The 43,721-nt window shown below is 62.1% G+C and carries 42 protein-coding genes, 1 tRNA gene and 1 pseudogene (1 of these 44 only partly in view); 29 read left to right on the forward strand and 15 right to left on the reverse strand.

What is annotated here, in order from left to right; translation table 11 throughout:
* The 8 genes from ACQ4WP_RS20150 to ACQ4WP_RS20185 all read left to right on the forward strand — a co-directional run.
* Positions 1-937 carry the 3' portion of a M20/M25/M40 family metallo-hydrolase gene (locus ACQ4WP_RS20150; RefSeq protein WP_436523719.1) on the forward strand. The gene continues 296 nt to the left of window position 1, outside the view, so only the last 937 of its 1,233 coding nucleotides appear in the window; its start codon lies beyond the left edge, outside the window; the stop codon is at positions 935-937.
* A 63-nt stretch (positions 938-1,000) separates the two neighbouring features.
* A complete protein-coding gene (locus ACQ4WP_RS20155) occupies positions 1,001-2,356 on the forward strand; it encodes an amidase (protein ID WP_436523721.1) in 1,356 nt (451 codons plus the stop codon).
* A gap of 131 nt (positions 2,357-2,487) precedes the next feature.
* Complete coding sequence (locus tag ACQ4WP_RS20160; RefSeq protein WP_436523723.1) at positions 2,488-3,795, forward strand: paraquat-inducible protein A; 1,308 nt, start codon at positions 2,488-2,490, stop codon at positions 3,793-3,795.
* Complete coding sequence (locus tag ACQ4WP_RS20165) at positions 3,788-5,416, forward strand: PqiB family protein (RefSeq protein WP_436523725.1); 1,629 nt, start codon at positions 3,788-3,790, stop codon at positions 5,414-5,416. The genes ACQ4WP_RS20160 and ACQ4WP_RS20165 overlap by 8 nt, the downstream gene beginning before the upstream one ends.
* Complete coding sequence (locus tag ACQ4WP_RS20170; protein WP_436523727.1) at positions 5,413-6,018, forward strand: PqiC family protein; 606 nt, start codon at positions 5,413-5,415, stop codon at positions 6,016-6,018. Before ACQ4WP_RS20165 ends, ACQ4WP_RS20170 begins: the two co-directional genes overlap by 4 nt.
* A 47-nt stretch (positions 6,019-6,065) precedes the next feature.
* Entirely contained in the window at positions 6,066-6,476 is a 411-nt protein-coding gene (locus ACQ4WP_RS20175; protein WP_436523729.1) for a DUF2946 domain-containing protein, read from the forward strand.
* A gap of 76 nt (positions 6,477-6,552) precedes the next feature.
* A complete protein-coding gene (locus ACQ4WP_RS20180) occupies positions 6,553-8,676 on the forward strand; it encodes a TonB-dependent receptor family protein (RefSeq protein WP_436523731.1) in 2,124 nt (707 codons plus the stop codon).
* 8 nt (positions 8,677-8,684) lie between these two features.
* The gene (locus ACQ4WP_RS20185) at positions 8,685-10,037 is read left to right on the forward strand and encodes a PepSY-associated TM helix domain-containing protein (protein ID WP_436523733.1); all 1,353 of its coding nucleotides are present in this window, start codon (positions 8,685-8,687) and stop codon (positions 10,035-10,037) included.
* Here the strand turns inward: ACQ4WP_RS20185 and ACQ4WP_RS20190 are convergent.
* Together ACQ4WP_RS20190 and ACQ4WP_RS20195 are read right to left on the reverse strand one after the other, a co-directional pair.
* Entirely contained in the window at positions 10,009-11,364 is a 1,356-nt protein-coding gene (locus tag ACQ4WP_RS20190) for a hypothetical protein (protein ID WP_436523735.1), read from the reverse strand. The two genes, ACQ4WP_RS20185 and ACQ4WP_RS20190, sit on opposite strands and share 29 nt — an antisense overlap.
* A 44-nt stretch (positions 11,365-11,408) precedes the next feature.
* A complete protein-coding gene (locus ACQ4WP_RS20195; protein WP_436523737.1) occupies positions 11,409-11,837 on the reverse strand; it encodes a hypothetical protein in 429 nt (142 codons plus the stop codon).
* 151 nt (positions 11,838-11,988) lie between these two features.
* Between ACQ4WP_RS20195 and ACQ4WP_RS20200 the strand changes: the two genes are divergently transcribed.
* Positions 11,989-13,167, forward strand: coding sequence for a YncE family protein (locus ACQ4WP_RS20200; protein ID WP_436523739.1), 1,179 nt, complete (start codon positions 11,989-11,991; stop codon positions 13,165-13,167).
* 75 nt (positions 13,168-13,242) lie between these two features.
* Positions 13,243-13,629, forward strand: a complete 387-nt coding sequence (locus tag ACQ4WP_RS20205) for a hypothetical protein (RefSeq protein ID WP_436523741.1) — start codon at positions 13,243-13,245, stop codon at positions 13,627-13,629.
* A 3-nt stretch (positions 13,630-13,632) separates the two neighbouring features.
* Here ACQ4WP_RS20205 and ACQ4WP_RS20210 read toward each other — a convergent pair whose 3' ends face one another.
* A complete protein-coding gene (locus ACQ4WP_RS20210) occupies positions 13,633-14,547 on the reverse strand; it encodes a LysR family transcriptional regulator (RefSeq protein WP_436523743.1) in 915 nt (304 codons plus the stop codon).
* A gap of 102 nt (positions 14,548-14,649) precedes the next feature.
* Between ACQ4WP_RS20210 and ACQ4WP_RS20215 the strand changes: the two genes are divergently transcribed.
* The 4 genes from ACQ4WP_RS20215 (at position 14,650) to ACQ4WP_RS20230 (ending at position 18,404) form a co-directional block, all read left to right on the forward strand.
* Positions 14,650-15,759 carry a muconate/chloromuconate family cycloisomerase gene (locus tag ACQ4WP_RS20215; protein ID WP_436523745.1) on the forward strand — a complete coding sequence of 370 codons (1,110 nt, stop codon included), beginning with the start codon at positions 14,650-14,652 and terminating at the stop codon, positions 15,757-15,759.
* A 20-nt stretch (positions 15,760-15,779) separates the two neighbouring features.
* Positions 15,780-16,070: a muconolactone Delta-isomerase gene (catC, locus tag ACQ4WP_RS20220; protein WP_436523747.1), complete on the forward strand. Its 291-nt coding sequence runs from the start codon at positions 15,780-15,782 to the stop codon at positions 16,068-16,070.
* 11 nt (positions 16,071-16,081) lie between these two features.
* Positions 16,082-16,888 (forward strand): 3-oxoadipate enol-lactonase, encoded by an 807-nt coding sequence (gene pcaD / locus ACQ4WP_RS20225; protein ID WP_436523749.1) that lies wholly within the window; start codon positions 16,082-16,084, stop codon positions 16,886-16,888.
* Positions 16,889-17,000: 112 nt separating this feature from the next.
* Positions 17,001-18,404 carry a sodium:solute symporter family protein gene (locus ACQ4WP_RS20230; protein ID WP_436523751.1) on the forward strand — a complete coding sequence of 468 codons (1,404 nt, stop codon included), beginning with the start codon at positions 17,001-17,003 and terminating at the stop codon, positions 18,402-18,404.
* A 1-nt stretch (position 18,405) separates the two neighbouring features.
* Here the strand turns inward: ACQ4WP_RS20230 and ACQ4WP_RS20235 are convergent, their stop codons facing one another.
* The 3 genes from ACQ4WP_RS20235 to ACQ4WP_RS20245 all read right to left on the reverse strand — a co-directional run bounded on the left by ACQ4WP_RS20235 (position 18,406) and on the right by ACQ4WP_RS20245 (position 22,154).
* Entirely contained in the window at positions 18,406-19,800 is a 1,395-nt protein-coding gene (locus ACQ4WP_RS20235) for a GntP family permease (RefSeq protein WP_436523753.1), read from the reverse strand.
* 132 nt (positions 19,801-19,932) lie between these two features.
* Positions 19,933-20,006 (reverse strand) — tRNA-Pro (locus tag ACQ4WP_RS20240).
* A gap of 54 nt (positions 20,007-20,060) precedes the next feature.
* Positions 20,061-22,154: an AsmA family protein gene (locus ACQ4WP_RS20245; RefSeq protein ID WP_436523755.1), complete on the reverse strand. Its 2,094-nt coding sequence runs from the start codon at positions 22,152-22,154 to the stop codon at positions 20,061-20,063.
* Between the two features lie 134 nt (positions 22,155-22,288).
* Here ACQ4WP_RS20245 and ACQ4WP_RS20250 point away from each other — a divergent pair, with 134 nt between their 5' ends.
* From ACQ4WP_RS20250 to arsH, 3 genes are read left to right on the forward strand one after another with little or no spacing between them, the layout of a single operon-like run.
* Positions 22,289-22,660, forward strand: coding sequence for an ArsR/SmtB family transcription factor (locus ACQ4WP_RS20250; RefSeq protein WP_436523757.1), 372 nt, complete (start codon positions 22,289-22,291; stop codon positions 22,658-22,660).
* Positions 22,657-23,079 (forward strand): arsenate reductase (glutaredoxin), encoded by a 423-nt coding sequence (arsC, locus tag ACQ4WP_RS20255; protein ID WP_436523759.1) that lies wholly within the window; start codon positions 22,657-22,659, stop codon positions 23,077-23,079. Before ACQ4WP_RS20250 ends, arsC begins: the two co-directional genes overlap by 4 nt.
* Before the next feature lie 10 nt (positions 23,080-23,089).
* A complete protein-coding gene (gene arsH, locus ACQ4WP_RS20260) occupies positions 23,090-23,818 on the forward strand; it encodes an arsenical resistance protein ArsH (protein ID WP_436523795.1) in 729 nt (242 codons plus the stop codon).
* A 50-nt stretch (positions 23,819-23,868) separates the two neighbouring features.
* Here arsH and ispB read toward each other — a convergent pair whose 3' ends face one another.
* Positions 23,869-24,858 carry an octaprenyl diphosphate synthase gene (ispB, locus tag ACQ4WP_RS20265; RefSeq protein ID WP_436523761.1) on the reverse strand — a complete coding sequence of 330 codons (990 nt, stop codon included), beginning with the start codon at positions 24,856-24,858 and terminating at the stop codon, positions 23,869-23,871.
* Between the two features lie 304 nt (positions 24,859-25,162).
* On the opposite strand from ispB, the gene rplU reads away from it, so the two are divergent.
* From rplU to proB, 5 genes are all read left to right on the forward strand, one after another.
* Positions 25,163-25,474 (forward strand): 50S ribosomal protein L21, encoded by a 312-nt coding sequence (gene rplU, locus ACQ4WP_RS20270; RefSeq protein WP_038500602.1) that lies wholly within the window; start codon positions 25,163-25,165, stop codon positions 25,472-25,474.
* Positions 25,475-25,514: 40 nt separating this feature from the next.
* On the forward strand, positions 25,515-25,787 hold the full coding sequence (gene rpmA, locus ACQ4WP_RS20275; protein WP_010395157.1) for a 50S ribosomal protein L27: 273 nt from the start codon (positions 25,515-25,517) through the stop codon (positions 25,785-25,787).
* A 113-nt stretch (positions 25,788-25,900) separates the two neighbouring features.
* Positions 25,901-27,010 (forward strand): GTPase ObgE, encoded by a 1,110-nt coding sequence (gene obgE, locus ACQ4WP_RS20280; RefSeq protein ID WP_101484030.1) that lies wholly within the window; start codon positions 25,901-25,903, stop codon positions 27,008-27,010.
* A 12-nt stretch (positions 27,011-27,022) separates the two neighbouring features.
* On the forward strand, positions 27,023-27,433 hold the full coding sequence (locus ACQ4WP_RS20285) for a hypothetical protein (protein ID WP_436523763.1): 411 nt from the start codon (positions 27,023-27,025) through the stop codon (positions 27,431-27,433).
* A 27-nt stretch (positions 27,434-27,460) separates the two neighbouring features.
* A complete protein-coding gene (gene proB, locus ACQ4WP_RS20290) occupies positions 27,461-28,579 on the forward strand; it encodes a glutamate 5-kinase (protein WP_436523765.1) in 1,119 nt (372 codons plus the stop codon).
* A gap of 49 nt (positions 28,580-28,628) precedes the next feature.
* Here proB and nth read toward each other — a convergent pair whose 3' ends face one another.
* Together nth and rsxB are read right to left on the reverse strand one after the other, a co-directional pair.
* Positions 28,629-29,276: an endonuclease III gene (nth, locus tag ACQ4WP_RS20295; protein ID WP_436523767.1), complete on the reverse strand. Its 648-nt coding sequence runs from the start codon at positions 29,274-29,276 to the stop codon at positions 28,629-28,631.
* The gene (rsxB, locus tag ACQ4WP_RS20300; protein WP_436523769.1) at positions 29,273-30,007 is read right to left on the reverse strand and encodes an electron transport complex subunit RsxB; all 735 of its coding nucleotides are present in this window, start codon (positions 30,005-30,007) and stop codon (positions 29,273-29,275) included. The genes nth and rsxB overlap by 4 nt, the downstream gene beginning before the upstream one ends.
* A gap of 366 nt (positions 30,008-30,373) precedes the next feature.
* Here rsxB and ACQ4WP_RS20305 point away from each other — a divergent pair, with 366 nt between their 5' ends.
* The 3 genes from ACQ4WP_RS20305 (at position 30,374) to ACQ4WP_RS20315 (ending at position 34,533) form a co-directional block, all read left to right on the forward strand.
* Positions 30,374-31,114, forward strand: coding sequence for a substrate-binding periplasmic protein (locus tag ACQ4WP_RS20305; protein ID WP_436523771.1), 741 nt, complete (start codon positions 30,374-30,376; stop codon positions 31,112-31,114).
* A 126-nt stretch (positions 31,115-31,240) separates the two neighbouring features.
* Entirely contained in the window at positions 31,241-33,805 is a 2,565-nt protein-coding gene (locus tag ACQ4WP_RS20310; protein WP_436523773.1) for a TonB-dependent receptor plug domain-containing protein, read from the forward strand.
* 44 nt (positions 33,806-33,849) lie between these two features.
* A complete protein-coding gene (locus ACQ4WP_RS20315; RefSeq protein ID WP_436523775.1) occupies positions 33,850-34,533 on the forward strand; it encodes a DOPA 4,5-dioxygenase family protein in 684 nt (227 codons plus the stop codon).
* A gap of 67 nt (positions 34,534-34,600) precedes the next feature.
* On the opposite strand, the gene ACQ4WP_RS20320 is transcribed toward ACQ4WP_RS20315, so the two are convergent.
* The 4 genes from ACQ4WP_RS20320 to ACQ4WP_RS20335 form a co-directional block, all read right to left on the reverse strand.
* On the reverse strand, positions 34,601-35,821 hold the full coding sequence (locus tag ACQ4WP_RS20320; protein ID WP_436523777.1) for a polyhydroxyalkanoate depolymerase: 1,221 nt from the start codon (positions 35,819-35,821) through the stop codon (positions 34,601-34,603).
* A gap of 276 nt (positions 35,822-36,097) precedes the next feature.
* Positions 36,098-36,421 (reverse strand): ferredoxin FdxA, encoded by a 324-nt coding sequence (gene fdxA / locus ACQ4WP_RS20325; protein WP_010395176.1) that lies wholly within the window; start codon positions 36,419-36,421, stop codon positions 36,098-36,100.
* A 333-nt stretch (positions 36,422-36,754) separates the two neighbouring features.
* A complete protein-coding gene (locus ACQ4WP_RS20330) occupies positions 36,755-37,042 on the reverse strand; it encodes a protealysin inhibitor emfourin (protein ID WP_436523779.1) in 288 nt (95 codons plus the stop codon).
* 96 nt (positions 37,043-37,138) lie between these two features.
* Complete coding sequence (locus tag ACQ4WP_RS20335; protein ID WP_436523781.1) at positions 37,139-38,536, reverse strand: gluzincin family metallopeptidase; 1,398 nt, start codon at positions 38,534-38,536, stop codon at positions 37,139-37,141.
* A gap of 199 nt (positions 38,537-38,735) precedes the next feature.
* On the opposite strand from ACQ4WP_RS20335, the gene ACQ4WP_RS20340 reads away from it, so the two are divergent.
* From ACQ4WP_RS20340 to proX, 4 genes are all read left to right on the forward strand, one after another.
* Positions 38,736-39,020: a polyhydroxyalkanoic acid system family protein gene (locus ACQ4WP_RS20340; protein WP_436523783.1), complete on the forward strand. Its 285-nt coding sequence runs from the start codon at positions 38,736-38,738 to the stop codon at positions 39,018-39,020.
* 579 nt (positions 39,021-39,599) lie between these two features.
* Positions 39,600-40,835, forward strand: a complete 1,236-nt coding sequence (proV, locus tag ACQ4WP_RS20345; protein WP_436523785.1) for a glycine betaine/L-proline ABC transporter ATP-binding protein ProV — start codon at positions 39,600-39,602, stop codon at positions 40,833-40,835.
* Complete coding sequence (proW, locus tag ACQ4WP_RS20350) at positions 40,832-41,941, forward strand: glycine betaine/L-proline ABC transporter permease ProW (protein WP_436523787.1); 1,110 nt, start codon at positions 40,832-40,834, stop codon at positions 41,939-41,941. The genes proV and proW overlap by 4 nt, the downstream gene beginning before the upstream one ends.
* Positions 41,942-41,953: 12 nt before the next feature.
* A complete protein-coding gene (proX, locus tag ACQ4WP_RS20355) occupies positions 41,954-43,012 on the forward strand; it encodes a glycine betaine/L-proline ABC transporter substrate-binding protein ProX (protein WP_436523789.1) in 1,059 nt (352 codons plus the stop codon).
* 139 nt (positions 43,013-43,151) lie between these two features.
* Here the strand turns inward: proX and ACQ4WP_RS20360 are convergent, their stop codons facing one another.
* Both ACQ4WP_RS20360 and ACQ4WP_RS20365 read right to left on the reverse strand, forming a co-directional pair.
* Positions 43,152-43,406 (reverse strand): acyl-CoA-binding protein, encoded by a 255-nt coding sequence (locus tag ACQ4WP_RS20360; protein WP_034782468.1) that lies wholly within the window; start codon positions 43,404-43,406, stop codon positions 43,152-43,154.
* Between the two features lie 207 nt (positions 43,407-43,613).
* Positions 43,614-43,721: pseudogene (locus ACQ4WP_RS20365) on the reverse strand (IS5/IS1182 family transposase); the annotation flags it as partial.

Raw genomic sequence — 43,721 nt, forward strand, 5'->3', positions numbered from 1 at the left:
GCCGCCTGGCGACAACTGGACCTATCCGCCGTATGGCGGCCAGATCGACGGCGGCTATATGTACGGCCGCGCGACGGCCGTCTCGAAAGGCGATTTCGCCACCTATGTATTTGCCGCGCGCGCGCTGGAGGCACTGGGCATTCCGCTCAAAGGGCAACTGGAACTGCATTTTACCTACGACGAGGAATTCGGTGGCTTGCTGGGGCCGGGCTGGCTGCTGGAACAGCAGTTGACGAAGCCCGATTTCGTCATCGCCGCCGGTTTCAGCTATGGCATCGTCACGGCGCACAACGCCTGCCTGCAGCTGGAAATCACCGTGCACGGCAAGTCGGGCCATGGTTCCATGCCGGAGACGGGCCATGATGCGCTGCAGGCGGCCAACAAGATCCTCAACGCCATCTACGGCCAGTTGCCGGAGCTGAAAAAGATCAAATCCAAAGTGGCCGGCATCGACTCGCCCACCATGCTGGTGGGCCGCATCGACGGCGGCACGAATACCAATGTGGTGCCGGGCAAGGTCGTCATGAAGATGGACCGCCGCATGATCCCCGAAGAAGACCCGGTGGCGGTGGAGGCGCAGGTGCGCGCGCTGATCGAGGACGCCGTGCGCGGCGAGCCTGGCATCCGCATCGAGATCCGCCGCCTGCTGCTGTCGCACGCGCTGCGCCCCTTGCCCGGCTCCGGGCAACTGGTCGGCAGCCTGCAAAAGAATGCGCAAGCCATCCTCGGCGAGACGATTCCCGCCGTCGGTACGCCCCTGTATGCGGATGCGCGCCTGTATGGCGAACGGGGAATCCCGGCGGTGCTGTATGGCGCCGGTCCGCGCACGGTGCCCGAATCGAACGCAAAAAAGGCCGATGAGCGCCTGGCGCTGGACGACTTGCGCAAGGCCAGCAAGATCGTCGCCTTGACACTGCTCGACTTCCTGGCCGCTTGACAAGGCGGCGACTATGCCGCTTGCATCCGGTAAGATGCATGCTTGGAAAATCGAGGAGGCAGCATGGATTTGACTGGCAAGAGGACGATAAGGGAACTGGCGACCGACCTGGCCGCCGGCTGCATCACCAGCGTGGAACTGACGCAGCGCATGCTGGCGCGCGCCGAGGCGCACCGGGCGCAGGGCGGCCATGCCTATGTCAGCCTCGATGGCGAACAGGCGCTGATGGAAGCGCGTGCCAGCGACGCTGCGCGCGCGGCCGGCTGGGTGCCTTCGCCACTGGCCGGCGTACCCATCTCGATCAAGGACCTGTTCGACGTCAGGGGGCAGGTCAGTAGCGCCGCCTCGCTGGCGTTGGCCGACGCGCCGCCCGCCGTTGCCGATGCGGGCGCCGTGGCGCGTCTGCGCGCGGCCGGCGCCATCCTGCTGGGCCGCACCAACATGAGTGAATTTGCATTCTCCGGCCTGGGCTTGAATCCCCATTACGGCACGCCGCGTAATCCGCATGACCGCGCACGCGTGGCGGGCGGCTCTACCTCGGGCGGTGCCGTCACGGTGGCTTTTGCGATGGCGGCCGGCGCGCTTGGCACGGACACGGGCGGCTCGATCCGCATCCCGTCCGCCTTTTGCGGCCTGACCGGCTTCAAGCCGACGGCGGCTTCCGTGTCGCTGGCCGGTACGGTGCCCTTGTCGCGCTCCCTGGACTCGGCCGGGCCCATCGCGCACAGCGTCGATTGCTGCGCCATTTTGTACGCAGCGCTGTCGGGCCATGACATCGGCGCCCAGGCGCCAGCACTGAAAGGCCTGCGCTTCGGTTTTACTTCCGATTACGTCGGTACGCACGTGGCGCCGCAGGTGCAGCAGGCTTTCGACGCCGCGCTGGACAAGCTGCGGCAAGCCGGCGCACTGGTGGAACAGTTCTATTTCCCTGAATTGCTGGAACTGCCGACGATGAATGGCGGCGGCGGCCTGGTGGCGGCGGAAGCCTGGCACTGGCACAGGGTGTTGCTGGAAGAGAAGGGCGCCCAGTACGACCAGCGCGTGGCGGCGCGCATCCGCCGCGGCCAGCAGCAAGGCGCGGCCGACTACATCGACTTGCTCGATGCGCGTGCGCGCCTGATCGCCATCGCCCAGCGGCGCCTGGCGCCATTCGATGCCTGGCTGATGCCCAGCGTTGCTATTCTTGCGCCGGAAGTCGCGCCCCTGGAAGCGGACGACGCCACTTTCTTTGCCACGAATGGCTTGGTGCTGCGCAACGCCAGCGTGATCAACTTCCTCGACGGTTGCGCCTTGTCCCTGCCTTGCCATGCCGACGGTGAACTGCCCGTGGGGTTGGGCATTTGCGGTCTGGCCGGCGCGGATGAAAGAGTGCTGCAAATTGGCCGGGCGGTCGAGATATTGTTAGGTGCACAACAATAAATAGTGCTGAGGTGCAGGAAAATGCCAACTCTGTCATGATGGCTGGCATTGACATGAGATAGTCGCGCTTGCGCGCCGGCAAACTTCACACTGTGCACCGATACGACCTGATTAGCTGTCATGACTGCGGCGTGCTGTACCGCAAACGTCCGTTGCGTCCGCGCGAGAAGGCGCGCTGCATCCGTTGCCGCTCGGTGCTATACCGCGCCGCGCCAGGCCGCGGCGCCCACGCGCGGGGCGCCTCGGCCGAATTGACCAAGGTGGTGGCGTTGACCCTGGGCGCCGCCCTGGTCTTCCTGATCGCGCAGTTCTTCCCCATCGTCGAACTCGACGTCAATGGCCTGACCTCCAGCGCCACCTTGCTCGGCTCCATCCGCGTGCTGTGGTCCGAGCAGATGCAGGTGGTGGCGACCATGGTGTTCCTGTTTACCATTCTCTTCCCGGCCATCGAACTGGGCTCTCTGCTGTATGTGGCGCTGGGCCTGCGTGGCGGCGTCAAGGTCCCCGGCTTTAACCGCGTGCTGCGCGCCGTGCAGACGGCGCGCGAGTGGGGCATGACGGAGGTGCTGATGATCGGCATCCTGATTACCGTCGTCAAGATGACCAGCCTGGCCACGGTGCTGCCGCAACCGGGGCTGTTCGCGTTTGGCGCGCTGACCCTGATGCTGGCCATCGTTGTCTCGTTCGATCCGAAGGCCTTGTGGAACCTGGGCGACGACCTGACCCGTCAAGCACTGCCCGGCATCCGCTACAAGGCCTTCGCACCGGGCGAGAAGGTGCTGCCCTGCCATGCCTGCGGCCTGGTGGCGCCACCCCTGGACAACGGCAAGCACCTGGCCTGCGTGCGCTGCGGCACGGCCCTGCATGTACGCAAACCGGATAGCGTCAACCGCACCTGGGCCTTGCTGATCGCCGCCATGATCCTCTACATTCCCGCCAACCTGCTGCCCGTGATGGTCACGTACACGCTGTTTGGCGCGCAAAATGACACCATCATGAGCGGCGTGGTGCTGTTCTGGACCAGCGGCTCGAAAGGCCTGGCCATCATCATTTTCATCGCCAGCGTGGTCGTACCCATGCTCAAGCTGGGCGTGCTGGCGCTGCTGGCGTTCACGGCGCAGCGGCGTTCGCGCTGGCGGCCGCGCCAGCGCACCATCTTGTACCGCATGGTCGAATTCATCGGCCGCTGGTCCATGCTCGACATCTTTGTCGTCACCCTGACGGTGGCGCTGGTGCGCTTCAAGTCGCTGGCCGTGATCACGGCCGGTCCCGGCGCGCTGGCCTTTGGCGCCGTGGTGGTGCTGACCATGCTGGCGGCGATGCAGTTCGACCCGCGCCTGATCTGGGATCCCGTCGACGGACAGGTGCCTGGCGAGGAAGAACCCGTGGTGGTGGCAAATACCGGAAACAATACAGTGATTGGAGAACAGCATGTCTGACAAAGAAGCGGGCGGCCTTGCCGAAACGGGTGGCCGTCCATTGCCGGAACCCGATGTGGAGCAGGGCAGCCGCTGGCTGCCGTCGCTGGTATGGCTCATTCCGCTGCTCGCCGCGCTGATCGGCGCCGGCCTGGCCGCTAAGTCCATTCTTGACCAGGGCCCGACGGTAACGGTCAGCTTCAAGAGCGCCGAAGGCCTGGAGCCGGGCAAGACCAAGGTCAAGTACAAGGATGTCGACATCGGCCAGGTACGCGCCATTACCCTCGGCGACGACTTGAGCAAGGTGCTGGTGACGATTGACATGAGCAAGGAAGCGCGGCGCTTCGCCACCGCAGATTCGCGCTTCTGGGTAGTGCGCCCGCAGATCGGTGCGAGCGGCGTGACGGGCCTGGGCACCTTGCTGTCGGGCGCCTACATCGGCGTCGACACGGGCAAGTCGGAAGCCAAGAAGGACAATTTCATCGGCATGGAGAATCCGCCCGCCGTGGCGGGCGACCAGAAGGGCAAGCTGTACACCCTGCATGCGGACTCCCTCGGTTCCGTCGACGTGGGTTCGCCCCTGTTCTTCCACCGCCTGCGCGTGGGCAAGGTGGTCAGCTTCGCGCTGGACAAGGATGGCAATGGCATCACCATGTCGGTCTTCGTGAACGCGCCGTATGACCAGTTTGTCGGCAAGAATGCGCGCTGGTGGCATGCCAGCGGCGTCGACGTGCGCCTCGATTCCAACGGCTTCAAGCTGAACACGCAGTCGCTCGCCGCCATGCTGGTGGGCGGCATCGCCTTCGAGGCGGAAAATGGCCGCAAGCCCGAGGAACCCGCGCCGGCCGATAGCAATTTCCGTTTGGCGGCCGACGAGGCCAGCGCCATGCGCGAGCCCGATGGTGAAGCCATTACCACCGTGTTCTATTTCGACCAGTCCCTGCGCGGCTTGCAGCCTGGCGCCACGGTGGACTTTCGCGGTATCGTGCTGGGCGAGGTGCGCTCGGTGGGTATCGAGTTCGACCCTGTGAAGAAGAACTTCCGCATGCCCGTCACCGTCAATCTGTATCCTGCCCGCCTGGGGATGCGCTTCAAGACGGCCGTCGACGATGCGGAAGGCTCGGCTGGGCACCAGCTGCTCGAACGCATGGTCAGCCGTGGCTTGCGCGCCCAGCTACGCACGGGCAACCTGCTCACCAGCCAGTTGTACATCGCGCTGGACTTCTTCCCGAAAGCGCCGAAGGTGGCGCTGGAGCTGAACAAGTATCCGCTGGAAGTGCCCACCGTGCCGAATACCCTCGACGAACTGCAGACGCAGATCGCCAGCATCGCCCGCAAGCTCGACCAGGTGCCATACGCGGAGATCGGTAACAACCTGAACGCCACCATCAAGCAGGCCAATACCCTGTTCAAGCAGCTCGATGGCCAGGTGGTGCCGGAAATGCGCGATACCTTGACGGCGGCGAAACAGACCTTCGGCACGGCCGAACAGGTGCTGCAAAAGGATTCGCCGCTGCAGTCGGATGTGCGCCAGGCCTTGCAGCAGCTGACGCAAACCCTGCAATCGCTCAACGCCCTGTCGGATTACCTGGAGCGTCACCCCGAGTCCCTGATCCGCGGTAAAAAAGGAGATGAAAAATGATGAAGCCTGTCCTTGCAACCTTCGCCGCGCTGCTGGCGACCGTCCTGCTGGGCGCCTGCTCCACGCCCCAACCCGAGCATTTCTATACGCTCGGCGGCGGCGCCGACGCGCAGCCGGCCAAGCCCGTGAAATACTATGTTGAGGTGCTGGCCGTCAGCGTGCCGCAGCAGGTGAGCCGCAACCAGTTTGTCGTGACGGCGCCATCGGGACGCATCGAATTGTTGGAGCAGCAGCGCTGGGCGGGGCCGCTGGCCGGCGAGATCGGCCAGGCCCTGTCTACGGCCGTGACAAACGACCTGGGCGCCATCGATGTGTTCCGCACGCCGCATCCGGACAACCTGCCCGTATACCGCATCAGCACCAATGTGCAGCGTTTTGAGTCCGTGATGGGCCAGTATGCGCTGATCGATGCCGTGTGGAGCGTGCGCCAGCTGGCCAGCAACAAGGTGCTCACTTGCCGCACGATCGCCAATGAAAAAGTGGGCGCAGGCTACGATGAACTGGTGCTCGGTCATCGCCGTGCCGTGAACCGCATCGCCGCCGATGCGGCGGGCGTGGTGCGCGCTTTTGACAACGGCAACGCTGCCTGCCCGGCCGCCTGAGCCGCTTTCCGCTACCCAGTCCAGGTGGCCGCTGGTAAAATTCGGCCATGGGAATGACCTTGTTCACGCGCCGCTTTGCCGCCTGGATCGCCTGTTTCGCGATCCTGCTGGCGGCGCTCGCGCCGTCGATTTCCCAGGCCGTCGCCAATGCCAAGCAGGAGTCCGGCTCCGGCTGGGCGGAAATCTGCTCGGTGGCCGGCATCCGTTTTGTCCAGCTTGTCCAGGTCGACGATGATGGTGCCGCCGATGGCAAGTCTGGCGGCAAGGCCATGCAGATGGAGCATTGCGCCTTCTGTTCCACGCATGCGGGTTCCGTGGGCCTGCCGCCCTCCAACCCCGTGCTGCCGCTGCCCTTCGCCAGCGGCACGGCGATTTTCCCGGCCCTGTACTACCAGTCCCCATCCCCACTGTTCATCTGGTCCACCGCGCAGTCGCGCGCGCCGCCTGCCCTCGTCTGAGTTTTGCATTTTCAATGTTGGCGCTGTCCACCTTGCGGTGTGACGCGCCGCATCCGCACACTTATACGAGAATCACATGAACAAGAAACTGTTGGTGCTGGCCGTGGCCATCACCCTGGCTTACCCCTGCGCGCAGGCGCAGCAACTTGACCAAACTGATCACGCCATCGACACCGTCGTCGTTTCCGGCTCACGCGCGCAAGCGTGGCTGTCCGAGACGCCGCAGGCCATCGGCGTCGTCAATGCCAAAACCCTGGAACGTGACAAGCCCAAGACCATGGGCGATATCCTCAACCGCATCGCCGGCGTGTACTGGAATGACCTGGGCAACGAGCAGCACAGCATGAGCATCCGCCAGCCCATCGGCACGAATGCCGTCTACCAGTACCTGGAAGACGGCATTCCCATCCGCCCGCTGGGCGTTTTCAACCATAACTCGCTCAATGAAATGAACATGGCGGGGGCGAGCGGCGTGGAAGTGGTGAAGGGCGCCGCTTCGTCGCTGTATGGCAGCAATGCCGTCGGCGGCGCCGTCAATTTTCTGACGGCAGGCGCCAGTGCGACGCCGACGGCCAAGGTGGGTGTGCGGCGCGATAACGTGGCCGGCTTCACCCGCTACGACACCTCCGCCAGCGATACCTGGGGTCCGTTGGGACTGCGCTTTTCCCACTACAGTTCGCGCCGTTCGCGCGACAACTGGCAAGCGTACAGCTATGGCGACAAGGATTCGTTTTCGCTGCGCGCCGACTATGCGCTCAGCCCCACCTCGCAGCTGCGCGCCACCATCGTTCACACGGATCTCGATGCGGCCATGACGGGCAGCCTGTTCGAGAACGATTACCGCAACAATCGCGGCAAGAGTTTGAACACGTTTACCTACCGCAAGGACAAGACCACGCGCATGAATCTGGCGTGGGAAGGGCAGACGACGGCCAATGGCACGAGCACCGTCACCGTGTTTACCCGCAAGAATGACCATGGGCAGATTCCTGCGTATTCCATCGGCAGTTGTGTGGGTATGCTGTGCAAGGGTGTCATCAATAACAACCACGTCGATTCGCTGGGGCTGGACGTGAAACACCAGCAGAATTTCGCGTGGCTGAACGCCCGCCTGATCTTTGGTGTGTACGTGGACAAGAGCGACAATCCCTTTGTCAGCGACAACCTGTCCATCGTGCGCGATGCCGCCACGGGCCGCTACCTGCGCTATACGCTGGCCAATGCGAGCAATCCGCAGGGCGTGCGCGATTACCAGACGGACATTCTGAACACGGCTGTCTTCGCGCAATGGGAATTTTCTCCGCTGGAGGGCATGCGCGTGGTGCTGGGCGGCCGTTCGGACGCCATCCGCTACGATTACCATAACAAGCTGGCACCCGGCGGCAGCGTCAATTATGGCGCCCCCGACGAGTCGCGCAGCTTTTCCCACGTCAGCCCGAAGCTGGGCGCCACCTACGCCATTGGTCATGCTGGCAGCGCGTATGCAAACGTCAGCCAGGGCTTCACGCCGCCCGAAGTGAGCCAGCTATATGGCAAGACGGGCATCGCCGACCTGCAGCCGTCCGTCTACAACAACTATGAACTGGGCTTGCGCTGGGCCTTCCTGCAGGGCCGCTTGAAACTCGACACGGCCCTGTACCGGCTCGACGGGCGCGATACCATCGTCAGCTATACGCTCTCGCCGGGCAACAGCGAAAACCGCAATGCGGGACGCACGCGCAGCGAAGGCCTGGAGCTGGGCCTGAACTACGACAGCGGCCCGTTCGACGCGCGCTTCGCCACGGCCATCGCGCGCCACCGCTACCTGCGCTACCAGGTGTCCGCCAGCCTCGATTACAGCGGCCGCGCCATGCCGCAGGCGCCGCGCGACATCACCTCGTTCGAGATCGGCTACAAGCCCGTGGCCGGCGCCAGGGCGGCGCTCGAAGTCGTGCACCAGGGCCGCTACTGGATGAACAATGCCAACACGGTGGAGTACAAGGGCCACGCCTTGCTGAACCTGCGCGCCAGCTACCAGCTTGCGCGCGGCCTGGAAGCGTGGGCGCAGGTGCGCAACCTGGCCGATAAACGCTATGCCGATTCGGCCAGCAGCAGCTATGCCGGCACGGGCAGTTACGCGGCTAATACACAGAACCAGTACACGCCCGGTGCGCCGCGCAGCGTGATGCTGGGCCTGGGCTATACCTTCAACGCACTGTGAGGATGGTCATGGACGACGCAACTTTTCTCATTGCACGGCGTAAAAGCCTGTACTGGCGCATTCACTTCTGGGCCGCGCTGATCGCCTCGCCATTTGCGCTGGTGGCCACCCTGACGGGCATTTTGTATGTGTTTACGCCGCAGATCGAGGCACGGCTGTACCAGCGCCTTGACCATGTGGCGCCGCAAGCGTCCATGCTGCCGCTGGACGCCGCCGTGGCGGCAGCGGAGCGGGCGGCGCCGCGCGGCTGGGCAGTGCTGCACGTGGTGCCGCCGTTTCAACAGGACGATGCGGTGCAGGTGGCGTTCGCGCCGCCCGGCGGCGGCGTGGACGAGCATGCGGGCCATGGCGGACATGCCGCGCCGGCCATGCCCCCCAGGCCGAAGTTCGGCCTGCCCGCGCAAGCCATCATCGTGTATGTGCATCCCTATGACGCGCGCGTACTGGGCAGCCTGGCCAGCAGTGACCGCTTCGGCAACTGGGCGAAAAAGCTGCATTCGCGCCTGCTGCAAAACGATGGCTGGCGCTGGATGATCGAGCTGGCGGCCAGCTGGCTGATGGTGATGCTGGTGACGGGCGTGGTGCTGTGGTGGCCGCGTGGCGTCCAATCGGGCTTGCCGAAGCGGGGCGCGCGGGGGCGCAATGGCTGGCGCCAATGGCATGCCTTCCTGGGCGTGGCGCTCAGCATCGTCAGCGTCGTGATCCTGGCGACAGGCCTGACGTGGAGCCAGCAGGCGGGCGGGCGCATACGCGCGCTGCGTGACGTCAGCGGCCAGGCGCCGCCGCCCGTGCCGCGCGGCCTGCATTCGACCGAGGAGGGTGCTCCGCTCGACTGGCAGGCTGCCTGGCAGGTGGCGCGCAGTCATGCATCCGCCATCGCCGTGCAGCTGACGGCACCGGCCAGCCAGGACGATGTGTGGCGCGCCACCATGGCCGACCGCAGCCAGCCTACCTTGCGCTTCGACCTGCAATTCGATGCCTACAGCGGCAAGCCCCTGTATTACGCGGGATGGGAGGCGCAGACTGCGTTCGGCAAGGCCACCGCCATCGGGATCCCGTTTCATCGGGGCGAATTCGGCTGGTGGAACCAGGCCTTGTTGCTGCTGTTCGGCGCCAGCGTGCTGTTCTCGCTGGTATCGGGCTGGGTGATGTTTTTCAAGCGGCGCCTGCCAGGCTCGCTGGGTTTGCCCAAGCTGCTGCCAGGCGCCTGGACCTCGCCCTCGGCGCTGGCCTGGCTGGCGGCGGCGGGCATGTGCGCGCTGATGCCGTTGCTGCTCATTTCCGGCAGCTTGCTGTTGCTGCTGGAGCTGGGCCTGGCGCGGCGGCAGCGGCTTAGCCGCCGACGATGGGTTGGGCGATGATCCAGAGGCTGAGCAAGGTGTAGGTGATCATCAGGGCCAGCATCGGATACTGGCTGCGCAATGCGGCGCGGCGGCTGGCGTACAGGCGCAGCGCGCAGACGTGGGCCAGCCAGACGGCCGCCACGTGGCCGGCGATGATGGCGAACAGCGACACGTACCACACCACCTTGGCGTCGACGATGCCGAGACGGATGAAGTACAGCTTCGTGCCGAACAGGTCCCAGCCCAGCCCCAGCGGGTCCGATGCCAGCGGGATCAGGTACTGGCCCGCCATCGCCAGAAAAGACAGGTAGTGGGAGAAATGGTAGGCGATGGCGATGGGCACCAGGGTCAGGACGAAGTGGCCGGCCACGCGCAGCAGGGGCAGCGCCGGCTGGCCATCGCTGGCGCCGTAGCGGGCGATCATGGCGCAAAACAGCAGGAACACCAGCAGGAACAGGGCCGGCATCAGCAGCAGGGCGGCCGTGGTGATCCACGCCAGCGCGCCCGGCGCCACGGCGAGGACGGCGTCGACGATGTCGTACCACGCTTGTGTTTCCATCATGCCGTCGAAGCTGACGCAGGCCAGCATCAGGATCACCAGCACCAGGCAAGCGGGGCGCACGGGTTCTTTCGCCAGCAAGCCCGCCGCGTAGGGACGCACGTAGCAGGCGCCATCGCGGAAGGTGAGGGGCGCGAAGCGCGCCAGCAGGCCGAAGACGACGTGGAACACTTCCGCGTGGCGCAGCCAGGTGGCGCGGCCGAACAGCGTCATGCCTGCCCACGTGCAGGCGGAATACAGCAGCATGCTCCAGGCCAGGCTAGCCGGCTGTTCGCTGCCTTCCCAGTTCAGCTCCATCCAGATAAAAGCAAAAAACAGGGCCGCCGCCGGCCAGCTGTCGAGCCAGCGCGGCCAGGCCAGCGGCGCGCGCCAGCGGGAGCACAGCTGCTGCGCCACGCGCGCCACGCTGTCGAGCGGATTAACCAGCGCCCACAGGTCGCCCACCAGCGCCGAGACGTATGCCATGCCTACCCACCAGATGGCCCAGACCATGGCGGGGGCGATATTTTTGACGGGATTTTGCACGCCCACCAGCCCCGCCACGATCACCAGGACATACAGCGCCAGCACCAGCAGGCGCAGCGCGAAGGCGATGGCGTCCGCGCCAGGGACGCGCAGCAGGAGCAGGCGCGCGTAGTCGCCCTGGTAAGGCGTACCCGTGTCATCGCGGCGCCACAGGGCCAGGAAGGCAAACGACAGCGCCACAGTCAGCCCTGCGCCGAGCAAATATAGCCAGAGCGGCAGGGGCAGGTCGTAGCGCTGGCCAAAGCCGTGGGCGTGTGCCATGCATGGGGAGAAAAGCAGGGCGACTGACGCCAACAAGCGCCGCATCATCGCGGCAGCACTTCCAGGTACATCAGCGGTGCTTCGCGGTGATGCTTGTGCTGCTTGCCTTTGTGTTCCGCCTGCGCGCCGTAGCCGTGCGCGGAAACGGGGAAACGCCCTGGCACGCTGGCATCGATGCGCATGGCTTGCGTCTCGCCCGGCTTGACCGTCAGCAGCTGGTCGTAGCCGTGCAAGTGGATATTGACTATTTCGTCAGTAGTCCAATCGAGGGTGATGACGCTGTCTTGATGCACCCGTATCGTCGGCGGCTTTGGTGCGATTTTGCGCTGCGCGATGGCTAGCGCCACATGCTGTTCCTGTTGCTGCCGGTTTGCCGCCAGGCCGCCCTGCGCCTGGCTTTTCGCCGTTGCGCACAGCAGAAAAATGGCCAGGCCCAGGCTGGCAAGGGAAGGGCGGAATGGAGTTTTTTTCATCCTTAAATTTTAGGAAAGATTTCCAGCATTGGCCAGCTGAAAAAAAACATCAGTTTGAAAAAGTATCGCCGTAGAATGAGCGGCGCGGACCGGCGGCAAGCGCCGCCTGTCCGAGCTATCCAATGACACTCGAAAAAAGGCAGGGGAGACGATGAAGAATAAAAAGATGCTGTTTGCACTGGCAGTAGCGTACCTGGCCGCGCCGCCCGCGTCGGCCGAAATCCTGGCCATGGTCAATTACGAAAGCAAGTCGCCCGAATCATTGAAGTCGCTGAAAAGCCCTGTCGCTCCGCCGTCGCGCAAGGAAGGCATCGCCATCATCGACGTCGATCCCGAGTCGAAAAACTTTGGCAAGATCGTGCGCGACATTCCTCTGCCGCGGGACCTGGTGGCGCACCATATTTTCTACAACCACGACATGAGCAAGGCCTACATCACGGCGCTGGGCAAGGCGCAGCTGCGCGTGATGGACATGCGCCACAAGGATTTGCCCATCAAGGTGATCGAGGTACCGACCTGCCAGGTTGGGGAGGACATCGTTTTTTCGGATGACCACAAGCGCTGGTACCTGAGCTGCATGGGCTCGCAGGCGATGCTGGAAGGCGACGCCGTGCACGACAAGCCGGGGCGCACCGTCAAGCTGCCGGCGCCGTATCCGCATGGCCTGGCCGTCCACGATGGCATCGACCGCACCCTGCTGACCAGCACCATCCGCCCCACGGACCTGGGCGATGCGGGGGAAGTCATCAGCGTGGTGGAGACGAGCACGGGCAAGGTGCTGGGCACGCACAAGCTATCGAAGAAGCCGTCGCCGTCGGGCGAAGCGCCCGTGGAAGTGCTGTTCGTCCCGGGCAGCAATCCACCCGTCGCGTATGTCGCCAATATGTACGGCGGCACCGTATGGACGGCTACCTGGAACCCGATAACGAAGGATTTTGACACGGCCCAGGTGCATGACTTTGCCGAGCAAAAGGCGGGCGTGCCGCTGGAACTGTATTTCAACAAGGGCGCTACGCGGATGTACCTGACGACGGCCAAGCCGGGGCATTTGCATATCTTTGATTTGACGGGAGGCATCGGCAAGCCACGGCTGGTGAAATCGATTCCCGCCGCAGAAGGCGCGCACCATGTGGCATTTACAAGGGATGGCCGCTACGCCTTCGTGCAAAATGCGCTGCTCAATTTGCCGGGCATGAGCGATGGCAGCATCACTGTCATCGACATGAAAAAGGAAACGGTAGTGGGCAGTGTCGACACCTTGAAAAACAAGGGGCTCAATCCGAACAGCATCGTGCTGCTGCCGAAGTGGAATGACTTCATGGGGCATTGATAGACGCATTCCGCTAGAATGGAAAGGCGCGGCCAGGCTCGTTGCCAAGGGCCGCACCCTTGTACTGGTTGACGCATGTTATTCATCGACTTTCCCGCCTTGTCCGCACTGGCCGCCACGTCGGCGCTGGTGACAAAAAAATGCAGCTGCTGCGCCGTGCCGCTGGACGCCTGGCAGCGCCTGCCCACTTCGCTGGAGCTGGACCGCTTCGAAGAAATAGGCACCCTGCGCGAAGATCCGTACGAGGAACCGACGTTTGCCGAGTACCATCCCGATGGCACGCGCTACGACAGCGTCGATGCGCCCATCGCGCCGCGCTACTATCCCGCCAACCTGAGCCAGGTGGCGCGCTGCCTGAACTGCGGTCGCCACTATCTGCGCTACAACGAGGCGGGCGGCTATTTTACGGAACTGCGCATCCGCGCGCTGCGGCCGGCATTGCTGGCCGACGCCGCTCTCTAGCTGCTACAGGCTTTCCTTGACGTGTGCAATGCCGTGTTCATCGTAGATCGAGTATACGGCGGCGAGCAGGTTGTCCAGTTCCGGCGAGCGGTCCATATGCCGCATGCTGAACAGGATGGGCGAGAACGCATGCTTGTCGTCCAGCTTGCGGTAGACCACGTTCCTGTGATGCATGGCCTGCACGCTTTCCGGCACGATGGAAATGCCCTGGCCGGCCGCCACCAGTCCCATGGAAATCTGCAGCTCGCGCACTTCCGTGACGGGGCCGGGCGTGACATTGCCTACACTGAACATGCTCAGCACCTGGTCGGCAAAGCTGGGGCGGGGCGCTTTCGGATACACGAGCAGGGTTTCGTGCACCAGGTCGGTCAGGCGCAACCCGCCTTCCCCCTTGGCCAGCCGGTGCCCGGGCGGCAGGGCGACCACCAGTCGCTCCTCGCGCAGCAGGATGCGGCGGATGCTGGGGTCTTCGCTTTTCAATCGCCCAAAACCCACGTCGATGCGGCCTTCCTTCAGGGCCTTGAGCTGCTGCACCGTCGTCATTTCATGCAGCGTCACGTCGACCTCGGGATGGCGTTCGCAATAGCGGTGCACGATGTCGGGCAATTCGCCATACAGGGTCGAGGCGACGAAGCCGATCGACAGGGTGCGTTCCAACTTGCCCACGCGTTGCGTCATCGCCTGCAGGTCGCGCACCTGGTCGAGCAGGGGCCGTGCATGGGCGAGAAAAAACTCGCCCGCTTCCGTCAGCCGCAAGGGCCGCGAGCCTTTCTCGATCAGTGCCACGCCCAGCGTTTCTTCCAGTTGCTGCATCTGCCGGCTGAGAGGTGGCTGCGCGATGTGCAGGCGCGCGGCGGCCCGCGTGAAGTTCCTTTCCTCTGCGACCGCAACGAAGTAGCGCAAGTGGCGTAATTCCATCTTAATACCTTTCAGGTATAGGTTTGATACCAACTCGGTGTTGGACGCGGGGACATTCGGGGCATATCGTGTCACCACTCCACAGAATTATACGGAATAAATATGATTCAAAATATCGAGACCTATCTGGTCGATGTGCCAACCATCCGCCCGCACCGGATGTCCGTCGCCACCATGCATACGCAAACCCTGGTGCTGGTGCGGCTGCGCTGCGCCGACGGCATCACCGGCTGGGGCGAAGCGACCACCATCGGCGGCTTGAGCTACGGCGGCGAAAGCCCGGAAAGCATCAAGATGAATATCGATACCTATATCGCGCCCCTGCTGGTTGGCATGGAAGCGAGCGCAGTGGCCAAGGCCATGGCCAAGGTGCGCAAGGTCATCCAGGGCAACCGCTTCGCCAAGTGCGCGATCGAAACGGCGCTGCTCGATGCTCAGGCGCGCCGCCTGAATGTGCCGCTGTCGGAATTGCTGGGTGGCCGGGTGCGCGATGCGCTGCCCGTGGCCTGGGTGCTGGCCAGCGGCGACACCGCGCGCGATATCGCCGAAGGGGAAAAAATGCTGGACTTGCGCCGCCACCGCATCTTCAAGCTGAAGATCGGCTTGCGCGACGTGATGGATGACGTGGCCCACGTGCTGGAGATCAAGCGGGCGCTGGGTGAACGGGCCAGCGTGCGCGTTGATGTCAACCAGGCCTGGAGCGAGACGGACGCCGTGCGCGGCATCGCCGCGCTGGAAGCGGGCGGCATCGACCTGATCGAGCAGCCCGTCAAAGCGGGCAACCGCGCCGCGCTGGCGCGCCTGACGCAGCGCTTCGACGTGGCCATCATGGCCGACGAAGCCTTGCATGGTCCCGCCGATGCGCTGGCGCTGGCCCAGGCCGATGCGGCCGACGTGTATGCGGTGAAAATCACCCAGTCGGGCGGCTTGCTGCCGGCGCTGGAAGTGGCCACCGTGGCGCGCCTGGCTGGCGTGGGCCTGTACGGCGGCACCATGCTCGAAGGCGGCATCGGCACGGCCGCGACGGCCCACGTGTGCTCCACCTTTGCCGAACTGGCCTGGGGCACGGAACTGTTCGGCCCCCTGCTGCTGACGCAGGAAGTCTTGCGCGAGCCGCTCGTGTACCGCGACTTCATGCTGCAAGTACCGACGGGCCCTGGCCTGGGCGTCGAGATCGACATGGACAAGCTGCATGCCTTGCAGCGTCCATAAGCATCCACAAGGAGAAAGTAATGTTATTCCATGTACGCATGAACGTGAACCTGCCGTTGACGATGCCCGCCGAGCAGGCGGCGCAGCTGAAGCAGACGGAAAAGGAACTGGCCCAGCGCCTGCAGAACGAGGGCAAATGGCGCCACCTGTGGCGCATCGCGGGCCAGTACGCCAACATCAGCGTCTTCGACGTGGATAGCGTCGACGAGCTGCATAATTTGCTGACCTCGCTCCCGCTATTTCCCTACATGCAGATCGACGTGATGCCGCTGTGCCGCCATCCTTCGTCGGTGCGCGACGACGATTCCTGAGGAGACATGCAATGACGCATATAGGCAACGACACTGCCGGGAAAACGTGCGAGGTGGACGGTATTCGCATGCATTACCGCACGGATGGCGAGCGCGCCAAGCCCTGCCTGGTCCTGTCGAATTCCCTCGGCACGGACCTGTCCATGTGGCAGGTGCAGGCGGCCGCGCTGGCCGGCGACTTTTTTGTCGTGCGCTACGACACGCGCGGCCATGGCCAGTCCGCCACCGGCGCCGCGCCGTTCGGCATCGAGCGGCTGGGGCAGGACGTGGTGGCGCTGCTCGATCACCTCGATATCGCGCGCGCCGCCTTCTGCGGCATTTCCATGGGCGGCTTGACGGGGCAGTGGATGGGCATCCACCAGTCGCAGCGCCTGACGCAACTCGTGCTGGCGAATACGGCGGCGCGCATCGGCACGGCCGAAGCCTGGCTGGCGCGCGCGGAGCAAGTCCGGCGCGATGGCATGGGTGGCGTGGCCGATGGCGCCGGCGCACGCTGGTTCACGCCGCAGTTTCTCCAGCGCGCGCCGGACACGGTGGCGCACATGGTCGCCACCTTGCGCGGCCAGGATGCGGGCGGCTATGCGGCCTGCTGCGAGGCGCTGGCCCAGGCCGACTTGCGCGCCTGCGTGGGCACGATCACGGTACCGACCCTGGTGATCGCAGGCGAGCACGATCCCGTGACGACGCTGGACGACGGGCGCTGGCTGCAGCAGCAGGTGGCCGGCAGTCGCCTGGCGAGCGTGCCGGCGTCGCATATCTCGAATGTCGAGGCGGAGCAGGCATTCACGGCACAGCTGCGCGCCTTTCTATTGCCGTAGGCAGGGCAGGATTTCGCTTTGCCCCTGAGCACCGCCGCCGGCTGGTCCGGCATGCGGCAGGGGAAGCTTTTTTTAAAAATAACAAGAAGAAAAGCAGACTTGGAGTAGACGAATGGAAAACAGATTAATCATCATCGCTGCGGTCACGGTGGGCTATTTCGCCCTCATGTCGTACATTACCTATAGTGTGCGCAAGCATGCCAACAGCGCCGAAGGCATGACGGCGGGCGGGCGCAATTATCCCGCCTACCTGATCGGCGCGCTGCTGCTGTCCGAATTCATCGGCAGCTCGGTGAGCATCGGCACGGCGCAAAAAGGCTATGAGCTGGGTATTTCCGCTGCCTGGAACCTGGTGGCGCTGTCGCTGGGCTTCTTGCTGCTGGCCATCGTGCTGGTGAAAAAATACAAGGAAAGCGGGCAGTCGACGATTTCCGGCATCCTGGCGCAAACCTACGGCGAACCCGTGCGCTATGCGGCGTCGATACTCACCATCGTCGCACTGGGCATCGTTGCCGTGGCCCTGTACGCGAGCGGCGGCGCCGTGCTGGCGGCCGTGCTGCACATCAATAAAACGGTGGCCATTTTGCTGGTGGGCGCCATTACCGTGATCTATGTCAGCCTGGGCGGCATGCGCTCGGTGGTGTACACCAATTTCGCCCATTCCATCGTCAAATACCTGGGCGTGATCCTGGCGCTGGCGTATGCGCTGGAAGCAACAGGCGGCATCGGTGCGCTGCAGGCGCAATTGCCGGCCAAGATGTTCAACTGGGTCGAGATCGGCTGGGGCCAGATCATCGCCTGGATGATAGGCGGCATCGGCTCCATCTTCGCCACGCAATATGTGATCCAGGCCCTGGTCAGCACGGACAACCCGGCCGTGGCCAAGCGCGCCTGCTATTACGTGTCTTCGCTGATGATACCGTTCGGCCTGATGGCGGCCCTGATCGGCATGTGCAGCGCCGTGCTGTATCCGGGCATGAAGTCGATCGACGCCTTCCCGACCCTGATCGCCCACATGCCGGCGTTTTCCGCCAGCATCATGATCGTCGGCCTGGCCGGCGCCCTGTTCGGCGGCATTTCCGCCACCACCCTGGCATCGGCCACCCTGGCCATGAAGGATTTTTATGATCCCTGGTACAACAAGGCGAAGAATGACGCGAAATCACTGATGTTCCTGCGCATCGCCATCGTCGTGGCCGGCTTGCTGCCGCTGGTGCTGGCGCTGTATGCGGAAAAACTGCTGATGATCGCCTTCCTGGGCAAGGCCTTGCGCGCCACTCTGGCCGTGCTGGTGCTGATGGCCTTCTATGCGCCGAAATTCGGCACGCCGCGCGGCGCCTTTGTCGGTGTGATCGTGTCCGTGATTGCCACCATCGGCTGGTTCCTGGCGGGCAATCCGTACGGCGTGGACAGTTCCTACCTGGCGCTGGCCGGTCCGCTGCTGACCATGGGCATCAGCCACCTTTTCAAGCCGGCGCAAGCGTTGGCGAAGCCGGCATCGTCGTCGCGGCTCTAGGTCAGACCAGCCCTGTCATGTAATAGATGGCAATGACGAGGAACACGGCCACGGTCTTGATGACGGTGATGCCGAAAATGTCGCGGTAGGACTGGCGGTGCGTGAGGCCTGTGACGGCCAGCAGGGTGATCACGGCGCCATTGTGCGGCAGGGTGTCCATGCCGCCGCTGGCCATCGCCACCACGCGGTGCATGACTTCGAGCGGAATGTGGGCTTGTTGTGCGGCTTGAATGAAACTGTCCGACATGGCGGCCAGCGCGATGCTCATGCCGCCCGAGGCCGAGCCGGTAATGCCGGCCAGGGTTGTCACGGACACGGCCGCATTGACGAGGGGATCGGGCACGCTGCGCAAGGTGTTGCTAACGACAAGAAAACCGGGCAGCGCCGCGATGACGCCGCCGAAGCCATATTCGGACGCCGTATTCATGGCTGCCAGCAAGGCGCCGCCCACGGCCGCCTTGGTGCCTTCGGCAAAGGCGGCGCGGATGCGCCCGAAGGCCGTCACGCACACCAGCAAGATGCCCAGCAATAACGCGCCTTCCACGGCCCAGATACCCGTCACGGAGGCTATCGACGTAGCCACGGGCGCATGCAAGCCCGGCAGGGCCTCGGCGGTGAGCACGTAACTGTCGCCATACCAGTGGGGAATCAGCTTGGTCAGCGCAAAGTTGGCCACGCCCACCAGCACCAAAGGCGCCACCGACAGCAGCGGATGGGGCAGGTCGCCACCGCCGGTCTTGGCCTGTTCCGCTTCCACTCCATAACCTTCGCCCGTTGCCATGACGGAGCGGCGGCGCCATTCGAGGAAAGCCAGGCCCATGATCACCGTCAGCACGGCACCGATGGTGCCCAGCCATGGCGCGGCCCAGCCGGTCGTGTTGAAAAAGGTGGTGGGGATGATGTTCTGGATTTGTGGCGTGCCGGGCAGGGTATCCATGGTGAAGGAAAACGCGCCCAGGGCGATGGCGCCCGGCATCAGCCGCTTGGGGATATTGCTCTGGCGATACAGTTCGGCCGCGAACGGATACACGGCAAATACCACCACGAACAGCGACACGCCGCCGTAAGTCAGGGCCGCGCACACGGCAACGATGACGGCATTCGCGCGCGAACTGCCGATATAACGAATGGCGGCCACGACGATGGACTGGGAAAAGCCGGACAGTTCGATCAGCTTGCCGAACACGGCACCGAGCAAAAAGACGGGGAAATACAGCTTGATGAAGCCCACCATTTTTTCCATGAAGATGCCGCTGAAGACGGCCGGCACGGCAGACGGATCGGTAAGCAGCACGGCACCCAGTGCGGCGACAGGTGCAAACAGGATCACGCTGTAGCCGCGGTAGGCGGCCAGCATGAGGAAGGCCAGTGCGGCCAGAACTATCAGGAAAGACATCGGTCAGGCCCTTGCGCGAGAAGTGATCAGGATATTAATGATGTGATTAATATCATACTTCTCAGCAACACACCAACGCGCATGTCAAGGTGTAAGCAGTTGATGTAGGTGCAGGAAGGAAGAAAGGGTTAGTCGGGGTGAGAGGATTCGAACCTCCGGCCTCTGCGTCCCGAACGCAGCGCTCTACCAGGCTGAGCCACACCCCGCATAGTCGTATTACAGCAGATGGCGGGGCGGCTTTCAAGCGGCGGCATCAAGCTCTATTTCTTTTCCTGCTGCGCCTTTTTGATCTCCGCTTCGCTGACTTTTTTTGCCGGTGCATTTGTCGCCGGCGAAGTGGGCGCCTTGCGCGTTGCGTTGGCTTGCGCCATGACGGCGGCGCAGTCCGTGTCGGGGGCTTTGTCGACGTTGACCAGCGGCAGCAGGGCGGCCAGCGGCGTGACGATGGTAGCCAGGGCCACGGCGGCGCCGGCTTTCAGGGCCAGCGGGCCTTTTTGCGGGCCCACGTCCGGGTTCTTGAACGTGCCTTTCGCGTACAGCGGTGTGCGCAGGGTGATGATGCGGGCGCCCTTGGTGCGCGGGCGTACGTCGAGGTCCAGGGTTTCGTGGGCCAGGTTGACATTGCCCGTGACATTCACGACGGCCGTGTCCGTGTCGAGCACGAAGCGGCGCACGTCGGCCTGGCCATTCGTGACGGCGAAATCGCTGGCCATGCAGTTCAGGTGCACCTGCTTGTCGCCGAAGATTTTCACGAAGACGGCATTGGCCAGGTTCAGGCCGGCCAGTTCCAGCATGAACTGGCTGACGGAGCCTTCGCTGACGGTGGCCGCCAGCTCGCCATTTGCGCTGGCCAGCATGGCGGAAACGGAATTGCCGTGGCCCGTCAGTGCCGCGTCGCCATACACTTCGCCGAAGCTGGCTTGCATCGATTGCAGCTTGGGAAACAGTTCGCGAATTTTGAGGTGGCGCGCCGCCACCTTGGCTTGCGCGGCGATGGTCTTTTGACGGCCGTCGAGGGTGATATTCGAGGTGATGTCGCCACCGGCCATGCCGAAGTTGAGCGGCGTCAAACTCAGTACCTTGTCTTTCATGTGGATGTTGGCGACGACGTCGTTGAATGGAATGTCGTGCGTGCGTACCAGTTTCTTGCCGGTAAATTTCACGTCGGCATCGAGCGCATTCCATTTTGCAGTGTTGAATTGTTCCACGGGCAAGGCTTTATTCTCGGGCTGCACGGGCGCCTTGCCGCGCGCCTGTTTCTGCGCATTGCTGTCCGCGCCGATGGTGGGACCCAGGTCTTCCAGGCGCAGCTGCTGCGACGTTACTTCGCCGCGCAGCAAGGGACGCGGCTGGCGCGGCAAATACTGCAGCGTGCCGGCCAGGTCGCTCTGGCCCACCTTGCCCTTGAAATTCTGGTAAGTCCACGTCCAGGTGGCGCCGTCCTTCTTGCCCAGCAGTCGTCCCTTGGTGGCGTAGTCCGGCGTTTCCGGCAGCAGTACGCCCGTCAGCGGATACAGGTCGGCCATGCTGGCGCCCGCAAGGCTCAGCTGCAAGTCGATGCCGGACAGCGAGCGCGGGTCCGTCAGGGTGCCGGCGATGCTGGCCTTGTTCTTGCCCAGCACGGCGTGCGCCTGCACGGGATAGACCGTATTGTTGTCGGTCAGGGATAACACGGCACCCGCCTTGCCGCCGCCCGTCACGGGTGCCTTGCGGTAGCTGCCACCCAGGGTAAAGGCGATGCCGTATTTCTCCATGGGCGCGCTACCTGGCGCATCGCCCGGCGTGGCGTCGGGCGCCGTCGAGCTGACCTTGGCGTGCACGTCGAGGGCGATGCCTTCGTCCAGGTAGCGGATGGCGCCGTCGCCGAAGGCCATGCGCTGGATTTCCACCTCCCAAGGCGAAGGGCCGTTATCCTTCAAGGTCCAGCTATTGCTGCCATCGGCGCGCCGCTGCAGGGCGATCTGCGGCGCGTCCAGCGTCAAGTCCATCAGCACCACCTTGTGCCGCAATAGGGGCAGAGGATGGATGGACACGTCGACGCGCCTGGCGCTGGCCAGCTGCGAACCAGCCGTGGCCCAGTCGGGGTTGCTCATGCGCACGTCTTGGGCGCTGATGTGGGGGCGCGGCACATAGCGGCGCCAGCCCGGCTCCGTCTTCAATCCTCGCTTCCATTTGACTTGCAGGTCGCCGCCGATGACGAAGGTACGGCCCGTGCTTTCCGACACCTTCTCGTTGATGTAGGGGCGGGCGCGGTTCCAGTCGAAGGTCAGCACAAGGATGACGAGGAGGGCGATGAGGGCCAGAAGGGTGGCCAGGCTCCAGCCGAGGATTTTCAGGGGTGTCGAGCGTGTCATGGAAATGCCAGTCGCAGTGATTTTTTCATCAAGGTAGACCAATAGGCCATGGCGGTCGGTGCGCTGGGTTACGTAAGATAGGTTGCCAAGGCTTGTCGCTTGAAATGATTCAATAATTCGAGTATTATTGAATTATGGAAAATGAAAAGGCAATAGCTGGCCAGGCGACACCACTGACGAGTGCTTCCGCCATCGTGGCCTTGGCGGCGCTGGCACAGGAATCGCGGCTGGCCGTGTTCCGCCTGCTGGTGCAAGCGGGGCAGCAAGGCATGGCCGCCACGAAAATCGCCGAGGCGCTGGAGATTGCGCCATCGTCGCTGTCGTTTCACTTGAAGGAACTGGCGCATGCCAATCTGGTGACGGCGTGCAAGGCGGGCCGCTCCATCATCTACGCCGCCAACTATGCGGGCATGAACGGCTTGCTGGCCTTTTTGACCGAGAACTGCTGCGCTGGCGCGCCTTGCTGCGTCAGCGAACCACATTTACTGAAGGAAACGACGACATGACGATCACGATCTATCACAACACGGCGTGCGGCACCTCGCGCAACACCCTGGCCCTGATCCGCAACACGGGCGTCGAACCCGTCATCATCGATTACGTCAAGAACCCGCCATCGCGTGAAGAGTTGGTCGACCTGATCAAGCGTGCGGGCTTGTCCGTGCGCGCCGTCATGCGCGACAAGGGCGCCCTGTACGACGAGCTGGGCCTGGCCAATCCTGAACTGGGCGATGCGGCCCTGCTGGATGCCATGCAAGCCCATCCTGTTTTGATCAACCGCCCCATCGTCGTCACGGAACGGGGCGTGCGCCTGTGCCGACCGTCGGAAAAAGTGCTGGAGATCCTGCCGCTGCCGCAGCAAGGCGCGTTTGCCAAGGAAGATGGCCAGCCCGTGGTGGGCGCCGACGGCAAGCCGGTGGCTTGAGATGGACGATTTGCCCAATGAGTTACCCAACATCAGCGCTGCGCATCTGGACTTGCCCAGCCTGGATAAATTGACGCCGGTCACGGTTTCCACCCACGCGCCGCGCATCTTGCTGTTGTACGGTTCCTTGCGCGAGCGCTCGTACAGCAAGCTGCTGACCCTGGAAGCGGAACGCATCCTGCGCCATTTTGGCGCCGACACGCGCGTGTTCGACCCGCATGGCTTGCCCATGGTCGACAGTGTTTCGCCCGAGCATCCGAAAGTGCAGGAGCTGCGCGCGCTGTCGCTCTGGTCGGAAGGGCAAGTCTGGTGCAGTCCAGAGCGGCATGGCGCCGTCACGGGGGTCTTCAAATCGCAGATCGACTGGCTGCCGCTGGAATCGGGCAGCGTGCGGCCCACGCAGGGACGGACCCTTGCTGTGATGCAAGTATCGGGTGGTTCGCAATCGTTCAATGCCGTCAACGGCTTGCGCGTGCTGGGACGCTGGATGCGCATGGTCACCATTCCGAATCAGTCCTCGGTAGCCAAGGCGTATCAGGAATTCGACGATGCGGGCCGCATGAAGCCGTCGCCGTATTACGAGCGCCTGGTCGACGTGATGGAGGAATTGTACAAATTTACCTTGCTGGTGCGCGACCGCCGCGATTACCTGGGCAGCCGCTACAGCGAGCGGCTGGAAGCGGAGCCGGCCATCGTGCAGGCATTGGCGGGCGCGGCCATGGAGCATGAGCGGCAGTAATAAAAACGGCGCCAGTGGCGCCGATTTGTATTGCATAGAGTAAAACGCGATCAGTGATTGCGGTCGACGGCAAACGAGCACAGTTGCAGCATGGATTGCTTGTAGGCGCTGTCAGGCCAGCCGGCGATGGCATCGGCGGCGCGCTGGCCGGCGATTTCCGCCTGTTTGCGTGTGTAGTCGAGGGCGCCGCTACTGGTGATGGCGGCCAGGATGGCGTCGAAATGCTGTTCGTCGCCCTGCTCGATGCAGCTGCGTACCAGTTCGCGCTGTTCCGGCGTGCCGTTTTCCATCAGCCAGATCAGCGGCATGGTCGGTTTGCCTTCGCGCAAGTCGTCGCCCACGTTCTTGCCGATTTCGGTGGCGTCGCCTGCATAGTCGAGCACGTCGTCGATCAGCTGGAAGGCCGTGCCCAGCGAGCGGCCGTATTCGGCAGCCGCTTCGATATCGTCTTCGCTGGCGCCGGCGATCAAGGCGCCCAGTTGCGCCGACGCTTCGAACAGCTTGGCTGTCTTCGAGCGGATGACGTTCAGGTAGCTCTCTTGCGTCACGTCCGGATCGTGCATGTTCAGCAATTGCAGCACTTCGCCTTCGGCGATCACGTTGGTGGCGTCGGAGAGGATTTGCATGACGCGCATATTATTCAGCGATACCATCAACTGGAACGAGCGCGAATGCAGGAAATCGCCCACCAGCACCGAGGCGGCATTGCCGAACAGGGCGTTGGCCGTCTGGCGTCCGCGGCGCATCGACGATTCGTCGACGACGTCGTCGTGCAGCAGGGTGGCGGTATGGATGAATTCGACCACGGCAGCCAGTTCATGGTGCGCCGTGCCGCGATAGGCGTGGGCATTGGCCACCAGCAAGATCAGCACGGGACGGATGCGTTTGCCACCTGCGCTGATGATGTATTCAGCGATCTGGTTGATCAGGATCACATCGGAGTGCAGCTTTTGGCGGATCACCGTATTGACTGCGTCCATATCGGCGGCAATCGTTTGCACGATGGTGTTTTGGTTAACGTGTTTGTTAGCGTCAGACAAGGCGAACCTGCATTAGATTGTGGGTGCGGCGATTATACGACATGGCTTGCGCGAGCGTGATGTTTGCCTATGACTGTAGAGCAATTGTTTGATCTTGTTGGCACTGGCGCGCGTTTTTCTGTCCGCCTGGCGCAAGCCTGACATGGTGGCCAGGTTGTCGACATACCACGATCATCGGCCTTTGTGAATAGTTTTTGACGCAATTTCTCAGTCCGTGTATAATCGCTGGTTCCCCCTGTTGTGTACGGCTTGCTTTGCGTGGCAGTGGGACAAATTCTTTCAACATTTGATGAGGTTTCAAATCATGTACGCGGTCATAAAAACCGGTGGCAAACAATACAAAGTTGTCGCTGGCGAAAAACTTAAAGTAGAACAGATACCGGCAGACATTGGTTCCGAAATCACCATCGATCAAGTTCTCGCAGTAGGCGCGGGCGACACCATTAAATTTGGTGCGCCATTGGTCGAAGGTGCAACGGTACTGGTTACGGTTGTGGCGCATGGTCGCCATGATAAGGTCAAAATTTTCAAGATGCGTCGTCGTAAGCATTACCAAAAGCATCAAGGCCATCGCCAGAATTTTACCGAAATCCAAATCGTTTCGATCAACGGCTAATTGCCGCTGTTTGAATTAATCAGCTATCAAGGAGTCTTAAATGGCACATAAAAAAGGCGGCGGCACAACGCGAAACGGCCGTGATTCAGAATCAAAACGTCTGGGCGTTAAAGTCTACGGCGGCCAAGCTATCAATGCTGGCGGCATCATCATTCGTCAACGCGGCACGCCAGTGCGCGCCGGCGAAGGCGTAGGCATGGGCAAGGACCACACGTTGTTCGCGCTGATCGCGGGCAAAGTGAAGTTCGTTGTCAAAGGTGCCGGTTCGAAGCAATTCGTGACCGTTGTACCTAACGCAGCAGTACCAGCGTAATTCATCGCGGGGCGCCAGTTCGCTCCGCCGTGATCGCATGATGTAAGGCGCAAGCCTTCAATCGAAAGGCTCTGCCCAAGGTAGAGCCTTTTTAGTTTTATGGCGGCAAAATTATGAAGTTTATCGACGAAGCAAAAATCGAAGTCATCGCGGGCGATGGCGGCAACGGCTGCGCCTCTTTCTGCCGTGAAAAATTCCGGCCTTTCGGCGGTCCCGATGGCGGCGATGGCGGCAAGGGCGGCACCATTTGGGCAGTCGCCGACCGCAATATCAACACGCTCGTCGATTTCCGCTTCTCCAAAATGCACAAGGCTCGCAATGGCGAGCCTGGCCGTGGCGCAGATTGCTATGGCAAGGGCGCCGATGACATCCACCTGCGCATGCCGGTCGGCACCTTGATCATCGACAACGCGAGCGGCGAAATCCTGGCCGATTTGACCGAACACGGCCAGATCGAAATGTTGGCCAAGGGCGGCGAAGGCGGCTGGGGCAATATCCACTTCAAGTCCTCGACCAACCGTGCGCCACGCCAAAAAGGCGAGGGCAAGGAAGGCGAACGCCGCGAACTGCGCCTGGAACTGAAAGTACTGGCCGATGTGGGCCTGCTGGGCATGCCGAACGCCGGCAAGTCGACGTTCATTTCGGCCGTCTCGAACGCGCGTCCGAAAATTGCCGATTACCCATTTACCACCCTGCACCCGAACCTGGGCGTGGTGCGCGTGTCGCACGAGAAGAGCTTTGTGATCGCCGATATTCCCGGCTTGATCGAAGGCGCTTCCGAAGGCGCGGGCCTGGGCCATCAATTCCTGCGCCACTTGCAGCGCACGGGTCTGCTGTTGCACATCGTCGACCTGGCGCCGTTTGAAACCAATGTCGATCCTGTCAAGGAAGCCAAGGCACTGGTCAAGGAACTGAAGAAATACGACGAATCGCTGGTCGACAAGCCGCGCTGGTTGGTGTTGAACAAGCTCGACATGGTGCCGGAAGAAGACCGCAAGAAGCTGGTGAAGGACTTCCTCAAGCGTTTCGCCTGGAAAGGTCCCGTCTTCGAGATCTCCGCGCTGAACCATCAAGGTTGCCCGGAACTGGTGAATGCGATTTATCAACATCTGGAAGCGAAGAAACACAGCGAAAGCCGTGCCGAAGAAACGCAGATGACCGAAGAAGCACGCGGTATCTCGTCGATCGACCCGGATGATCCACGTTTCAAGATTATCGACTAAGGCTGTATCCTGATGTCGGTACAGGCGGTCGCTGTCGCGTCCTCGCGCAAGCAAGCGTGGCAGCGTCGTGTATTGCATCTGATCGCGTATGCTTATGGGCTGAGCGCGGTCGCCTGCCTGCTGTTCGCCGATGAGTTGGCGGCCGGCATGGGCATCTTCCTCAATGGCGTCAATGGCTACAGCCAGTTCTACGCCTCCCATGTCGGTGTCTGGGGCGCTACCGCGCTCCTGGCGCTGTTCGCAGCACGGCAGGGCGAACCGCCCATCCTCGGCGATATCACTGCAATGTTGGTCCTGGCGCAGCCCGCCGGCCGTTTGTACGCGGCCATCAGTTTCGGTTTGCCCCAGGGTTTTGTGTTGTTCATGTGCGCAATCGAGCTGCTGGCGGGGCTGGCCTTGCTGCTGCTGCGTCCTGCGCGCTGACGTCTATTAAGTGAAGAGCGCCGCCCCATGGATTCCGTGATTCAAAAAGCTACCCGCATTATCATCAAAGTCGGCTCCTCGCTGGTCACCAACGATGGTCGCGGACTCGACCATGCCGCCATTGCCCGCTGGGCTGCGCAGATTTCCGGCTTGCGCGCCCTGGGCAAGGAAGTCGTGCTGGTCAGCTCCGGCGCCATTGCCGAAGGCATGCTGCGCCTCGGTTTCGAGCGGCGCCCCACCGATATCCACGAATTGCAGGCCTGCGCCGCCGTCGGCCAGATGGGCCTGGCGCAAATCTATGAAAGCAGCTTCCGCGCCCACCAGCTGGGCACGGCGCAAGTGCTGCTGACGCACGCCGACCTGGCCGACCGCGAACGCTACCTGAACGCCCGCTCCACCCTGACGACCCTGCTGCGCCTGGGCGTGGTGCCGATCATCAATGAAAACGACACCGTCGTCACCGATGAAATCAAGTTCGGCGACAACGATACCCTGGGCGCCCTGGTCGCCAACCTGATCGAGGCCGATGCGCTGGTCATCCTGACGGACCAGCACGGCCTGTTTTCGGCCGACCCGCGCAAGGACCCGAGCGCTTACCTGATCACGCAAGGCATCGCTGGCGATCCTGCCCTGGAAGCGATGGCCGGCGGCGCCGGCAGCAGCCTGGGGCGTGGTGGCATGCTGACGAAAATCCTCGCCGCCAAGCGCGCCGCCAAGTCCGGCGCCCACACCATCATCGCCTGGGGACGCGACAGCGACGTGCTCAGCCGGCTGGCCCAGGGCGAAGCGATCGGCACGCAGTTACTGGCACAAACAGGGCAATTGACAGCGCGTAAGCAGTGGATGGCCGATCATCTGCACACGGCCGGCGCCGTCGTGCTGGACGCGGGCGCCGTGCAAAAGCTGCGCCAGGAAGGCAAGTCCCTGCTGCCGATCGGCGTGACGGGCGTGAATGGCGAATTCGGCCGCGGTGCCGTGATTACCTGCGTCGATGCCGCCGGCGTGCCCGTGGCGCGCGGCCTGTCGAACTACACGAGCGGCGAAGCGCGCCGCATCATGCGCAAGCCCTCCACCGAGATCGAGTCCATTCTCGGCTACATGGAAGGCCATGAGCTGATCCATCGCGACAATATGGTCTTGCTGTAAGCGCGAGCTTGCAGGAGCGACGTAGAAAACGGCCTATTCGGGCCGTTGCCTACACCACAGCCGGCATCGGCGACTTGTCCTTGTAATCGCACAGGTCTGCAATCATGCAGTTCCAGCATTGCGGTTTGCGCGCCGTGCACGTGTAGCGGCCGTGCAAGATGAGCCAGTGGTGGGCGTCGTGCAGGAATTCCTTGGGCACGAATTTCAGCAATTTTTGCTCGACGATATCGACATTCTTGCCTGGTGCGATGCCGGTGCGGTTCGAGACGCGGAAGATATGCGTGTCGACAGCCATGGTTGGTTCGCCAAACGCCGTATTCATGACCACATTCGCCGTCTTGCGGCCCACGCCGGGCAAGGCTTCCAGCGAGGCACGGTCGCGCGGTACTTCGCCGCCGTGCTGATCGAGCAGGATCTGGCAGGTGGCGATGACGTTCTTCGCCTTGGTGCGGAACAGGCCGATGGTGCGGATGTAGCTGGCCAGCTCGTCGACGCCCAGCGCCAGTATCGTGGCCGGCGTATTGGCAACCGGATACAGCAAGCGGGTCGCCTTGTTGACGGACACGTCCGTCGCCTGCGCCGACAGCAGCACGGCGATCAGCAGCTCGAACGGCGTCGTGTATTCGAGTTCCGTTTTCGGCGAAGGATTGGCAGCGCGGAAGCGCGTAAAGATTTCCAGGCGTTTGGCAGCGTTCATGCGTCTTTTTTCGGGGCGTTGGGGGCAGGCGGTTCGGTCTGGGCGGCGGCGCTGGCGGCCGCCTTGGCTCGTGCGCGCTCCATGGCGGCGGCGATGATGGCGCGCTTGCGCTCTTTTTCCGTCTGTTCATCGGGCGTGACGGGCACTTCCTGCGTCACTTCCCGCATCTTGGCGACGGCTTTGGCGGCCAGGCGCGCGTCGTTGGCCTCGCTTTCTCGGCGCAGCCGCTGCGTGCGGAAATCGTGGCGTGCGCGCGCATCGTCGGCATCCATCTGGCTCCAGGCATCCCAGCCGGTGGCGTCGCCGCTGACGGGATACATCACGATGCAGTCGACGGGGCAGGGCGCCACGCACAGGTCGCAGCCCGTGCACAGGTCCGTGGCGACAGTATGCATCTGCTTGGCGGCGCCGACGATGGCATCCACGGGACAGGCCTGGATGCACAGGGTACAGCCGATACACAGCGATTCGTCGATGTAAGCGACAGATCGCGGACGTTCGAGGCCGTTGACGGGATTGAGCGGAATAACTTTTTTGCCCAGCAAGCCGGCCAGGCGCACGATGCCTTGCGCGCCGCCCGGTGGGCACTGATTGATGTCGGCGTTGCCTGCGGCAATCGCTTCCGCATACGGGCGGCAGCCGTTGTAGCCGCATTTGGTGCATTGTGTTTGCGGCAGCAAGTCTTCGATCTGGTCGGCAAGTGAGGGGGAGGCGGGATGCGGCACGGTCATCTTCAATACGCTAAAACGTCATTATCGGCCATCTGGGCCACGCACAAGTAAAAACCTGTTTCGTGATAGGGGGATAGCGTGCGCCGTGCCCAGCTGTTGCAGGCGCGCCGCAATCGTATTTTATTTCTTCTGGGAATGTCAAAGTGTAAATAAACAACTTTGCAATTTCTTTTTTTTGTGGGAGCATGATTTTTATCAAGCCTGTGATTAAAAAAAGCCGACCGCCAGTCCTGTTGTCGAGCCTGCACTACAAGGCGCGCCAGGCCATAGGAGCAAAACATGCGTTTCCTCCGGACAGTTGGTTTGCCCTTCTGTTTGTTCATGCACTCTACGCTTGCCGCTGCGCACGGACAGGCTAGCGCCCCCATGGCGGCACCGGGCGTTGCCAGCTCGCGTATCGTTCGCTTCGCCGCGGAAGACTGGCCGCCCTTCATTTCCCATAGTCTGCCTGCCGATGGCATGTCGGGCGCGATGGTCAGCGCCATCTTCGAGCGTCTCGGCTATACGGTCAGATATGAATATTTCCCCTGGAAGCGCGCCATGCAGTTTGGCCTGGCCAGTCCCCGCTACGTCGGTTTCCTGGCCGTCTGGCGCACGCCCGAACGGGAAAAACTCTGTCACTTTTCTGTTCCGGTTGGCAACACGCAGGGTGTGCTGGCCTACCTGAAGGAGGATGGCATGCCCGGCGCCACTCTGGCGGAGCTGGGCAAGCTGCGCATCGGCACCGTGGCCGGCTATTCGAATGGCGAACAGTTCGATGGCATGGTGGCGCGTGGCGAACTGAAGACGGAGGAGGGCTTGAACGACGCCACGAATCTGAAGAAACTGTTCATCAAGCGTTACCGCGTGATCGTCATCGAGCGCCATGTCCTGCAGCACCTGCTGATGGGACGCAACTTCAGCAAGGCCGAGCGTGAGCGCATCGTCATCATCGATACCATCTTCAAGGAGCGTCCCGTGCATGTGTGCTTCCAGCGCGATGCCGAAGGTGCCGCGCAGCAAAAGCGCTTCAACGAGGCGGCGCGCGACATCGACACGGCCAGGCTGGAACGCGATTACTGGAAGCGACTCGACCAGAGCCTGGCCACTGCCCCCATCACTCCCTGACGTCCCACGTCACTGTTGTTAATTGCCAAAACGAAATATCTAAATACGAAACCATTCGTTCTTGTTTGTTTGTCCATCCTTTAGTCTCCAGCCACTGTGTTGACGACTTTGAAAGGATGCTTTCGTATGCTGGAATTGTTTCACAAGCAAGATCCCGCCCCGCGCCTGCGGCAACTGGTGCACGCCGTCTCGGTGGCCGTGCTCGCGCTGGGGGCGCCCGGCGCAGCGTATGCGCAAGCGGCGCCGGACGGCGCTGGCGCGCTGGCTGGCGCCCCGCTTGACGCCGTCATCGTCACGGGCGCACGCGGCACGGGCCGCACGGTGGCCAACAGCGCCGCGCCCATCGACGTGATCAGCGCGCAGCAATTGCTGGCCACGGGCAAATTGAATCTGCTCGATGCGCTGGACACGGCCTTGCCGTCGTTTAACTTGCCAGCCCGCGTGCAGCCCGACCTGGGCAGCATCGTGCGCGCCGGTCAGCTGCGCAACCTCGATCCCTCGCATACCCTGGTGCTGGTCAATGGCAAGCGCCGCCATACGACAGCCATCGTCAATGAGGATGGTTTTCCCGGTTCCGTCGCCACCGACCTGGCCCTGATACCCACGGGTGCTATTGCCCGCGTGGAAATCTTGCGTGACGGCGCCTCGGCCATCTACGGTTCCGACGCCATTGCCGGCGTCATCAACATCATCCTGAAAGCGGATGACAAGGGCAGCTTCGGCACGCAGCTCGGTTCCACCGACGAGGGCGATGGCACGAACGGTTCCGTGCGCATCGATGGCGGCACGCGCCTGGGCGAGCACGGCTTTGCCCACTTCGGCGCCGAAGTCCAGCGCCAGGGCATCGCGGTGCGCAATTTCGGCTTGAATCCCGGCTATCTGTCGTATCCAGCCGTGCGCAACAGCGATGGGCAACTGGTGAAATTGGGACCGAACAACAGCTTGCCGGCCGGTGCCTCACCGAACCCGGCCGAAGCGAAGCGCAACAGCAATCCATGGCGCAATACGGGCGTGCCGCAAAGCACGACCGCCTCGCTGAGCGCCAACCTCGGCTATGACGTGTCGAACGAGGTGCAACTGTACGGCTTCGGCACGTATGCGCACCGCAATGCCCGCTCGGCGCAGAATTTCCGCCTGCCCAATACCATTTTCAATAACAACCGCGGCTTGCTGTCCGTGTATCCCGATGGATTCACGCCGTATGAAACGACGAGCGAAAACGATGTTGCGCTGACGGGGGGCATCAAGGGCGAGACGGCCGGCTGGAGCTGGGATATCAGCAGCACCTACGGCCGCGACGATATCGACGTGGGCGTGGAAAACTCGGCCAATTACTCGCTGACTTATCCTGGTGGCAAGACCGACTTCAGCATCGGCAATCAGCGCTACAGCCGTTCGACCACCAACGTCGACGCGCGCCGCCCCGTGCAGCTGGGCTTGAGCGAGTCGGCTGACCTCAGCGTCGGCCTCGAGTATTCGCACGAAACGCAGCAACGCAGCCCGGGCGAACCCGCTTCCTGGCAGGGCAGCGGCTCGTCGGCGCTGGCCGGTTACCTGCCCGTCGATGCGTCCGACACGGCGCGCCACAGCTATGCGGCGTATATCGGCCTGGGGGCCAAGCTGACGCCGCAATTGCTGCTCGATACGGCCCTGCGTGCCGAGAAATATTCCGATTTCGGCAGCAAGACCACGGGCCGTTTGTCGGCCCGTTATGACGTCACGCCCGCCGTGGCCCTGCGCGGCACCGTCAGCAACGGTTTCCATGCACCGAGCCTGGTGACGCAAGCGTACTCGAACACCTCGGACCATGCGGGCGTGCCCTACACCCTGGCGCAGCCGAATTCGGCCGCCGCGCGGGCACTGGGCGCGCAAGCGTTGAAACCGGAGAAATCGACGAACCTGTCGGCCGGGCTGACCTTCAATCCTACGCCCACCCTGCGCTTTGCCGTTGACGCATATCAAATCAAGGTCAGCGACCGCCTGGGTGTGTCGTCGAACATCGGCATCGACCGCAGCTCGGGCGTGGCGCTCGATGGCAGCGGCCGCCCGCTGACGGCCACGCAAGCGACGGTCATTGAAAACCTGCTGCGCTCGGCGGGCTTGGCGGTGGGTAATGGCCTGGTGGCGCATTACTTTGCCAACGTGGGCGACACGCGCACGCGCGGCATCGACTTGACGGCCGAGGATGTCTTGCGCGTGGCCGATGGCAAGCTGCGCTGGACGGCGGCCGCGAACATCAACCATACGAGTCTGGTGGGCAAGGCGGAATTGCCCGCCGTGCTGCAAGGCTTGCCGAATATCGGCACCCTGAGCAAATCGGCCGAGTACGACTTGCTGTACCGCGCACCGCGCGACAAGGAGATCGTCACGCTGGCGTATGAAAAAGCCGGCTGGGTATTCAACGTGCGCGAGACGCGTTACGGCAAGCTCAAGCGCCTGAACGCCATCACGGGCGGCGATTATCAGCTGAAGGCCGCCTTCGTGACGGATGTCAGCGTCGGCTACGACATCAGCAAGCGCATCAACGTGGCGGTGGGCGCCAACAATGTCTTTGACCAGAAGCCAAGCCAGGTGCCGCGCGAAGCGCGCAGCGTCGCGAATCTGGCGCAGTACACGGGCGCCTACGACAACTCGGGACCATTGGGCGTTCTTGGCGCTTACTACTACGCCCGCGCAACATTGTCATTCTGATGTGCTGCATCCCTCTATCGATCATCAAGAACAGGAAATCCTCTATGTCTGACAAAAATCAACACGCCGCCATCGATCTGGAATGGGCGAATTTGCTGTCGCCGCAACGCCGCACGGTCTTGCGCGGCGGCGGACTGGTGGCGGCGCTGGCCGCTTCGGGCCTGGCTGGTTCGGCGCTGGCGCAGGATGGCGCGGTAAAACGTGTGAAACCAGCGCCCGGGAAGAGCCCGTGGGGCGAGCATACGGATACGGCAGCCACGCCGCGCCCTGTCAGCGTGCGGCCCGGCGAGGAAACCTTGCCGGGCAAGCCGCGCGCCTACACGGATATCGAGAGTTATCACGCACACATCTATTTTGATGAAGACAGCTATCAGAAGGCGGCGCTGATACGCAAGTGGGCGGCCGAGCGCTTCCAGATCGAACTGGGCGACTGGAACCTGGAGCCGCGCGGCCCGCACGTGACACCGTCGTTTTACTTTGGCTTTACGAATGATCTGTTGCCCGTGATCGTGCCGTGGTTGCAGCTGAACAGCCTGGGCCTGACGATACTGATCCACCCGAATACGGAAGATCCCCGTGCAGACCATCTGTATTACGCGCTGTGGGTGAACCGTTCGCAGCCCGTGAATGGCTATGCGATGAAGAAGCCGGGGCCAGGCGAGCCGAGAGTCGAACAGATTTTTGTCAATACGCGCCCGACAGTGAAAATCGAAACGTCGCGCACATGAGTTGGGCATAAAAGAAAACGGCACACCAGGGTAAGCTGGCGTGCCGTTTTGGTCGAAACGAGGCCTATCAGCCGTGTTTCTGGATGAATTCGCCGATTTTCGGGCAAATGATCTCGCGCCAGCGGCGGCCCGAGAAGATGCCGTAGTGGCCGCATTTCGGCGCCACGAAGTCTTGCTGCATCTCGGCAGGGATGCCGGAACACAGATCATGCGCCGCCTGCGTCTGGCCGGCGCCGGAAATGTCGTCCAGTTCGCCTTCCACGGTAAACAGCGCCACATTCGTGATGTCTTGCGGACGCACCAGTTGGCCGCCCACTTTCCACGTGCCCATCGGCAGGCTGAATTCCTGGAAAACCGTTTTAATGGTTTCCAGGTAGTACTCGGCCGGCATGTCCAGCACGGCGTTATACTCGTTGTAGAACTGGCGGTGGCCTTCCGCCGGCTCGTCATCGCCCGTCACCAGGTGCATGTAGAACTCGCGGTGGCTTTGTGCATGGCGGCCCGGGTTCATGGCGATGAAACCGGCGTGCTGCAGGAAGCCCGGATACACTTTGCGGCCAAAGCCAGGGTAGTTCGGCGGCACCGCGTAGATCACGGTGTTTTCAAACCACGAGAATTTCTTTTCCGTCGCCAGGTTGTTCACTTGCGTGGGCGAGCGGCGCGGGTCAATGGGGCCGCCCATCATCGTCATGGTCTTCGGCATGAGCGGATCTTTTGCCGTCGCCATCAGCGAGATGGCAGCCAGCACGGGCACGGTCGGTTGACAGACGGAAATCACGTGCAAGTCAGGCGCCAGCAGGCGGATGAACTCTTGCACATAGTAAATGTAGTCGTCGAGGTGGAACGGGCCTTCCGTCAGCGGTACCATGCGCGCGTCCGTCCAGTCGGTGATGTAGACATCATGCTCGGCCAGCAAGCCGCGCACGGTATCGCGCAGCAGGGTCGAGTGGTGACCGGACAGGGGGGCAACCAGCAAAACTTTGGGCTGTTGCAAGCCAGTGGCTTCTTTTTTGAAGTGAATCAGGCGGCAAAACGGTTTTGTCACGACAACGTGTTCGCGGATGTCGACGCTCTCGCCCTGGACGAGCACGGATTGGATGTCGAATTGCGGTTTTTCGTAGTCTTTGCCAAGGCGGTACATCAGCTCGTAGCCGGCTGCGATGCGTTGCGAAAACGGCGTGTGGGCCAATGGGGAAACCGGGTTGGTAAATAACTTGGAGGACATGTCTGCCCATTGCATCACCGGAGTGAGGAAAGAGCGTTGCAGTTCGTGCAGTTGGTAAAGCATATAGAGTCCTTGTTTAATTCCAAGCGCCAATATCGGCTCAAAGATCATAATCCAATTCTACGATATTTGTTGAGGACAAAATGTGCTTTACCGCGCATAGGTCCATAGTTTGCGCATCGATGTGACAGCGCGCCACACTTGCGTGGATAGACCTGCAACGGTGTTTTAAAAGCAAAAAAAAGCAGCGTTTCCGCTGCTTTTGGTATATTTATTTGCCGCCACGCCCCTGCGGGGAGGAATATTCCCGCCGGAATGTCCGCCGCAACTGCCGTGCGCTTAGCGCACCAGCATGTCGAGCTTGTCCTTGACGTCCTTGTATTGCTCGGCTTCCGGCAAGGCAGCCTTCGTCTTGGTGATCGAAGGCCAGTTGCGGGCCAGATCGACGTTGATCTTGATGAAGGCTTGCTGGTCGCCCGGTACGTCTTCTTCCGCGAAAATCGCATTCACCGGGCACTCTGCCACGCAGACGGCGCAGTCAATACATTCGTCCGGATCGATCGCCAGGAAGTTCGGGCCTTCCCGGAAACAATCTACCGGGCAGACATCGACGCAGTCGGTATAACGACAGGCGATGCAGGATTCGGTGACAACGTGGGTCATAACAGTCCTATCAATTTGGGGGGAGGTGCTGTAGCGCCTGCAGGAACCTCGGCGGCGCATACTAAAGCAAAGCATGGTATTTTAAGGCAATTCGCTATTTCTCACAAATCCCGCTTATATACAATACATATAAGCAAATTCATTTTTTTGCGTTGCCGTTGCCGCGCAGAGAGTGCAATTCAGCGACTATCCGGGACGTTGCCATGAAGAACGCGGCAAGAAAGCGACAGTCGCCCGATGCGGTGGGGTGCGGCGCGGGCGGCGTGCTGTCTTGCCGTGTGGTGTTTTTGTTTTACTCAAATCAAGATCGATACAAAATACGTGCCAGAAAAATCAGGTGCTGGCACGTATTTGCATCAGCAACTGTTGCCAACGTGCATTTTCTGCACTGCCATCCTCGGCAAACGTGATGGTGCGGCGCGCGGTGGGTGCATCGACGGTGATCTGCCAGTGGGCGATATCGGCGCCCACCTGTTCGCCCGTGGCTTGCTGGTGCGTGAAAAAGCCGCTACTGGCCAATGCCGATTCCAGCCCGGGACCAGCCGGATGGGCTTGCGTATCGATGTCATACTGTTCACTCAGGCCGGCAAAGCCGCCGCTGCTGCGGGCTGAAATTTTCATGTTGCTCCTTGTTGTCGATGGTGATGGGCGCGCTATAGCCTGCCGCCAGTCCGGCAGGTTTGAAGCGGGTGTGCTGGTGCGCTGGTGCGCTGGTGTCTAGCGGGGGACGTAACTGCGGCACCAGGCGGCCAGCGCTTCGCGCTCCGCTTCGAGCAATTGGTCCGACTCGCTGTATTCCGCATGGTTCATGGTACCGCAGCAGGCGCGCCTGTCTTGCACGGCGCCGTCCCCGTCGACGACGTCGGGGGAAAAGGTCATCTGGCCATCTTCTGTCATGGCATTGGCCTTGAGCACTTCGCGCACGGTAAAGCTGTTGCGGATGAAATCCAGGTAGGCGCCATTGCCATCGGCCTCGGTGATCGTCAGCATGTGGCCAGCCACGTCGGCATACGTGGCGGCTTGCTCGGGCGATGCCACCAGGGCACGCAGGACCAGGCTGCGCAGGTAGTCGCCGCAGCGGTGCAGCACGGCCGCATCGTCTTCCAGTTGGGGCTGGCGTTCGTGGGAAAAGATGTCGGCCAGGATGTCGTAGATGGCGCCCGTAAACACTTGCGAGATGGCGTGCACTTCCGTGCCTGCTTCCGACAATTTGATGTCGTTGTCGGCATTGCGCAAGCCGTTTGGCCGGCCCAGCGCCAGGCCGAACTGCTCGGCCAGGTCGGCCAGGAAGGTCTTGTCGTGCAGGTCGGATTTCGTTTGGGCGATCACCGCTTCCACCTGGTCCAGCTGCGACAGGGCGAGGAAGATCGCTGTCAGGTCGCCGAACGATTCGTGCAAGCCGCCCGTTTGCGGTGGATTGTTGCTGAGCAGCCAATTCGGCTTGAGGCCATCGAGCACGGCGTGCCCCGTTTCATGCGAGACGATGTCGAGCGAGCGGCAGGTGTAGACGCGCTCGGCGGCGCCGCTGGGGATGAAGTCACCGAACTTGAGGGCCTTGTCGCTGCGGCTGTAATACGCATTCATGACGTTCGGCAAGCCGTGCGGAAACACGCGCAGGGGCGCCGTATTGCTGGCGCTATTCCATTGCCAGGGCAGTGGCGGCGCCGTGTCGTTGCTGGCCAGCGCGCGCTGGTACATGGTGAGCGTCATGCGCACGATGGCAAAGGTGTGCACGGCATCGAACTGGTCTGTGTTGGGCGAGACGATGAAGTCGCCGAAGGCATTCGGGCTGACCTGCGCGATGCCCGGTTCGCCAAACGTGATGCGCGCGTCGCGCGGGCCTTGCAGGATCAGGCCGGGCAGGAAGGCCTTGCGCGTGCCCAAGTCGCTGACGGAGGGGTCTTGTTTCCAGATCAGCACGCGCGAACCGATGGGCACGGCGGCCAGGTTGCGGGCCGTTGCCTCGATGAGGCGGGGTGGGCCCGGCTGCAGGGTCAGTTGCGCATTCTTGCGGTGCTGGCGGTAGGGCGCCGATGGGGTGGGGACATAGCCGACGGGCAAGGACACGCATTTGGTCAATACGGCTTCGACCGGCACGATGACTTTCTGGTCCATGGTAGCTCTCCAAGACACGCGCAACTGGAACTGGAATAGTCGTCCCGCTTCGGCGTGTGCGGTTTGATGCAGCGCAAACGACATGTGGGGCGGCGGCCGTTTTTTTGCCGGGCCGGTGGCGGGCATGGTCGCGCCCGCCGCATGGCGGCTGGTATGATGCTGGCCGTATTGCCCCCGTTTTTAATAAAAGGATCGTTTGATGGCGGATATAAATATAGTTCAGCAACATAAGCTGACAGCAGCAAAGGCGCGCGAAGCGGCGCAGCAAGTGGCCGACAAGCTGGCCCAGGAGTATGACCTGGCATGCGCCTGGGATGGCGATGTGCTGCGCTTCGAGCGCAGCGGCGTCGATGGTTCGCTGACCCTGGAAAAAGAGCAGGCGCAACTGCAAATCAAGTTGGGCTTCATGCTCAGCGCCTTTGCCTCCACCATCGAAGGCAAGATTGCCGAGAAGATGCGCAAGGTGTTTGGCGAGCAGCTTTGATGCCGGGCTGGCACCTTGCCGGGTGCCATTTTTGGTGCTAGGGAGCGTGTCGCAGCGATGGGCGAAAAGACGATGAAAACACGTCTCTTTTCGCCTTTTTCACGTTTGACGGTACGCTAGCGAACATTGCTAGCACATTTCTATTTGGAAAGCCATTGGACTTTGCTGGCTTTTTGCGTTATACTTGAGTCATATTTACAACAGCTACACCGCGTTTCACCTTCTGCTTCGCAGTACTCCCCACTCGCTGAGTGGTGAATAATTCTTTGGGTTTTACACCCGCATCCAGTTAAACGTAAGTAATCGATTTTTTCGGTTAAATACATTTGGTGCCATGTATTTGCATGGCGCTAGCGTTGTTAAAAGTCCTGAACCACAGCCTCTTTTAGCACGCACACGGCACCCCGGCATCGGCTTTGGCCATCCGCTGGTCACACGCGTGTCACCCCCTGTTTCCTGTCGCTCCCGTGCGCTTTTGCGCCGTGGCGTAGCCGACGCAACAGGGTTTGTTGATTCCCGCCGCAAGCTAGCAGCTTGCTGGGTTTCATTCCATTCGTCAAATCGAGGGAGAACCACATCGTGGCAAAACAAATCATTATCGACCATGTGTTCAAAGTGTTCGGCGACAAGCCAGAAGAAGCACTTGAACTCGTCCGCCAGGGCGTTCACAAGCAGGACATCCTGGCCCAGACTGACTGCACCATCGGCGTCTTCGACGCCACCTTTACCATTGAAGCGGGCGAGATCTTCGTCATCATGGGCCTGTCCGGTTCGGGCAAGTCGACCCTGGTGCGCATGCTGAACCGCCTGATCGAGCCGACCGCCGGCCGCATCCTGATCGATGGCAACGACATCAATACCTTGCCGGACGCCCAGCTGCGCGCCCTGCGCCGCAAGGACATCAGCATGGTGTTCCAGTCGTTCGCGCTGCTGCCGCAAATTACCGTGCTCGACAACACTGCCTTCGGCATGGAACTGGCCGGCATGCCAAAGGCTGAGCGCCATGCGCTGGCCCAGCAAGCTTTGGAGCAAGTGGGCCTGGACGGCTACGGTGCCAGCTATCCCGACGAATTGTCGGGCGGCATGCAGCAGCGCGTGGGCCTGGCCCGTGCGCTGGCTTGCGATCCATCGATTTTGCTGATGGATGAAGCATTTTCCGCGCTCGATCCGATTATCCGTACGGAAATGCAATCGGAACTGCTGCGTTTGCAGCAAATCAAGCGCCGCACCATCGTTTTCATTTCGCATGACCTCGACGAAGCCATGCGCATCGGCGACCGCGTTGCCATCATGAAAGACGGCCACGTGGTGCAAGTGGGCACGCCGGAAGAGATTTTGCGCAAACCTGCCAACGATTATGTGCGCAACTTCGTGCGCGGCGTCGATGCAGCGGCCGTCTTCAAGGCCAGCGATATTGCCCGCAAGAGCCAGATCGTGGTGTCGGAATCGCCGAGCCGCGGCTCGCGCGCCGCGCTGTCGATGCTGGAAGAGCAGGATCGCGCGTTTGCGTATGTCGTCAATCCGCAGCGCAAGTTCCTCGGCGTCGTCTCGGTCGATTCGCTGCGTAATGCGCTCGACGGCCATGTGGGACCGCTGGGCCTGGCGCATGCCTATCTGCCCGACGTGCAGACCATCAATGCAGATGAGCCAGTCGCCGGCCTGTTCGGCCAGGTGGCGCAACTGCCTTACGCCGTCCCTGTGGTGGCCAATGATGGCAGCTTCCGCGGCGCCATCAGCAAGACTACCTTGCTGAAGTTCCTCGACCGCGATACGCCAGCCATTGCCGAACCACAATTACAGAAAGGACAAGCATGAACCCAAGCACCGTTGCCACAGTAGAACCTGTTGTTGAACAGGCCGCCCAGATCAATCCCTGGGCGCTGACCCCGCCCACCGACGCCAGCACCGCCTGGCTGGACGCCGCCGCGCCTGCCGTGCAGCCGGAACATGCGAGCGGCTTTCACCTGACACAGATTTTCGACGGCTCGCTGCCGCTGGAAAGCTGGATCAACCAGGGCCTGGGCTGGGTCGTGGCGCATTTCCGCCCCTTCTTTCAGGCCGTGCGCGCGCCGATCGACAGCGTATTGTCCGGCGTGGAAGGCATGCTGTTGGCCGCTCCGTCGCTGACCGTGATCGCCATCATCGGCTTGCTGGCATGGCAATTTACCAGCCGCACGCTGGCCATCGGCACCGTGCTGGCGCTGCTGCTCGTGTCCATGCTGGGCATCTGGCCGGAAGCCATGACCACCTTGTCGCTGGTGTTGACGTCGCTGGCGTTCTGCCTGGCCATCGGCTTGCCGCTGGGAATTTTCCTCGCCAGTAGCGACCGCGCACAGAATATCCTGCGCCCCATGCTGGACGCCATGCAGACGACGCCTGCCTTCGTGTATCTGGTACCGGTGGTGATGCTGTTCGGTATCGGTAATGCGCCAGGCGTGATCGTGACCATCATCTTTGCCCTGCCGCCGCTGGTGCGCCTGACCAACCTGGGTATCCGCCAGGTGCGTCCCGACCTGATCGAAGCGGCCCGCGCGTATGGCGCCTCGCCGTGGCAGTTGCTGACCCGCGTACAGTTTCCGCTGGCCATGCCATCCATCATGGCTGGTATCAACCAGTCGCTGATGCTGTCGTTGTCGATGGTCGTGATTGCCTCGATGATCGCCGTCGGTGGCCTGGGCCAGATGGTATTGCGCGGTATCGGCCGCCTGGATATGGGCCTGGCAACCGTGGGCGGCCTGGGCATCGTGCTGCTGGCTATCACCCTGGACCGTTTGACGCAAGCCATGGGCCAGCCACGCCGCGGCGTGCGCCACTGGTATCAGACGGGTCCTGCCGGTTTTGTGCTGCGCCTGGTGCGCGGCAATACCGCCAAGGCTGAAGCCAATGCCGCACAGCAAGCCACGCTTGCCAACGCACAATAAGAAAGGATACACATGCATCAAATTGACAATTTTAAAGTGACGCAAAAATCGCAACGCAAGTTCCAGTTGTTTTCCGCCCTGGCGCTCGCCGCCCTGGCCCTGACCACCAGCCTGGCCATGGCGCAGACGCCGGCTGCCCCTGCCGATGCGCTGCCCGGCAAGGGCGTCAAGGTACAGCCGCTGCAAAGCTCGATCGCGGAAGAAACCTTCCAGACCATGCTGGTCGACAAGGCCCTGGAAAAGCTGGGCTACGAAGTGCAGCCGATCAAGGAAGTGGAGTATCCGACCGCGCATATCGCCATCGCCAACGGTGACGCCACTTTCATGGCCGTGCACTGGGACCCCATGCACAAGGATTTCTATAACAATGCGGGAGGCGACGCCAAGCTGTTGCGCACGGGCCAGTATGCGGGGCCTGCCGCGCAAGGTTATCTGATCGACAAGGCGACGGCCGAGAAGTACAACATCACGAATATCGACCAGTTGCGCGATCCCACCCTGGCCAAGCTGTTCGACCATGATGGCGATGGCAAGGCTGACTTGACGGGCTGCAACCCAGGCTGGGGCTGCGAAGCGCTGATTGAGACGCACATGGATGCGTACAAATTGCGCAAGACGGTGACGCACGTGCAGGGCAGCTATGCGGCCCTGATCGCCGACACCCTGGGCCGCTACAAGCGTGGCGAACCCATCCTGTACTACACGTGGACGCCGTACTGGGTCAGTGGCGTGCTGGTACCGGGCAAGGATGTGGTCTGGCTGAAGGTGCCGTTCTCGGCCAATCCGGACAAGGTGAATACCCGCCTCGACGATGGCAGCGATTACGGCTTTGCCGTCAACACGGCGCGCATCGTGTCCAACAAGGCCTGGGCGGAGAAAAACCCGGCCGCCGCCAAGTTGTTCGAAGTGATGCAACTGCCCGTGGCGGACATCAATGCGCAGAACGAGCGCATGCGCCGCGGTGAAAACACGCAGGCCGATATCGCCCGCCATACGGCAGGCTGGATCAAGTACCACCAGCAAAAGTTTGACGGCTGGATCGCGCAAGCGCTGACGGCAGTGAAAAAATAAATATGCCCTGCTGACAGGCGTAAAAAAAGTGGCTACCGTTTTGGTAGCCACTTTTGCGTTTTCGGCCTATTTTTGTGGTTTTTTGTGAGTTTTTAGCCGTTTTTGGCCTATTCCTCTGCAAAACAGGCGTCTGTCGCGTTTAATCCTTCAAGTCTTCGATCAAGTCGATGTACTGCTGTTGCGCCTCTTCCTTCGAGGTGCCGGCCAGGGCCGCCCAGGCGTCGAACTTGGCGCGGTTGACGAAGTCGGTCATGCCAGGACGCTCGCCCGTGGCGTCGCCGCTCGATGCTTGCTTGAACAAGGCGTAGATTTTCAACAAGGTCATATTGTCCGGACGCTCGGACAGGGTCTTGGAATCGAGCTGCGCTTGTTCGAATTGCTCTTGTAAACTCATGATGGCTCCTGTGTGCTGATGGAATCGCTGGAAAAGTGCGGCAGGCCCGGCGGAGTGGCCACCGTGCATGCTGCAGTGCCTGACATCATAGTGAAAAAAGGGCGCCGTGCATTAGAGGGCTTACTCAAAACAAAAGCGCCGCCGCTCGATGAAGAGGGGCGGCGCCTGGCGCGGTCTTGCGAGCGCGGCCTGCTTCTTAGAACCTGTTCACAATCTCCTGAGCAGCATTGCCAAGAAAGCTAAGTGGATGAACTGCAAGCTGGTGTTAAGCCATCGTTCGCAGTTTTTCCACAGTCGCCTGTTTTTTTCCAACCA

The sequence above is a fragment of the Janthinobacterium lyxosi genome, from assembly GCF_051380665.1.
GTDB lineage: Bacteria > Pseudomonadota > Gammaproteobacteria > Burkholderiales > Burkholderiaceae_D > Janthinobacterium.

Bases quoted from the DNA above. Each gene is read 5' to 3' on its own strand.
- ACQ4WP_RS20155 (WP_436523721.1), top strand. From the start codon at position 1,001: ATGGATTTGACTGGCAAGAGGACGATAAGGGAACTGGCGACCGACCTG.
- ACQ4WP_RS20165 (WP_436523725.1), top strand. From the start codon at position 3,788: ATGTCTGACAAAGAAGCGGGCGGCCTTGCCGAAACGGGTGGCCGTCCA.
- ACQ4WP_RS20170 (WP_436523727.1), top strand. From the start codon at position 5,413: ATGATGAAGCCTGTCCTTGCAACCTTCGCCGCGCTGCTGGCGACCGTC.
- ACQ4WP_RS20175 (WP_436523729.1), top strand. From the start codon at position 6,066: ATGGGAATGACCTTGTTCACGCGCCGCTTTGCCGCCTGGATCGCCTGT.
- ACQ4WP_RS20180 (WP_436523731.1), top strand. From the start codon at position 6,553: ATGAACAAGAAACTGTTGGTGCTGGCCGTGGCCATCACCCTGGCTTAC.
- ACQ4WP_RS20185 (WP_436523733.1), top strand. From the start codon at position 8,685: ATGGACGACGCAACTTTTCTCATTGCACGGCGTAAAAGCCTGTACTGG.
- ACQ4WP_RS20190 (WP_436523735.1), bottom strand. From the start codon at position 11,364: ATGGCACACGCCCACGGCTTTGGCCAGCGCTACGACCTGCCCCTGCCG.
- ACQ4WP_RS20195 (WP_436523737.1), bottom strand. From the start codon at position 11,837: ATGAAAAAAACTCCATTCCGCCCTTCCCTTGCCAGCCTGGGCCTGGCC.
- ACQ4WP_RS20200 (WP_436523739.1), top strand. From the start codon at position 11,989: ATGAAGAATAAAAAGATGCTGTTTGCACTGGCAGTAGCGTACCTGGCC.
- ACQ4WP_RS20205 (WP_436523741.1), top strand. From the start codon at position 13,243: ATGTTATTCATCGACTTTCCCGCCTTGTCCGCACTGGCCGCCACGTCG.
- ACQ4WP_RS20210 (WP_436523743.1), bottom strand. From the start codon at position 14,547: ATGGAATTACGCCACTTGCGCTACTTCGTTGCGGTCGCAGAGGAAAGG.
- ACQ4WP_RS20215 (WP_436523745.1), top strand. From the start codon at position 14,650: ATGATTCAAAATATCGAGACCTATCTGGTCGATGTGCCAACCATCCGC.
- catC (WP_436523747.1), top strand. From the start codon at position 15,780: ATGTTATTCCATGTACGCATGAACGTGAACCTGCCGTTGACGATGCCC.
- pcaD (WP_436523749.1), top strand. From the start codon at position 16,082: ATGACGCATATAGGCAACGACACTGCCGGGAAAACGTGCGAGGTGGAC.
- ACQ4WP_RS20230 (WP_436523751.1), top strand. From the start codon at position 17,001: ATGGAAAACAGATTAATCATCATCGCTGCGGTCACGGTGGGCTATTTC.
- ACQ4WP_RS20235 (WP_436523753.1), bottom strand. From the start codon at position 19,800: ATGTCTTTCCTGATAGTTCTGGCCGCACTGGCCTTCCTCATGCTGGCC.
- ACQ4WP_RS20245 (WP_436523755.1), bottom strand. From the start codon at position 22,154: ATGACACGCTCGACACCCCTGAAAATCCTCGGCTGGAGCCTGGCCACC.
- ACQ4WP_RS20250 (WP_436523757.1), top strand. From the start codon at position 22,289: ATGGAAAATGAAAAGGCAATAGCTGGCCAGGCGACACCACTGACGAGT.
- arsC (WP_436523759.1), top strand. From the start codon at position 22,657: ATGACGATCACGATCTATCACAACACGGCGTGCGGCACCTCGCGCAAC.
- rplU (WP_038500602.1), top strand. From the start codon at position 25,163: ATGTACGCGGTCATAAAAACCGGTGGCAAACAATACAAAGTTGTCGCT.
- rpmA (WP_010395157.1), top strand. From the start codon at position 25,515: ATGGCACATAAAAAAGGCGGCGGCACAACGCGAAACGGCCGTGATTCA.
- obgE (WP_101484030.1), top strand. From the start codon at position 25,901: ATGAAGTTTATCGACGAAGCAAAAATCGAAGTCATCGCGGGCGATGGC.
- ACQ4WP_RS20285 (WP_436523763.1), top strand. From the start codon at position 27,023: ATGTCGGTACAGGCGGTCGCTGTCGCGTCCTCGCGCAAGCAAGCGTGG.
- proB (WP_436523765.1), top strand. From the start codon at position 27,461: ATGGATTCCGTGATTCAAAAAGCTACCCGCATTATCATCAAAGTCGGC.
- nth (WP_436523767.1), bottom strand. From the start codon at position 29,276: ATGAACGCTGCCAAACGCCTGGAAATCTTTACGCGCTTCCGCGCTGCC.
- rsxB (WP_436523769.1), bottom strand. From the start codon at position 30,007: ATGACCGTGCCGCATCCCGCCTCCCCCTCACTTGCCGACCAGATCGAA.
- ACQ4WP_RS20305 (WP_436523771.1), top strand. From the start codon at position 30,374: ATGGCGGCACCGGGCGTTGCCAGCTCGCGTATCGTTCGCTTCGCCGCG.
- ACQ4WP_RS20310 (WP_436523773.1), top strand. From the start codon at position 31,241: ATGCTGGAATTGTTTCACAAGCAAGATCCCGCCCCGCGCCTGCGGCAA.
- ACQ4WP_RS20315 (WP_436523775.1), top strand. From the start codon at position 33,850: ATGTCTGACAAAAATCAACACGCCGCCATCGATCTGGAATGGGCGAAT.
- ACQ4WP_RS20320 (WP_436523777.1), bottom strand. From the start codon at position 35,821: ATGCTTTACCAACTGCACGAACTGCAACGCTCTTTCCTCACTCCGGTG.
- fdxA (WP_010395176.1), bottom strand. From the start codon at position 36,421: ATGACCCACGTTGTCACCGAATCCTGCATCGCCTGTCGTTATACCGAC.
- ACQ4WP_RS20330 (WP_436523779.1), bottom strand. From the start codon at position 37,042: ATGAAAATTTCAGCCCGCAGCAGCGGCGGCTTTGCCGGCCTGAGTGAA.
- ACQ4WP_RS20335 (WP_436523781.1), bottom strand. From the start codon at position 38,536: ATGGACCAGAAAGTCATCGTGCCGGTCGAAGCCGTATTGACCAAATGC.
- ACQ4WP_RS20340 (WP_436523783.1), top strand. From the start codon at position 38,736: ATGGCGGATATAAATATAGTTCAGCAACATAAGCTGACAGCAGCAAAG.
- proW (WP_436523787.1), top strand. From the start codon at position 40,832: ATGAACCCAAGCACCGTTGCCACAGTAGAACCTGTTGTTGAACAGGCC.
- proX (WP_436523789.1), top strand. From the start codon at position 41,954: ATGCATCAAATTGACAATTTTAAAGTGACGCAAAAATCGCAACGCAAG.
- ACQ4WP_RS20360 (WP_034782468.1), bottom strand. From the start codon at position 43,406: ATGAGTTTACAAGAGCAATTCGAACAAGCGCAGCTCGATTCCAAGACC.